This window comes from Shewanella sp. 10N.286.48.B5 (assembly GCF_002874355.2).
In the GTDB taxonomy this organism is placed as follows: domain Bacteria; phylum Pseudomonadota; class Gammaproteobacteria; order Enterobacterales; family Shewanellaceae; genus Shewanella.
Genome location: NZ_MCVG02000004.1, coordinates 173015 through 230685 on the forward strand (window position 1 = coordinate 173015; position 57671 = coordinate 230685).

The 57671-nt window shown below is 42.9% G+C and carries 49 protein-coding genes (2 of these 49 running past the window's edge); 33 read left to right on the forward strand and 16 right to left on the reverse strand.

The window, feature by feature from the left end:
• The 5 genes from BCU57_RS19705 to BCU57_RS19725 form a co-directional block, all read left to right on the forward strand.
• On the forward strand, positions 1-342 hold the 3' portion of the coding sequence (locus tag BCU57_RS19705) for a cell division inhibitor SulA (protein ID WP_102440135.1). 165 nt of this gene lie to the left of the window's left edge; the window shows 342 of its 507 coding nt (coding positions 166-507); its start codon lies beyond the left edge, outside the window; the stop codon is at positions 340-342.
• A 431-nt stretch (positions 343-773) separates the two neighbouring features.
• Positions 774-2390 (forward strand): cytochrome c oxidase subunit II, encoded by a 1617-nt coding sequence (gene coxB, locus BCU57_RS19710; RefSeq protein WP_102440134.1) that lies wholly within the window; start codon positions 774-776, stop codon positions 2388-2390.
• Positions 2391-2399: 9 nt separating this feature from the next.
• Entirely contained in the window at positions 2400-4004 is a 1605-nt protein-coding gene (ctaD, locus tag BCU57_RS19715) for a cytochrome c oxidase subunit I (protein ID WP_102440133.1), read from the forward strand.
• 1 nt (position 4005) lies between these two features.
• Entirely contained in the window at positions 4006-4569 is a 564-nt protein-coding gene (locus BCU57_RS19720) for a cytochrome c oxidase assembly protein (protein ID WP_102440132.1), read from the forward strand.
• A complete protein-coding gene (locus tag BCU57_RS19725) occupies positions 4566-5441 on the forward strand; it encodes a cytochrome c oxidase subunit 3 (protein WP_076538215.1) in 876 nt (291 codons plus the stop codon). The genes BCU57_RS19720 and BCU57_RS19725 overlap by 4 nt, the downstream gene beginning before the upstream one ends.
• Before the next feature lie 10 nt (positions 5442-5451).
• On the opposite strand, the gene BCU57_RS19730 is transcribed toward BCU57_RS19725, so the two are convergent.
• The gene (locus BCU57_RS19730) at positions 5452-5679 is read right to left on the reverse strand and encodes a DUF2909 family protein (protein WP_076538217.1); all 228 of its coding nucleotides are present in this window, start codon (positions 5677-5679) and stop codon (positions 5452-5454) included.
• Positions 5680-5689: 10 nt separating this feature from the next.
• Between BCU57_RS19730 and BCU57_RS19735 the strand changes: the two genes are divergently transcribed.
• From BCU57_RS19735 to BCU57_RS19755, 5 genes are all read left to right on the forward strand, one after another.
• On the forward strand, positions 5690-6436 hold the full coding sequence (locus BCU57_RS19735) for an SURF1 family protein (protein WP_347232002.1): 747 nt from the start codon (positions 5690-5692) through the stop codon (positions 6434-6436).
• Positions 6437-6535: 99 nt separating this feature from the next.
• Positions 6536-7090, forward strand: coding sequence for a hypothetical protein (locus tag BCU57_RS19740; protein WP_102440130.1), 555 nt, complete (start codon positions 6536-6538; stop codon positions 7088-7090).
• Positions 7090-8070 (forward strand): COX15/CtaA family protein, encoded by a 981-nt coding sequence (locus BCU57_RS19745; protein WP_102440129.1) that lies wholly within the window; start codon positions 7090-7092, stop codon positions 8068-8070. Before BCU57_RS19740 ends, BCU57_RS19745 begins: the two co-directional genes overlap by 1 nt.
• A 14-nt stretch (positions 8071-8084) precedes the next feature.
• Positions 8085-8990 carry a heme o synthase gene (cyoE, locus tag BCU57_RS19750; protein WP_102440128.1) on the forward strand — a complete coding sequence of 302 codons (906 nt, stop codon included), beginning with the start codon at positions 8085-8087 and terminating at the stop codon, positions 8988-8990.
• 112 nt (positions 8991-9102) lie between these two features.
• Positions 9103-9735, forward strand: coding sequence for an SCO family protein (locus tag BCU57_RS19755; RefSeq protein WP_102440180.1), 633 nt, complete (start codon positions 9103-9105; stop codon positions 9733-9735).
• A 164-nt stretch (positions 9736-9899) separates the two neighbouring features.
• Here BCU57_RS19755 and BCU57_RS19760 read toward each other — a convergent pair whose 3' ends face one another.
• The 5 genes from BCU57_RS19760 to BCU57_RS19780 all read right to left on the reverse strand — a co-directional run bounded on the left by BCU57_RS19760 (position 9900) and on the right by BCU57_RS19780 (position 15383).
• Entirely contained in the window at positions 9900-10907 is a 1008-nt protein-coding gene (locus tag BCU57_RS19760; protein ID WP_102440127.1) for a CPBP family intramembrane glutamic endopeptidase, read from the reverse strand.
• 43 nt (positions 10908-10950) lie between these two features.
• Complete coding sequence (locus BCU57_RS19765) at positions 10951-11847, reverse strand: sensor domain-containing protein (RefSeq protein WP_102440126.1); 897 nt, start codon at positions 11845-11847, stop codon at positions 10951-10953.
• Positions 11834-12232 carry a PadR family transcriptional regulator gene (locus tag BCU57_RS19770; protein ID WP_198589974.1) on the reverse strand — a complete coding sequence of 133 codons (399 nt, stop codon included), beginning with the start codon at positions 12230-12232 and terminating at the stop codon, positions 11834-11836. The genes BCU57_RS19765 and BCU57_RS19770 overlap by 14 nt, the downstream gene beginning before the upstream one ends.
• 503 nt (positions 12233-12735) lie before the next feature.
• On the reverse strand, positions 12736-13290 hold the full coding sequence (locus tag BCU57_RS19775; RefSeq protein WP_102530875.1) for a GNAT family N-acetyltransferase: 555 nt from the start codon (positions 13288-13290) through the stop codon (positions 12736-12738).
• A 1046-nt stretch (positions 13291-14336) separates the two neighbouring features.
• Positions 14337-15383 (reverse strand): polysaccharide deacetylase family protein, encoded by a 1047-nt coding sequence (locus BCU57_RS19780; RefSeq protein WP_102439437.1) that lies wholly within the window; start codon positions 15381-15383, stop codon positions 14337-14339.
• 9 nt (positions 15384-15392) lie between these two features.
• Here BCU57_RS19780 and BCU57_RS19785 point away from each other — a divergent pair, with 9 nt between their 5' ends.
• The 3 genes from BCU57_RS19785 (at position 15393) to BCU57_RS19795 (ending at position 20779) form a co-directional block, all read left to right on the forward strand.
• Complete coding sequence (locus BCU57_RS19785) at positions 15393-16730, forward strand: MATE family efflux transporter (protein ID WP_102439436.1); 1338 nt, start codon at positions 15393-15395, stop codon at positions 16728-16730.
• An 86-nt stretch (positions 16731-16816) separates the two neighbouring features.
• Positions 16817-18742, forward strand: coding sequence for an alpha/beta hydrolase family protein (locus tag BCU57_RS19790; protein ID WP_102439435.1), 1926 nt, complete (start codon positions 16817-16819; stop codon positions 18740-18742).
• 84 nt (positions 18743-18826) lie between these two features.
• On the forward strand, positions 18827-20779 hold the full coding sequence (locus BCU57_RS19795; RefSeq protein ID WP_102439434.1) for an alpha/beta hydrolase family protein: 1953 nt from the start codon (positions 18827-18829) through the stop codon (positions 20777-20779).
• 114 nt (positions 20780-20893) lie between these two features.
• On the opposite strand, the gene BCU57_RS19800 is transcribed toward BCU57_RS19795, so the two are convergent.
• Complete coding sequence (locus BCU57_RS19800) at positions 20894-23032, reverse strand: TonB-dependent receptor (RefSeq protein ID WP_102439433.1); 2139 nt, start codon at positions 23030-23032, stop codon at positions 20894-20896.
• Positions 23033-23597: 565 nt separating this feature from the next.
• On the opposite strand from BCU57_RS19800, the gene BCU57_RS19805 reads away from it, so the two are divergent.
• Positions 23598-24677: a PepSY-associated TM helix domain-containing protein gene (locus BCU57_RS19805; RefSeq protein WP_102439432.1), complete on the forward strand. Its 1080-nt coding sequence runs from the start codon at positions 23598-23600 to the stop codon at positions 24675-24677.
• A gap of 99 nt (positions 24678-24776) precedes the next feature.
• Here the strand turns inward: BCU57_RS19805 and BCU57_RS19810 are convergent, their stop codons facing one another.
• Positions 24777-25364, reverse strand: coding sequence for a type II secretion system protein (locus BCU57_RS19810; RefSeq protein ID WP_102439431.1), 588 nt, complete (start codon positions 25362-25364; stop codon positions 24777-24779).
• A 156-nt stretch (positions 25365-25520) separates the two neighbouring features.
• Positions 25521-26099, reverse strand: a complete 579-nt coding sequence (gene nfuA, locus BCU57_RS19815; protein ID WP_076538256.1) for a Fe-S biogenesis protein NfuA — start codon at positions 26097-26099, stop codon at positions 25521-25523.
• Positions 26100-26291: 192 nt separating this feature from the next.
• On the opposite strand from nfuA, the gene BCU57_RS19820 reads away from it, so the two are divergent.
• Positions 26292-28916, forward strand: a complete 2625-nt coding sequence (locus BCU57_RS19820; protein ID WP_157936443.1) for a M14 family metallopeptidase — start codon at positions 26292-26294, stop codon at positions 28914-28916.
• Between the two features lie 23 nt (positions 28917-28939).
• Here BCU57_RS19820 and BCU57_RS19825 read toward each other — a convergent pair whose 3' ends face one another.
• A complete protein-coding gene (locus BCU57_RS19825) occupies positions 28940-29656 on the reverse strand; it encodes a ComF family protein (RefSeq protein ID WP_198589328.1) in 717 nt (238 codons plus the stop codon).
• Positions 29657-29860: 204 nt separating this feature from the next.
• On the opposite strand from BCU57_RS19825, the gene bioH reads away from it, so the two are divergent.
• From bioH to BCU57_RS19840, 3 genes are all read left to right on the forward strand, one after another.
• Entirely contained in the window at positions 29861-30622 is a 762-nt protein-coding gene (gene bioH / locus BCU57_RS19830; protein WP_102439448.1) for a pimeloyl-ACP methyl ester esterase BioH, read from the forward strand.
• Positions 30623-30688: 66 nt separating this feature from the next.
• Positions 30689-31225: a hypothetical protein gene (locus BCU57_RS19835; RefSeq protein ID WP_102439429.1), complete on the forward strand. Its 537-nt coding sequence runs from the start codon at positions 30689-30691 to the stop codon at positions 31223-31225.
• Between the two features lie 278 nt (positions 31226-31503).
• The gene (locus tag BCU57_RS19840; protein ID WP_102439428.1) at positions 31504-31794 is read left to right on the forward strand and encodes a putative quinol monooxygenase; all 291 of its coding nucleotides are present in this window, start codon (positions 31504-31506) and stop codon (positions 31792-31794) included.
• Between the two features lie 109 nt (positions 31795-31903).
• On the opposite strand, the gene BCU57_RS19845 is transcribed toward BCU57_RS19840, so the two are convergent.
• Together BCU57_RS19845 and BCU57_RS19850 are read right to left on the reverse strand one after the other, a co-directional pair.
• The gene (locus BCU57_RS19845) at positions 31904-34249 is read right to left on the reverse strand and encodes a Tex family protein (RefSeq protein ID WP_102439427.1); all 2346 of its coding nucleotides are present in this window, start codon (positions 34247-34249) and stop codon (positions 31904-31906) included.
• A 243-nt stretch (positions 34250-34492) separates the two neighbouring features.
• Positions 34493-35458 carry a helix-turn-helix transcriptional regulator gene (locus BCU57_RS19850; protein WP_102439426.1) on the reverse strand — a complete coding sequence of 322 codons (966 nt, stop codon included), beginning with the start codon at positions 35456-35458 and terminating at the stop codon, positions 34493-34495.
• A 170-nt stretch (positions 35459-35628) separates the two neighbouring features.
• Here BCU57_RS19850 and BCU57_RS19855 point away from each other — a divergent pair, with 170 nt between their 5' ends.
• Genes BCU57_RS19855 through BCU57_RS19880 form a run of 6 tightly spaced genes read left to right on the forward strand, consistent with a single transcriptional unit; the run spans position 35629 to position 42995 of the window.
• Complete coding sequence (locus tag BCU57_RS19855; protein ID WP_102439425.1) at positions 35629-36576, forward strand: DmsE family decaheme c-type cytochrome; 948 nt, start codon at positions 35629-35631, stop codon at positions 36574-36576.
• 15 nt (positions 36577-36591) lie between these two features.
• Positions 36592-38583 (forward strand): MtrB/PioB family decaheme-associated outer membrane protein, encoded by a 1992-nt coding sequence (locus tag BCU57_RS19860; RefSeq protein ID WP_102439424.1) that lies wholly within the window; start codon positions 36592-36594, stop codon positions 38581-38583.
• 44 nt (positions 38584-38627) lie between these two features.
• Positions 38628-41141: a DMSO/selenate family reductase complex A subunit gene (locus tag BCU57_RS19865; protein ID WP_102439423.1), complete on the forward strand. Its 2514-nt coding sequence runs from the start codon at positions 38628-38630 to the stop codon at positions 41139-41141.
• 11 nt (positions 41142-41152) lie between these two features.
• On the forward strand, positions 41153-41821 hold the full coding sequence (locus BCU57_RS19870) for a DMSO/selenate family reductase complex B subunit (RefSeq protein WP_102439447.1): 669 nt from the start codon (positions 41153-41155) through the stop codon (positions 41819-41821).
• A 46-nt stretch (positions 41822-41867) separates the two neighbouring features.
• On the forward strand, positions 41868-42530 hold the full coding sequence (locus BCU57_RS19875) for a molecular chaperone (protein ID WP_102439422.1): 663 nt from the start codon (positions 41868-41870) through the stop codon (positions 42528-42530).
• A 12-nt stretch (positions 42531-42542) separates the two neighbouring features.
• Complete coding sequence (locus tag BCU57_RS19880) at positions 42543-42995, forward strand: hypothetical protein (protein WP_102439421.1); 453 nt, start codon at positions 42543-42545, stop codon at positions 42993-42995.
• A gap of 126 nt (positions 42996-43121) precedes the next feature.
• Here BCU57_RS19880 and BCU57_RS19885 read toward each other — a convergent pair whose 3' ends face one another.
• Positions 43122-44063 (reverse strand): helix-turn-helix transcriptional regulator, encoded by a 942-nt coding sequence (locus tag BCU57_RS19885; protein WP_102439420.1) that lies wholly within the window; start codon positions 44061-44063, stop codon positions 43122-43124.
• A 185-nt stretch (positions 44064-44248) separates the two neighbouring features.
• On the opposite strand from BCU57_RS19885, the gene BCU57_RS19890 reads away from it, so the two are divergent.
• The 9 genes from BCU57_RS19890 (at position 44249) to envZ (ending at position 55333) form a co-directional block, all read left to right on the forward strand.
• Positions 44249-45199 carry a DmsE family decaheme c-type cytochrome gene (locus BCU57_RS19890; RefSeq protein ID WP_102439419.1) on the forward strand — a complete coding sequence of 317 codons (951 nt, stop codon included), beginning with the start codon at positions 44249-44251 and terminating at the stop codon, positions 45197-45199.
• A 14-nt stretch (positions 45200-45213) separates the two neighbouring features.
• A complete protein-coding gene (locus tag BCU57_RS19895) occupies positions 45214-47208 on the forward strand; it encodes an MtrB/PioB family decaheme-associated outer membrane protein (RefSeq protein WP_102439418.1) in 1995 nt (664 codons plus the stop codon).
• A gap of 33 nt (positions 47209-47241) precedes the next feature.
• Positions 47242-49785 carry a DMSO/selenate family reductase complex A subunit gene (locus tag BCU57_RS19900; protein WP_102439417.1) on the forward strand — a complete coding sequence of 848 codons (2544 nt, stop codon included), beginning with the start codon at positions 47242-47244 and terminating at the stop codon, positions 49783-49785.
• 14 nt (positions 49786-49799) lie between these two features.
• Complete coding sequence (locus BCU57_RS19905; RefSeq protein ID WP_102439416.1) at positions 49800-50420, forward strand: DMSO/selenate family reductase complex B subunit; 621 nt, start codon at positions 49800-49802, stop codon at positions 50418-50420.
• A 200-nt stretch (positions 50421-50620) separates the two neighbouring features.
• Positions 50621-51241: a 4Fe-4S dicluster domain-containing protein gene (locus BCU57_RS19910; protein WP_102439415.1), complete on the forward strand. Its 621-nt coding sequence runs from the start codon at positions 50621-50623 to the stop codon at positions 51239-51241.
• A 270-nt stretch (positions 51242-51511) separates the two neighbouring features.
• Positions 51512-51988 carry a transcription elongation factor GreB gene (gene greB / locus BCU57_RS19915; protein ID WP_102439414.1) on the forward strand — a complete coding sequence of 159 codons (477 nt, stop codon included), beginning with the start codon at positions 51512-51514 and terminating at the stop codon, positions 51986-51988.
• A gap of 301 nt (positions 51989-52289) precedes the next feature.
• On the forward strand, positions 52290-53066 hold the full coding sequence (locus tag BCU57_RS19920; protein WP_102439413.1) for a hypothetical protein: 777 nt from the start codon (positions 52290-52292) through the stop codon (positions 53064-53066).
• 195 nt (positions 53067-53261) lie between these two features.
• The gene (ompR, locus tag BCU57_RS19925; RefSeq protein ID WP_102439412.1) at positions 53262-53987 is read left to right on the forward strand and encodes a two-component system response regulator OmpR; all 726 of its coding nucleotides are present in this window, start codon (positions 53262-53264) and stop codon (positions 53985-53987) included.
• A 23-nt stretch (positions 53988-54010) separates the two neighbouring features.
• Positions 54011-55333 carry a two-component system sensor histidine kinase EnvZ gene (envZ, locus tag BCU57_RS19930; protein ID WP_102439411.1) on the forward strand — a complete coding sequence of 441 codons (1323 nt, stop codon included), beginning with the start codon at positions 54011-54013 and terminating at the stop codon, positions 55331-55333.
• Positions 55334-55397: 64 nt separating this feature from the next.
• Here the strand turns inward: envZ and hmpA are convergent, their stop codons facing one another.
• From hmpA to BCU57_RS19945, 3 genes are all read right to left on the reverse strand, one after another.
• The gene (hmpA, locus tag BCU57_RS19935) at positions 55398-56588 is read right to left on the reverse strand and encodes an NO-inducible flavohemoprotein (RefSeq protein ID WP_102439410.1); all 1191 of its coding nucleotides are present in this window, start codon (positions 56586-56588) and stop codon (positions 55398-55400) included.
• A 236-nt stretch (positions 56589-56824) separates the two neighbouring features.
• The gene (locus BCU57_RS19940) at positions 56825-57298 is read right to left on the reverse strand and encodes a peroxiredoxin (protein WP_102439409.1); all 474 of its coding nucleotides are present in this window, start codon (positions 57296-57298) and stop codon (positions 56825-56827) included.
• Positions 57299-57402: 104 nt separating this feature from the next.
• Positions 57403-57671: the final stretch of a DUF2937 family protein gene (locus BCU57_RS19945; RefSeq protein ID WP_102439408.1), read on the reverse strand. Its footprint extends 271 nt past the window's final position; only the last 269 of its 540 coding nucleotides appear in the window; its start codon lies beyond the right edge, outside the window; the stop codon is at positions 57403-57405.

The following is a 57671-nucleotide window of genomic DNA, read 5'->3' on the forward strand; positions in this document are numbered from 1 at the left end:
GGCCGTTGGATTGTACTGATTAATCCGCCGCATATCGGTTATAAGCAAATTCTTGCTAATGCCAATGTTCGTATGGACAGAGTATTGTTAGTTCACACCAAAGATGAAGTCGAAACCCTGTGGGCGATGGAAAAAGCGCTCACTAACGGTACTTCAAGTGCAGTAATTACTTGGACACCACCATTAGATGCCCGCGACAATCGCCGCATTCAATTGGTTGCCAAAAATGCCTTAGCCCAAGGGCTTATCATTGAAGATGTAAATACTCACTTACCTGAAGGCGACCCATTAACGCAAACTTTAGCAGTACCGACTCGGGTAAACCTTACCTCGTTTCACTAGTAAAATATGACTAAAAAAGCCCTTCACTACGCTGAGGGGCTTTTTTTTTGCACTTTTTTCAGCAAATTAGATGATAAAGTGATCTTGATCAATATTTAATCTCCAAGTAATGTAGTTAACAAGGTAGTAACAATTTATCGTACTGCCGAGAATAAATGTCAAAAAGATACAAACGCTATTAAAAGATTGAGCTGGTACCGTGCGGTATAGAAAGCCTTGAATGTAAAGCGTCAAATATAATTGATAAGTTCAGTATTAGGTACAAGTGTGGCACCGTAACGTAATAACATAATTGAGTTTTCAAGCTCAAAGCCACCGTGTACTTTGAAATGATCAAACTTTTTCGGGTATGAAAAGTTTGCATAGAGCAGAGTATTACTGTGTGGCTTTTCTTTGTAATTGCAATTCGCAATTAGCAGAGGAGTAGTCTTGTGAAGCGATTGTTGTACGGATTAATGGTGGCGTTGCTTGCAACCCCACTCACAGCGGCAGAGATGCCCTTAAACATGACTCAAGGTGTAACAGAGATCAGTGGCCAGGTTTACGACCTGCATATGATTATTTTGTATATCTGTTGCGCCATTGGTGTCGTGGTCTTTGGGATCATGATTTATTCCATGATCTATCACAGAAAATCTAAGGGTGCAGTTGCAGCCGACTTTCATGACAGTACCAAGGTTGAAATAGCTTGGACAGTATTGCCATTTCTAATCCTAATTGGCATGGCAATCCCAGCAACAAAAACGCTGATTGCTATGGAAGATCCCAGCGATGCTGAACTGACAGTCAAAGTGACGGGCTCTCAATGGAAATGGCATTACAGCTATTTCAATGAAGATGTCGAGTTTTTCAGTTTATTATCTACCCCAGCAGACCAAATTACTGGCACCGCAGATAAAACCGACACCTATCTTTTAGAGGTCGATAAGCCGCTGGTTTTACCAATAAATCGTAAAGTACGTTTTTTAATGACCTCGGATGACGTTATCCACTCTTGGTGGGTACCAGCATTTGCCGTTAAAAAAGATGCAAATCCTGGTTTCATCAATGAAGCTTGGACTAAAATCGATAAAATAGGTACTTATCGAGGCCAATGTGCCGAACTATGCGGTAAAGATCATGGCTTTATGCCTATTGTTGTTGAAGCCGTTTCTGAAGCAGACTTTGACCAATGGCTAATCGACCAAAAGCAATTTGCTGTCGATGCTAAAGCCGCTGCACAAGCCTCACTGAGCCAAACCCTTAGCTATGACAAGTTAATGGCCCAAGGCGAACAAATCTACATGGGTCGCTGCGCGGCTTGCCACCAACCTAATGGTGCTGGTTTACCTGGCGTCTTCCCTTCCCTAATTGGCAGTCCAATGATTAAAGGCCCAGTGTCTGGCCATATCGATATTGTCGTTAATGGTAAGCCTGGCACTGCGATGCAAGCGTTTGCCAAGCAGCTAACGGCAACTGAAATTGCTGCAGTAGTCACTTATGAGCGTAATGCTTGGGGTAATGACTCTGGCGATACCGTGCAAGCGGCTGATGTGAGTGGCAATGGGACAAGTTCTAGCGCTACACCAACCACTGCAGACGCTCCTAGTGCAGGCACTTCTACCGCAGACACGTCAACGCCTGTGACTTTACCAGCAAGCTTACCTACAGCTGAACAACTTGAAGACACTGCAACACAAGCTGTGACTAAAGCGGCAACACAAGCAGCAGAAGTTAAAGCTGTGGTATTGGATGACTTGACGATGGATGAGTTAATGACCATGGGCGAGCAAGTCTATATGACTAGCTGCGCTGCATGTCACCAAGCTGCTGGTACTGGCTTACCTGGCGCGTTCCCTTCATTAGTAGGCAGCCCACTCATCGTCGGTCCAGTGACGGATCATCTTAATATTGTCATCAATGGTAAACCTGGCACGGCAATGCAAGCATTTAACTCGCTACTTACGCCACAACAGCTTGCTGCAGTGGTGACTTATGAGCGAAATGCCTGGGGTAATAACTCTGGCGATGCAGTTCAGGCTGCTGATGTTGTTGGTCACGGAAAGTAAGGGATTAAAATGAGCACAATTACACAAGATTCACCAGCCGCTCACGACGATCACCATGATGACCATCATCATGGGGCGCCAAAAGGCATTATGCGCTGGGTTTTAACCACTAACCATAAAGATATTGGTTCAATGTATCTGTGGTTTAGTTTCATTATGTTTTTAACCGGCGGCGCAATGGCCATGGTCATTCGTGCTGAGTTATTCCAACCCGGTTTACAGTTAGTTGAACCTAACTTTTTTAACCAAATGACCACAGTCCATGGCTTGATTATGGTATTTGGCGCAGTCATGCCAGCCTTTACCGGCTTAGCTAACTGGCTCATTCCAATGATGATTGGTGCGCCAGATATGGCACTACCGCGGATGAATAACTGGAGCTTTTGGATTTTACCTTTCGCGTTTGCGATTCTACTTAGCTCGCTATTTATGGAAGGTGGAGGCCCCAACTTTGGCTGGACTTTCTATGCACCACTGTCAACAACCTATAGCCCTGATAGCACAGCATTATTTGTGTTCTCAGTTCACATTATGGGCATAAGCTCGATCATGGGTGCTATTAACGTGGTGGTGACCATTGTTAATATGCGTGCTCCGGGTATGACTTGGATGAAGCTGCCATTGTTCGTCTGGACTTGGCTGATTACCGCCTTCTTGCTAATAGCAGTGATGCCGGTATTGGCAGGTGTAGTAACCATGGTACTGACTGATAAATACTTTGCCACCAGCTTCTTTGATGCTGCTGGCGGCGGCGACCCTGTGATGTTCCAGCATATTTTCTGGTTCTTTGGCCACCCCGAAGTCTACATCATGATTTTACCTTCATTCGGGATTATCTCGGCCATTATTCCCACCTTTAGCCGTAAAAAGCTTTTCGGTTATGCCTCCATGGTATACGCCACCTCAAGTATTGCGATTTTGTCCTTCCTAGTTTGGGCGCATCACATGTTCACCACCGGGATGCCAGTATTTGCAGAGCTATTCTTCATGTACTGCACCATGTTAATCGCAGTGCCTACTGGGGTGAAAGTGTTTAACTGGGTTGCAACTATGTGGCGCGGCTCAATCACCTTCGAAACCCCGATGCTGTTCGCCATTGCATTCATCATCTTATTCACCATCGGTGGCTTCTCTGGCTTGATGCTAGCGATCACCCCAGCGGATTTCCAATACCATGATACTTACTTTGTGGTAGCGCATTTTCATTATGTACTGGTGACTGGCGCAGTATTTTCCATTATGGCTGCAGCATATTACTGGCTACCGAAATGGACAGGATACATGTATAGCGAAACATTAGGTCGTTGGCATTTCTGGTGTAGTGTTATTTCAGTCAATGTATTGTTTTTCCCAATGCACTTTTTAGGCTTAGCAGGCATGCCACGTCGTATTCCAGACTATGCAATTCAGTTTGCTGACGTAAACCAAATTGTCTCTATTGGTGGTTTTGCCTTTGGTTTATCACAACTGATTTTCCTCGCTGTGGTACTGAAATGTATCAAGGGCGGCGAAAAAGCTGCGGATAAGCCATGGGAAGGTGCTGAAGGGTTAGAGTGGACTATTGCCAGTCCTGCGCCTTATCACTCATTTACCACCCCACCAGAGGTTAAATGATATGAGCCAGCCAACAAAATCAAACCGTAATTTACTTATTGGCCTAGTACTGGGTTCAATAGGTATGTTCGGCTTTGGTTTTGCGCTAGTGCCTTTGTATGACGTGCTTTGCGATGCCTTGGGGATTAATGGAAAAACCCAAAGTACTGCCAGCAGTTATGAGGCTGTGGTGATTGATAAAGACCGTACTGTAACCATTGAGTTTATTGCCCAAGTACAAAGCAATATGCCGTGGGAGTTTGTGCCAAAAGTGAACCGCATGCAGGTTCACCCCGGCGAACTCACACGTACTGCGTTTTTAGCGAAAAACTTATCTTCAAATAACCTCGTAGGCCAAGCAATACCCTCGGTATCGCCAGGCCAAGGCGCGGCTTATTTTAATAAGACCGAGTGCTTTTGCTTCAATCAGCAACCCCTAGCAGCAATGGCCGATGCTGAATTACCGTTAATTTTTTACGTGGATGCGGATTTACCTGAATCCATTAACACATTGACTCTCTCTTATACCCTCTATGATATTACAGACAAGCAGACTGCAGCCATAGAGCAAGGAGCAGCAAGATGACAACAAAACATGAAAACTACTACGTGCCAGCGCAAAGTATCTGGCCAATTACCGGCGCTATCGGATTATTTCTGATTGCATTTGGCGCAGGTACCTACATCCAACAACTTTCAACTGAACAATCTTCTGGCGGCTACACCCTAATCGCGGGTATTGCTGTAATTATATTTATGCTGTTTGGCTGGTTTAAAAATATCATTGATGAGTCAATGTCAGGTTTATATTCAGCGCAAATGGATCGCTCTTTTAGACAAGGCATGAGCTGGTTTATTTTCTCAGAAATCATGTTTTTCGGGGCATTTTTTGGGGCATTGTTTTACGCTCGAATGGTAGCAATACCTTGGCTCGGCGGTGCATCAAATAATGCCATGACCCATGAGGTATTGTGGCCAACATTTGAAGCCATTTGGCCGCTAGTGAAAACCCCAGATGGTACCACCACTGAAGCCATGGGTTGGGGCGGATTGCCGCTGTATAACACCCTCATTCTACTGACCTCTTCAGTCACCTTGCACTTTGCCCATGTGTCGTTAGAAAAATCAAAACGTGGCGCACTGAAGGTTTGGTTAGGACTGACTATTTTGCTGGGTATCGGCTTCTTGTTTTTACAAGTTGAAGAGTATGTCCATGCCTACCAAGAAATGGGGCTCACACTCACCTCAGGGATTTATGGTAACACCTTCTTTTTGCTAACTGGCTTTCACGGTATGCACGTCACCTTAGGCACAGTATTTCTAATAATCCTGTTCTTTAGAGTATTGAAAGGTCACTTCACCCCAGATAATCATTTCGCCTTTCAATCCGGAAGTTGGTATTGGCATTTTGTTGATGTGGTGTGGTTATGCTTATTTATTTTCGTGTACGTCTTATAAGGCTGCAAAGCTAATAAGGTCTAGGATTTGGGCTTATCCAGCCAAATCCTAAGGCCAGTAACAATAACAACATCACTAACGCAGAAAAGATCACTCGACGACCTAAATATTGGCTCATAGATTGTTTATTTTCCGCTTTAACCATAATAAATAGGGCTCTGGCTAAATTAAATAATATGAATACAAGCAGCAGTACTAAAACAAGCTTGAAAATAACTAAGGTATCTAAGGTTCCCACGGGCTCTCCTTTGCGCGTTTGGCGACTTTCTACTGGGTTATTGCTAGTTGTTACTGTGAGTGTGTTTTCTATTTTGGTCAAGCTCGGTTTATGGCAACTTGATAGAGGAATTCAAAAACAAGCTTGGCAAGCCACCTTAAGTGAAAGGCAAGCGTCCAGTGAATTGGATTACCACACTTTTTTAACGCTAGATAGCAGCGGTCCACTAACGGGTTATCGCATTAACGTCACCGCTAAGCCCGTCAATGAACAAATATTACTGCTTGATAATCAAGTTTATAACGGCCAAGTGGGTTATCTGGCTTATCAAGTATTTGCAATATCAGCCACAGAGCCATGGCTACTGGTTGAACTAGGCTTTACTGCAGCGAATAAAGACCGCCGTATATTACCCGATTTAGCGCCATTGCCTGCGGCGCAATATCAGCTCACAGGTCGAGTGTATCAGCGCCAAACCAATCCCTTAAGTGACCAACTTTATGTGGAACAATTTACAGTAGAAAACCGTGACGTGATCCGTTTTCAAAATTTAAATCTCGTGGCCTTAGCAGAGAAAATAGGTCATCAACTGGCACCGGCAGTACTGCAGCCAGATATAACACCGAACATGACACTAGCAAAACCATGGACACCTATTCCACTGTCAGCCCAAAAACACCAAGGCTATGCATTGCAATGGTTCACCATGGCAGCAGTATTTTTATCGCTAATGCTATGGCTTGGTTGGAAAACATTTAAGCCTAAAATTAAGACCTAAAGTTAAAACCTAAATACAAGAGTAACTAAATTAAAAATAGTGACTTAAGTAAAAAAAACTCATCCTATAACAAAAACAGTCGTAACAAGAGGAGCAAGTATGAACTCCCCAGCAAAACCTAAAGGTAACAAGACATTATATCTACTGCTGCTGGTATTTATTTTACCGGTGGCTATGGCTAAATTAGTCTTGAGCCTAGATTTATATAACGGCGCCGCCACTAACAAAGGTGAGCTAATCGGCGCACAACTTAATTATCAAACCTTAGCCATGACCAACCCGCAGCCGCATATGTGGCAGCTGGTGTATTTATTACCAAACCAATGCCTAGAACAATGTCAGCAACGTTTGTATGTTATGCATCAAAGCCATATCGCCTTAGGTAAACATCAAGATCGCGTCAGCCCAATTATTTTACTCACCCCAGATAGCGACACCGCAATTTTAACTAAACTGCAAGTGCCGTTTGCTACAGCCAGTGCCAGCCCTGCAATGGCCGCATTACTGACAGAGCAGCAAATGATTATTGTCGATCCCCTTGGTAGCCTAGTCATGAAATACCCAGGTATTATGGGCGAGCAAGAAAATATTGCCCAAGGTAAGTCGATGATTGGCGATTTACGTAAGATGCTTAAACTATCGAGGGTCGGGTAATGGTGATAAAAAACCTGCTCAAATTTACCTTAGTATTTACCTTTACGGTGATATTAATGGGTGCCTACACTCGGCTGTCAGATGCAGGGCTTGGCTGCCCTGATTGGCCAGGTTGCTATGGTCATCTTGTGGTGCCTAGCGCGCCTGATGCAATAGCAAAAGTTGAGACTGCATTCCCAAATCAAACGCTAGAGCCTGACAAGGCGTGGCTGGAAATGATCCACCGCTATATCGCTGGCACTCTTGGATTACTGATTTTAACCATCCTTATCATCTGCTTAAAAAGAGCCGATGCGCCCAAAAAGCTACCCATACTGATTTCCGCCCTACTGCTCTTTCAAGCTGCCTTGGGCATGTGGACTGTCACCATGAAATTAATGCCCATCGTAGTCATGGGGCATTTAATTGGTGGCTTTAGTTTATTCGCTTTACTGCTACTGCTGTATTTACGTACCCGGCCACTGCGGATCCCTGGTGGTGACACTTATGCCAGAAAACTCGCCCCCTTTGCCATGGTCTGCTTAATTGTACTGGCGGTTCAAATTATTTTGGGCGGCTGGACGTCATCGAATTACGCAGCATTAGCCTGTACCGCCCTGCCAATATGTGAAGGTAACTGGGTCGATAATCTGCAATTTGCTGATGCTTTTTCACCGTTTCAAGGGACACATCCAAGCTTTGAATATGGCGTACTGGAATACCCTGCCCGCATGACAATCCATGTTACTCATCGTATTTGGGGCGTGATTACCGCTGCCTGTTTAGTGTGGTTAGGATTTAAATTACTTAAAGCACGCTCACACACAATACGTAAAAGTGCTTGGCTGTTATTTGCCCTAGTGATCATTCAAGTGGGCCTTGGCATCAGCAATATTGTCATGCATTTGCCTTTAGGGATTGCTGTATCGCACAACGGCGGCGCAGCGCTATTGTTACTTACCGTTATTTTCATCAACTACGCGCTGTGGCGTAAAGCTTAAGCAAGGATTCTATTATGGCTAAATCTCTGTCTATACCAGCAAGCACCAGCAGCGCGCAATTACCTTGGCGCGCCTATTTTGAAATGACCAAACCCAAAGTGGTCGCCCTGATGTTACTGACAGTACTGGTGGGAATGTGCCTCGCATTGCCCGGCGCAGTGCCATTGCAGCCGCTTATCTTTGGCATGATAGGCATAGCCATGATGGCGGGGGCAGCGGCGGCTTATAACCACTTAATTGATCGCCGCATTGATGGTTTAATGGCGCGTACCTATAACCGCCCATTACCAAAAGGCAAGGTCTCGGTAATCAAAGCCATGACCTTTGCCACTTCTATCGGCTTAGGCGGTTTTGTTATTTTGTATACCTTAGTTAACCCACTTACCGCATGGTTAACCTTTGCCAGTTTAATCGGTTATGCTGTGGTGTATACCGCTTATCTTAAGCGCGCTACCCCGCAAAATATCGTCATTGGCGGCTTAGCTGGGGCAATGCCACCTTTATTGGGTTGGACTGCTGTCACCAACGAATTACATGGCAACGCACTATTACTTGTTATCATCATCTTCACTTGGACGCCGCCGCATTTTTGGGCACTGGCGATTCACCGTAGAAAAGAATACGCCAAAGTCGATGTCCCAATGCTGCCAGTCACCCATGGGGTTGAGTTTACTAAAACTTGTATCTTGTTATATACCTTGTTACTGGCTATTGCCTGTTTATTGCCAGTACTGGTTGGCATGTGTGGCCCCGTTTATCTTGTGGGTTCAACCATTCTAAGTTGTGGCTTTATTTATAAAGCCTGGCAACTTAAGTATCACGACAAACCAGGGCTGGCGATGGATGTGTTTAAGTTCTCGATTTATCACTTAATGATTTTATTTTTAGTGCTATTAGTTGATCACTACTTATGGGTATAACTCGCTTTATCAGTGCTTATCGCCATGGTGAAATTGAAGATAAAAACAGTGAACGTAAAGATAAAAATAATGGAGTGAATGAGTGAAAAAAATTATCGCGTTAGCTTTCATTATGCTGGGCTTGGGCGTCGCTGTTGCTACGCTTTTCCCTAGTCAAAAAAGTTCATCCGCAACAATCGCCACTGCCACTAAATCAAGGCCGGATCTGGCACTTGAAACAAGTTATTTGTTTGATAACCCAAGACCACTGGCACCTTTTAGTATGCAAGACCAATTGGGGAATACCTTTACCAATGAGCAGCTTTTAGGTAAGTGGAGTTTAGTATTTGTCGGCTTTACTTCATGCCCAGATGTTTGCCCAACAACCCTTAATAAACTCAATGCCGCCTACCCAGAGTTGCAAGCAGTAAGCGACAATATTCAAGTGGTGTTTGTGTCAGTGGACCCCGCAAGGGACAGCCAAACTAAACGTTTAGATTACATCAATTTTTTTAACCGCGATTTCAAAGCCGTTACTGCCGATCACGCTCAGCTATTTCCTTTTACTCGTGATTTAGGTTTTGCCTACGCCATGGTTGGCGACGGCGAAGATTACCAAGTGGATCACAGCGCCAGCTATGTTTTAGTATCACCACAAGGGGAAAAGTTTGCAGTGTTTAAACCTAAAGCCCAACCCGGGAAAATACCACAGATTTTGAATAAAGAGCTGGTTGCGGATCTAAAGCAGATTATTGAAAGTGCTTAAGGTTTTTATATAGGTATTGGAAATATAACAAAGCCTCAATATGAAAATATTGAGGCTTTTTGTTGGGTTCATATATGAGCTAGCAATTAAAGATTTAATCCTTTGATTGTCGTTTGTCGCAATCCACGACTAAATAAACTCTATTAAGCCATTAGGATAATAAGCTAAAGTTGTATCCTACTTTTTCGCCACATTCTGTCGAAAACAATCATGCAGATGAGAGATAAAATTAAAAATACCCCCATTTGCTCAGAAAAAGGAACAAATCTTGGTGAACTATTCATAGCGGTATGAAGCAAAACCACCATCAATAGGTTTCCCCCTGTACGGTTATATAGCCATGTAAAAACAATACCCAACATTATACAAGCGCCTGCTTTAGCAAAAACCATTTCAGGCGGATCACTATATTGCCCGATAACGAATAATGGGAAATGCCATAAACCCCAAGCAATACCGATAAATACCGAGCTGTGAAGTGGGCTAAATCGTTGCTGTAAACGCGGTAACATCCACGCTCGCCAACCAGCCTCTTCGCCAATAGCGACCACCAAAAATGTGAGCAATATTGAACGTGCGGTGTATAAAACCCAAGTCTGCAACTCTAAATTATGCTCAACTAACTCTGCCTGTATCTTTTCTCCAGTCATGCTAGCCATTAACACACCTAACATCATCCATACTGAAGGGAGCAACAAAGCGATTAACCACCACTTAATCGATACACGCCACTCGCTCACTGAACTTAATGCTTTTGAACGACTAACAGCCAAAGAAGCAATTACAAAGCTCCCAATTACTGCAGACACTATTACACCTAGGATTCCTGTAACAGAAATGCCAGCAGGTCTAGCCTGAGAAAGTTTTTCAGCTGTAATGCCATCACCAGTTAGCAGTATTGAAAAATACAATCCAAACAACAATGCGAAAAAAGCACTAAAGCATAACAACCACTTTTTATTTCCAATGTCAGCTCCATGACCACATAGCTGGTTCATAAAAATGGCTGCTAATGCAGGCCCGAAACCTGCACCAACATATATTCGCCCTAACGACCAATCAGAACCTGCAAAGAAAGGAACGGTAAACCAAATTGACCAGGTAAATCCAAAGCAAAGAATCAGAAAAGCACTAATAGGGTACCTTTCTCCAAACGTCTTCAATATTTTCATTGTTAAATACTCCGATTTAAGAACTAGAATTTAACTTTTCTCGTTAAATTGAAACCAGCATAGACTTAGCAAATCTTGCATGCAGTTTTCCGATAGTTTTTGCTGCATGTAACGACAGCATTAAACCGATAAGACTAAGAGGGGTGGAAATAGGGAGCCAGTACCAATTAATATCAATACTCAAAGAAGGGTTTATCGTATTGATCAATGGATCAATAACTGGCGATAAGAATAGCAATATTGAAAATACTGCTGGTAAAACGAAAATAGTGAAATACAGTAAAGATAATGGTAACTGAAGCAATAGGTACAATATCGAAGTCCAATTTTCACGATTTTTAATTAAAGCAATAACCCCTTTTAGAGACTTGAACTGAGATAGGTTATGCAGAAATTTAGGCCTACGTGGCATACGCTCACCTAATAACGGCTCAATTAATCGCCCTTCAAATAATGAGAAATATCGCATTGAGTTGATGAAAAAAATAAATACCGGTATGCCAATCAATACAAGGGATGCAACGGCGCTACTTAGCCCAACCAATAACACCCAAGCTATATAGACCATAGATAATGGGAAGCTAATAAAATAGTAAATAAGCGCTTTAAAGGCCGCAGTATCTTTTAATATCGAGAAAATTGAACCGGATTGAACATTTGATTGATACTCTTTCCTACCATTAAATGCCAAATCAACAGTTAACTCCATATCACAGTAATGCTGAGCAATAACTTGCGGAGTACCATAATCTTGGATGATATCCAGCATAGGATTGGCTTTATTACTTGATTCTAATAGTGCTGCACGAAAGTGACTTTCCGCGTCAAATTTAGCATCTTGTACTAATGATAAATCTTGATTGTGTAATGCGGCACTTAACTCACGTAAATAATGTTGAATATCCTTTTCGATAGCTTTATTTGACTTAATCGTTTCCATTTGATTTGCCTGTAATTATTTGATTTACAAAAAGCTGAGTGCGTTGCCAAATCTGCAACCACTCTTCTAATACTTTTTTGCCCAATATTGAGATAGTGAAGTACTTCCTAGGAGGTCCGCTTTCAGAAGGGAGTACCTGACTTTCCAATAAGCCTTTAGCCTCCATATTCCGCAGCACAGGATAGATAACTCCTTGCTTGTCAGTATTAGAGTGACCTAAAAGTTTGGAAATCTGATATCCATAAAGTGGTTTATCTGAGTTGTTCAATATACTCAGCAGCACAAGTGCAGAAGTGCCTGAGTTGAGTTCTTTACTAAACTTTTTAACCAACAGATCAACGGCTTCTTCATGCTCTTTGATATCTTTTTTGTCAATTCCATTCACGTAACAACCACTAGTGTTTAGTTAATACTAGTGACAAGATATCACTAGTGTTAACTAAATACTAGTGATATCTTTTAAGCTTAAGCATTTGGAACTTACCTATACTAGCCACCTGGAATGGGTGGCCATGTTAATTTTTGCCCTTGTTGCCGACAACCGATGATATTTATGGGGGTGCATAGGAATAAGCATGCACGACTGACAAGCTTTCTTAGGCAAAAACCAACCACACCTAACGCCACTGTTTAAGCGGAAGGATTAAAAATTAACACTTAAGATGCGGAACAAGAAAAGTATCAGGAGGTGCTAAGGCATTGATATTTTAGGTAAAGAAATTAGCTGACGATGCTAAGGGATCTATGCGGCTAGTAAAAAATGTAACTGCTCTGCACACATCGAAAAAGCGTAAGATCTTACGCCGATATTTACACTATAAAGGTATCACTCGGGCTTGTTCAACACTTGGGATAAGGACGCGGCTACGCGCGGCCTATCCTTATCTGTTATATTTTCATTTCATCTGAGCGCAGCAGAGAAAAGACTTTAAGGTCATGATATGAACCTTTCCATTTGCCATGCTGCCTTAATGTACCATCACACTTGAACCCTAACCGCTCCAATACAATTTCAGAAGCCCTATTACCAAGCATTACGTATGCTTCTATTCTGTTGACAAATTTAGGGCACTGCTTAGAAAATGAATACTCAACAACGCTCTTTACAGCTTCCGTAGCATAGCCTTTGCCCCATGAGTCTTTAATAAATTCATACCCAATAACAGCTATGTCATTACTTTCTTCAAAACGGTTAATGCCACAACTACCTATAAAATTGTTAGTTGATTTTTCACGGATTGCCCACCTGACACTCTTGCTTTCTTGAAACCGTTTTGTGTCATTTTCAATTAGCTCAACAGCCTCACTTTCTATGCTGAAATGCAAGTCGTAAAACTCAGTAACATCGCTATCAGAAAACATAGCAAAAATTGATTTGGAATCATCAACAGTTTGCTCATTTAAGATAAGTCTTTTTGTCTCAATTATTGGAAAATTACTCATAACTCTCTGAAAATATAACAGCTTATTCAATAGCAGCACAATAATGTTCCAGGCTGCTCAATTAAAACATCAAAGATATCATCGCTAAGTCCTTGTTGTAAATCGAATATTTTTGTGAGTACGTAAGTAATGCTCAAAATACTGCCGGAGAAAGAATGCGTCTTTGTTTACGAGGTCTATACAACACTTTAAAAAAATCGCAGTAGATTGATATGTATGGGTTTTTTCGAATGTCACAAAATTATCGATGCGTAAAAAGCTCATTTTACGCATCCTTTGGCGCCAGAATTATCTCAATTTGGAGAAAATCAGTTATACCTGTATAGGCAACCAGTCATTTGAACGACAAGTAATGCGGTCATAATCGATTAGAAAAAGTAAGGTTATGCTGATTATCCCATTGCTAGCACCAACTCATTTTGGGGCATAAACGAGTTACCAGCACCAACTTTATACTTCATTTTTATTGGCTAAATTACGGAAGACCATAACTTCAACTTAATCCATTGCCTGCCGCAGGTGATGTATAGGATATACAAATGTCGCGATCACATGGATGTGAAAGAGCGACCTTATGTGCAGATACAACTGCGAGACGCTGCAAGTACGTCCATGTAAGCTCTGCCAAAACATCCCTGTTTTGGAAGCTCGCTGCTGCATCTACACTGGGATTATTGTCTCTTCGATTTGACGGTATTCGTGACAATTTAAAGAGCAAGAGGATCTAAAACTTTCTGACTCAATTTGAATTGAGGACGCAGAGAAAATAGCGTGAGCCTGACAGGACGTCAGGCTAGCTTTCGCGGTGCATGGATGCACCATCGGAAGCGTTAGCATTTTCGAATAAGTCTGAAGTTAGCAAAAAACGAAGTAAAAAGCTGGATCAATCCCCATCGAAAATCATGCGCTTTTCAGCATTTTTCGTCGGGGGCGGCAGGGTGATCCAAGAGGGTATTGCTGTTGATACCCTTTTGGTCGGGTGTGGGTGGAAAACCCACGATGTTAATCCAAACGGAGATTGGAAAAATAGCACCCAAAGAAAGAAGTTATTCTGTCGGCCAACTGCCATCATTATTCGGTCTTAACCAGGCTTGCGAAAACCAATAATAACCTGACTTAGTTTTACTCGGTGCAGTGCAGTTATAACGGCTTCGACCTGCAGGTAAGTTTGCTGAAGCTTGAATATTAAACTCAGTTTCAGAAACCCAAGTCGGCTTTTTAGCGCCTTGGCCTTGGACAAAACACATCACCTGATGCGGGTAAATATCAGTGGTGTCCAGCTCAACGGTTAGCTCAGGTCGCCACTGACCTTGGCTTAACTGTGGGTCAGTGATATTTTGCTTCACCACCGGCATATTGAGGCTAGTAAACTTGACTTTTAAACTGTCTAAATCAGCATAAGGGCCCGCCACAGGAAAACGTGGCAGCGCAGTCAGTATTGAGTATTTTCCCGCGGCGCCAGATTGTTGCCCTAAACCAATAAAGGCGTGCTTTTTCAGAATATCTTCAACATCGCTATTGTACTCACCATATGGGTAAGCCAGCATTTTTACACTCTGACCGGTATGCTTGTTAATTTCCGCTTCCGTTGCTAGCAAGTTTGCTTCGATTCTATCAAGCCATTGCTGCTTAGATTCGCCATCAAGCTTACGATTTAGATGCTCATGGGCCCAGCTATGGTTGGCGATTGTAGCGCCCTTTTCAGTGAGCGTTTTAATATCATCCCAACTCATCATGCCGCGATAACCTTTTTCAATCGGCTCTACTGACACAAATACTGTATAAGGAAAATCATATTTGGCTAATATGGGCGCCGCAGCCATACCGATACTGTCATAGCCATCATCAAAGGTAATAACGATGCTTTTATCCGCTAATGGCGTGTTATTCTTTAGCGCATTTACCGCTTGGGTTAATGGAATGATGGTAAACTCGTTTTCAGCAAGGTATTGCATTTGCTCTTCAAATTGAGCTGGCGTCACACTGGTACTTGCAGGTGTAGTTTCTGACACATGATGATATTGCAAGATCACCACGGCATTGGCATTAAGTGATATTAACCACAATAACCCCAATAGAGTTCGTTTTAACATATTATTCCTATGTCCATAAAAGCATTACTTTTTAACAGCCAAAAAAACCGGCAGCTTTTTGCTTTAGCCTTGCCGATGATTTTATCGAATATCACCATACCGTTATTAGGTTTAGTCGATACCGCAGTCATCGGCCATTTAAGTGAGGCCTATTATTTAGGCGGGGTGGCGCTTGGCAGCACAATTATTACTTTAATTGTCTGGTTGCTGGGCTTTTTGCGCATGTCCACCACGGGGCTGGTCGCCCAAGCTTACGGCGCTAATGATACCGTAACTCAGCAAAAATTGCTGGTGCAAGGCGCTTGCCTTGCATTGCTGTTTGGTGGCGCAGCAGTGTTATTGCAGCAACCGCTGCTCGATTTTGCCATGTCTTTAAGCCAAGCCAGTGCGCAGGTGCAGCAATTTTGCCGCGAGTACGTAGAAATTCGTATTTGGTCGGTGCCATTTGCACTCTTAAATTTGGTGTTACTTGGCTGGTTACTGGGCAGGCAAGCGCCCAAGGCGGCAATGTGGCAGTTAATCATCGCCAATATCGTCAATATCGTTTTAGATGTAGTGTTTGTGATTGGCCTAAATTGGAATGTAAAAGGCGCCGCGCTTGCCTCTGTTATCGCTGATATGTGTGCCTTTACCGTTGCAGCTGTCATTGTAAAACGCGCTTTATATCAACAGGCTGATTTTAGTTTGCGTCAGTTATTGGTTCATATCAGCTTAAAAGGCTATTCACGCTTATTAAAATTAAATCGCGATATCTTTATTCGCAGCTTATGTTTGCAAGCCAGCTTTACCTTTATGACTTTTTACGGTGCGGGCTTAGGTGATGACATCATTGCCGCTAATGCGGTGCTGCTTAATTTACTGATGCTGATCTCTTACGCCTTAGATGGCATAGCTTATTATGCCGAAGCCGAAGTGGGCCGCGCGGTGGGGCAAAAAAACCTCAATTTATTACACGACTCAGTGACCCTTGCTGCGAGTTGGTCAGCGCTATTTGCCTTAGGCTTTAGCCTGTTATTTTATTTTGCGGGTAGCAATATCATTGGCTTACTCACCAATATTGAATTGGTACAACAACAAGCCGAACATTACTTAATTTGGCTAGTATTCATGCCATTGCTGGCATTTGGGTCCTACTTATTTGATGGGGTATATATTGGCGCAGCCCAAGGTAAAATGATGCGTAATAGCATGATTCTATCGACCTTTGGGGTGTTTTTTCCCTGTTGGTATTTACTTCAAGAATACGGCAATAATGCCCTGTGGGCCGCCATGAGCGCCTTTATGTTATGCCGTAGCCTGTCGTTAGCACTGCATTACCGCTACAGTGACTGCTTTAAACAGCTATAAGCGCTCTTTATTATTGAATTAACAGTAGATTTATCAGCCCCGCAACTGATAACATCTAGTTAACAACAATAATAGGGATGATTTTAATGAAACGGATTTTTAGCTTACTAGTGACGCTTTGGCTATGCTCAGCTTCAGTTAGCGCCGAACAATTACCGCTGGAAGCATTTGCCAGCATTCCAGATGTTAGCCATGTGACCATGTCACCTAATGGCAAAAAAATAGCTTCTTTAGTCCGCTTAAATACCAATGAAATGAAAGGCTCTATTATTAATATCCTTGATATTGATACCCGTGAGTCTTTTTATCCACTGCAAACAGATAATGAAAAATTTGTGATTTTATCACTGCAATGGGCCAGTGATGATGCCTTATTAATCAAAGCTAAATTCCCTGCTGTACGCTACGGCACGCCAACTACAGAAACGAGGTTGATGAAGTATTCTATCAGTAAAAATAAAACCTCTAGCATTATCAGCAGTCGCTCTCTTAAAAAATTCAAATGGATGCCGCAAATCCAATCTAACATCATCGACTATTTGCCAAATGATAAAGAAAAACTGTTACTGGGCATTAGTGGTTTAGGTAACAAGCCCAATTTTGAGTCGGTTATTAACATCAACTTGAACAATGGAGCTTTCAGGTTTGTGCAACCAGCAGAACCAAATATCCAAGACTGGATAACCGATAGACAGCATAAAGTCAGAATTGGCATTTATCACAAAGGTAGTCAGTTCAGAATTTACGAACAAGCTGACACAGGTGAAGATAGACGTGTTTTATGGGAGTTTGAGGCCTTTGCTAAGGAACAAGTTTGGCCGATGGGCTTTGCGCAAGACCCCAATATTCTTTATGTAAAAGCATATCATGATGACTTATTGGCTATTTTTAAGGTTAACTTAACCGACCCAAAACTAACTAAAGAATTGGTGTTTAGCAGAGAGTCCTATGACGTTGAAGGCTCATTAATTTACTCAAGTCTCAAACAAAGAGTCATCGGCATTAATGACAGTGACGAATCTGAATATACATTTTGGGATGACGAATACGTTCGCTTAGCTAATGGACTAAATAAAGCGTTACCAGACTATCGTAATTACATCACTCAATTTAGTGACGATGAACGCCGCTATATTGTCTACTCAACCAATGCCAAAGAAGCGGGTATTTATTTCTTTGGTGATCGTGATGCCGGTGAGTTACTCCCTATCGCATACCGCTATAAAGAGTTAAACCCTGAATTATTAGCTGATACTAAAACCCTGACTTATAAAGCCAGAGACGGCTTAGAAATCGAAGCTTTTCTAACGACGCCCCAAAACAAAGAAGCTAAAAACCTACCTACTATTATTTTCCCCCATGGCGGCCCTATTAGTTATGACTCAAATAGCTTTGATTATTGGACCCAGTTTCTAGCCAACAGAGGCTATGCAGTACTGAGAATGAACTTTCGAGGTTCATCTGGTTACGGCTTTGACTTTATGCAAGCAGGGTTAAAAAGCTGGGGCTTGGATATGCAAAACGATGTTGAAGATGGTACCCGCTGGCTGATGGAGCAAGGTATTTCAGACCCTAAAAAAATATGCATTGTCGGCGCCAGTTATGGCGGTTATGCCGCACTCATGGGTGTGGCTACCACCAAAGATTTATACCAATGTGCAGTCAGTGTGGCGGGTGTCACCGATGTGGAGTATTTAGTCAAGTCTTCAAGACGTTACACTAATTTTGAAATCGTTAAAAAACAAATTGGTGATGACTATGATGCCCTATATGAGCGCTCACCATTAAGCAAAGCTAAAGACATTCATGTCCCAGTGTTACTTATTCACGGCGATAAAGATCGCGTGGTGCGCGTGCAGCACAGTGAAGATATGTTTGATAAGTTAGACGACCTAAAAAAGCCTGTGGAATATATCGAACTTGAAAACGGCGATCATTATTTAAGTAATAATGATCATCGGATTCAGACCTTTATCGCCATTGAAAAGTTTTTACATCAAAATTTACATTAAGCTTTAAATTCAGAACAGTACCCAGTAAATCAACACTGTGGTACTGATTCTTTATCAAAAAACGTTTAAGAGAAACAATCAATAATGAAATGGATTTCCATACTAATCACCACTTTGGTGCTAAGTCAGCAAGCTTTGGCTGCCGATAATACTCCCCCAAAAACTGCCCCTAAACTCCCCGTTGAAGCCTTTGCCAGTATTCCCGATGTCAGCACTGTAAAGCTGTCACCAAATGGTAAACACATAGCATCGTTAATTTTGGACGATAGCGCCGAAGAGCCACATAAGATTGTGGCGCTGTTTAATACCGAAACGGGTCAGTTTCATATACCGCTTAAAAATGACCATGAACGCTATACCATTTTTAATTTAACCTGGGCCAGCGATGAAATCTTGCTCATTGCAGCCACTTTGCCTTCGAAACGTTTTGGAAAAAATGCTAATGAAAGTTTGCTGATAAAGTACAATATAAAAACCGGTGATGTGGGCAGCGTATTAACTAAAAAAGCCCTTAAACGTTTTAAGTTTAATCCTCAATTTCAGCATCACATTATCGATTTACTCCCTAAAGATCCTCAGCACATTTTGCTATCTGTTGCCGGATTTAGTGAGCGAGTGAATGAAGATAGCGTGCTAAAAGTTAACTTGTATTCCGGTAGGGTTTCCACTGAACAATACTATCGAGAGCATGTCATCAAGTGGATGACAGATCAGCAAAATAAGGTTCGTATTGCCACTTATCGAGACCCTGATACCACCGAATATAGAACCTACGAGCAAAGTGAAGCCAATGGTGAATTACGTTTACTTTGGAAACACGAAGCATATTCAGAAGACAGCGTTATTCCTCTAGGATTTGACGTAAACCCCAATATTCTCTTCGTCAAAGCTTACCAAGATGGTTACTTTGCCATTTTTAAAGTTGATCTTAGGGATCCTACACTTCATAAAGAACTCGTATTTAGCGAAGACAATAGTGACGTTAATGCACAATTGCTGCACTCTAATATCACTCGAGAGGCCATTGGTATTGCCGCAGGTATCGATAATGAATATCACTTTTGGGATCAAGATTATCAAAAACTGATCAAGCGCTTAAAAAGCGCATTACCCGATACCCAAAACTACCTGACTCAGTTTAGTAAAAATGAACGCCGTTATATTGTTTTTGCTACAAGTCCTACTCAACCAGGGTTGTATCTTTATGGCGATCGCGATGCAAACAGGCTAGAAGTGATTGCGACCAAGTATTCGCAACTCACGCCAGATGTATTAGTCCAACCTCAAGCAATGAGTTATACCGCCAGAGATGGTTTAGAGATACCTAGCTACCTTACATTGCCCAAAGGACGTGAAGCGAAGAACTTACCTACCATTATTTTTCCCCATGGTGGACCTAATTCTTATGTTGGCGAAGAATTCGATTATTGGGCTCAGTTCTTTGCTAACCGAGGTTATGCTGTACTGCAAATGAACTTTAGGGGCTCGGCGGGCTACGGGCTTAAGTTCACCACTGCTGGACATAAAAATTGGGGGAAAGAGATGCAAACAGATGTTGAAGATGGCACTCGCTATTTAATCGACCAAGGTGTTGCTGACCCAAATAACATATGCATAGTTGGCGCTAATTACGGTGGATATGCCGCCATGATGGCAGCAGCAAAGACCCCTGAATTATACCAATGTGTGATCAGTTTTGCAGGAGTCTCTGATGTAGAAGACCTCGTCAAGCTATCCCGTTTTTATACTAGTCATGAGATGACTAAAAAGGTGTTAGGAGATGATTATGACGACCTGTATGAACGCTCTCCGATTTATCATGCTGATAAAATTAATGTGCCCATTTTATTAATCCATGGTGATAATGACAAAGTGGTACAGGTGAGCCAAAGCCGAGATATGTATCGAAAATTATCCTCGTTAGATAAACAAGTCGAATATGTTGAAATCGATAATGCCAATCACTATTTATCAAACAATCAGCACCGCTTAATGACCTTCAGAGCCATTGATAATTTTTTATCTAAAAACCTATAATTGAAGCAATGAAAAAGGCCCGCACATATTGGTATATGTGCGGGCCATTCTTTTAACACTCTATAGGTAACTGCTGAGCTAAAGCTGTTAACTAAAGCATTTAACTAAAGCAGATTAAAACTTAGCTTCAAATGCAAGGCTGAAATGTCTGCCATCACCTATGGTAACGTCGGTGTTGGTGCCGCCATCTAGGTATTCAGTATCAAATAAGTTTTTGATATTAAAGCGTACATTCATATCTGTATTGTGAACCGCAAATGAGTAAGCTGCGCCAAAATCAAATCTAACATAGTCATCTTTAACTATGGTGTTTTGAGTATTGGCAAAACGCTCACCGACATAGATAGCACCAAAGTTAAGTGCGACATCATCGGTAACTTCGTAACGAGTCCAGATATTTGCTGACCATTCAGGTGCATCTACCGGGGTTTTACCGTCTAGCTGTTCAGTATCTTGGCTGCTAGTGACATATTTTGCATCTAGATACATCATTGAGCTGGTGACGAATACATTGTCACTGACTTGTCCTTGAGCGCCCATTTCAAAACCACGGTGATGCTGCTTACCGCTTTGGGTGGTGATGTACTCATGCTCGCCAATAGGTTGCTCTAATTGTTCGCGCACGGTAACGTTGGTCACTGTGGTGTCAAAAACTGCACCAGTTAATAGTAAGCCGCCATCATACAGTTCCCATTTGGTACCGATTTCATATTGCTCACCGTACTCTGGGTCTAAGTTCATACCATTATTTACATCGTCTTCATTGTTAACGATTGACTGAGGATTGAAACTTTTGGCGTAGTTTACATAGATGCTGCCGTTATCTGAAGGCGAGTAAATAACCCCAAACTTAGGTGACACGGCATAGCTATTTTCACCATCGCCGTCTTTTTTCTGCTCGTCATAACGCAGGCCTGCCAGTACTTGCCACTGATCATTAATGGTCATTAAGTCTTGTACATAAAAACCATAATGCTTATAGCTTGACTCTGACTTAGTGGTGTCTCTGTTGTAATCCAGATCAGGTCTAGGTACATAACCACCCGGCTGAACCATCTGCGCGTCATCGCGGTCAATAAGTTGACCATAGTAATAATCGAGAATGTTAGCACCAACTAACAATTGATGTTCCATGCCAAAGCCATTTACGACACCAGTGAAATCCATATAAGCGGTTTTAAGCTGCCAATCATCGTGGCGATCAAACGCCTTAATTTGGTAACCATCGGTAGTTGGATCCATACCTGCCACCATCGATGGAGACGAATCTAAGCGCTGACGGGTAAATGATTGATGGTTATAACCTGTGGTCATTTTCCAATCATCTGATACATACCAGGTTAAATCAGCACCCAGGTTTTGCACCTCGTTGTCAGTAAAGGCCCACGACATATCCCAGATATCTTCGCGATCACCAACTAAGTCACCGTTACCATCTAACCAGCCACCGCTATCGATACCGGTTTTATCATCGGTGTAATCATAGGTCAGTGATAACATCACATCATCATGCAGGTCGAATTCAAGGTTTAAGTACCCTAAGAAACGGTCACGTTCTTGAGTATCATCGCCCTCACCGTCCTGGTATTCACGCCAGTATTTTGTATCTTGCTTAACTAATACAGTGCGGTAACGGATTGACTCAGCATCATTTAACGCGCCGCCTGCATCAAGTTGAAAACGAGTTGAGCCGTTCTCATCGGTATCGAACCCAAAGTCAAACATGGTTTCAGAGGTGGCCTTTTTGGTCACCATATTAATCAAGCCACCTGGGCCTGATTGGCCATAAAGCATGCTTGATGGGCCTTTTAAGACTTCGACTTGCTGCAAGGTTTCAATCGGCTGCACATAGTGCGAAAACTGCTGCTGACCATTAATTAAAAAGCCACTGCCAGAATCTAATTCAAAGCCACGAATATTAAATACTTGGCGGTTCCACTTTTCACTGCCGCCGGTCACACTTGAGTCGTTAACTAATACTTCAGATAAATTAGTTGCTAACTGCTCATCAGTGACAAAATCTGGAATAACGTTCACTGATTGCGGCGTATCCATCAAGGCAATATCACCCCGCATGGCGCCTGATGACGAGCCTACTTTGTAATTATTAAAATTCATGCCTGTTACTTGAATTCGCTCAATGTTCAACTCGAAATCTAAGCCGTTATCAGTGTCATTAGTTGCTTCTTCAGCCGCTAATGAAGCTGAGGCTAAACTGGCAACAACAGCAAATGCAATAGGTGAGATTTTCATACAAAGTAGCCCTTTAAATGGCAGTAGTCGTTAATGAGATGGATTATCATTTGCATTACGACGAAAGTGAAGCCATTTATTTAACAGAAGTAAATAACTGTGAACAAGGACACTGTTGTAAGTAAATTGTAGAAAGTTTACCTGAATAAATGTTGCATAAATGGATTAACTAATGTTCATCCAAGCTAGATGAGTTTAATCGCCAAAACTAATACAGATATTAATTATTTAAACAAAGTTACACAAAATCAGAAATTAACAAATATTAAACATGTGTATTTGTTAGCTTAAATTTCATTATTTTTCGAAAACCTCACTTAATAGCAGCTAAAAAAATTCATTACCAAGAATTTTTATTCAAATAAACTTTTAGCTTTATACGCCCTCTACAGCTTTAAATGTGACCTCGACAACACAATGACACTTATATGCCACTCTTTACATTTCTTTAATTGCAGTTGCAAATGAGATTAATTATCATTACCCATATAGCGTGTCAGTCATAATTGTTAGCTGCTAACTTTTGTCATTGTCATCCATAAATATTTAACCTGAGAACGTAAATATGAAAGTTGTACCCGCTTTAAAGTGGTTCCATAATTGGGTCGGTTTTGTCATTAGTATTTGTATGCTGATAGTGCTGACAACGGGAGTGTATCTCGGCGGCATGGACATGCTAAAAAGAATGGATGATAAAGGCCAAACCTATGTGCCGTTAACCATTGAGCAAAAAGCACAAGCCACTGAGTATATTTTTGAGCATTACCCAAAAATGAGCAGTGTACGTTTTCCTACCGAACATACCCCTTACCTTGAAGCTGCTACCCGTGGGCAATCTATCGCTTTTGATAGCGAGTTCAATGAAATCTCCCATTACAAGGTGACAGAAATTCCGCTTTGGACCACGATGTTTTGGTTGCACAGAAACTTCTTACTGGGTGATATTGGTAAATACGTTAATGCATGGGCATCGTTCATTGGTGGCGTCATTACCCTAGTGGGTATTTACCTTTGGTGGCGAGTACGTAAAGGTTTTAGACTCAAGCACTCTATTCCAAAAGACACCAAATCAAGCAGCCTAGTTAAAAGCCACATTCAATTAGGTTTATTCATATCAGTGCCACTGTTTTTACTCTGTATTACCGGCTTTTTGATTACTTATAAAGGCTTATGGATGGATGCGCTCAAGCACAAGCCAACCGCAGAAATTAATTATCCAGTAAGTAAAGCTAACGATTGGCAAAGCCAGCTACAAACCGCGCAAGATTTATGGCCTGAATCGTTATTAGTATCGGTTAATAAACCAAGGCAGAAAAAACCCGATCCTGATGCACCAAAGGCGGCTAAACCTCAAGCGATGAATTACAGTATCAACTTTGATAGTCATGCTGATGTCTGGCTTAGAAATGCTGACAGTATCACCATGGATCATCAGCACGGCAAAATCGTATCAAGCCTGAAGCACAGCGATAGAAACTTGTCAGGTCAAGTGGCCAGCTTTGTTAGACCACTGCATGACGCATTGAATATGCCACTTAAATACGTTGTATTTATTACATTAGTCGCAGTGGTTGGTACCTTGATTCTATTATTCAGCACAGTCACTTTTTATCGACGTATATTCAAGTCAAAAAAGAAAAAGTAGCCACCTAAATTCATTTGATATTATTAAATTACAGCTATAAAAATAGCGGCTTAAAGCCGCTATTTTTATTATGTCGCATTTGATAAATAACTATCCGATTTATTCATCGATATAGGCTTGAACAGTCCCTTCTACCGAGTCATAGACAATTTTTATCTCTGCACTATTTCGACCTGCAGTATCACCAAGCGTTCGCAGTACATAAGTACATTGGGTCTCACCTGTACCGCCCGCAGCTGCATGTCGATATGATTCAAAATCCACATCATCCGAAGTATTTCTAATGGCAACCGATGGTGGGCTTTCTATCAAAGCGTTCCAAAGATCGACACACCCTTGCTGACCTTGACCAATATTGACAGGGTTGGCCATAGGGTTGTTTTTACCTGTGCCTAACGGATAGCCAAAAGCATTCATGTCGAGATCGTTATTGGCAAAGTCAGGTAGATCATTCATTGGATCACTGCCACCAATAATTTGCCAACGTGTATGGGAAAAAGTAACCGACTGCTCAAAGGATGCCGCTACCGCCTTTACTCGGCTTATTTCAGCATCACGTTTTACATCTATAAATTTACTCGCCGCTATTACTGCTAAAATAGCCAATACAATAATAACCACTACCAGCTCAATTAAGGTAAAGCCTCGCATTTTTAACGGTTTAAATTGAGTTGTTTTTTGTGCCATGAAGTTATCCTGCTCCGTTTTCATACTTAAGTTATAGCACAAGGCTCCCACTCAGCGTAAGTGACGGCCAATAAAAAACGCGACCATATTGGCCGCGTTTAGTGTAAAATTTGAATTAGCTATTGCTGTATTTTACAACAATAAAACCTTGCAAATTTACTGGTAAGAGTGAGAACCATGTTGATGGTCAGTCACATCTTTCACACCAGAGAGCTCACCAGGGAACATCTCCAGTAACTGTTTCTCAATGCCATCTTTTAAAGTGATATCAACTTGAGAACAACCATTACAACCACCACCAAACTGCAGTACTGCAACTGCATCTTCCGTGATTTCAACTAGCATGATGTTACCACCATGGCTTGCTAACTGCGGGTTAATCTCTGATTGAATCACATATTCAATACGCTCTTTTAATGGCGCATCTGAAGACACTTTACGCATTTTAGCGTTTGGCGCTTTTAAGGTTAGCTGCGAACCTAATTGGTCAGTAACAAAATCAATGCTCGCTTCTTCTAAAAATGGTGCGCTTTTTTCGTCAACCATGGCACTGAAGCCGTTGAAAGGTAATTCAGTGTCATCCGCTTCTACAGCGTCAGGTGGACAATAAGACACGCCGCACTCAGCTTGGGCAGTACCCGGGCTGATTACAAACACACGGATATGCGTGCCTTCAGGTTGATCGGCCAGTAATTTAACAAAATGCGCCTGAGCCGTATCAGAAATGTTGATCATAAAAACTGCTCCGTTAGATAGTACTTTAAAGTGTACTAAAAATAGTACTTGAGTAATTTAGTAAGAATTAGCGCTATGATACTCCTAGTTGCGACGGCTTTGTAGTCCTGCAGTGAGCAAGTTGCATAAAAAACACCGAGAAATTGCGCTTTTTAATGGCGATTTAAGTTTAATCACTTTATGGTGATTGTATTGTTTTCTTTTTATGATGTTGTTTCTTATATGATTAGCTTCAATGCATTGTTTACTCGTCTCGCTAAAGGCACCTTTTTCGGCTTCATTATCTGTATGCCATTATTTACCGTGGCGCAGGCTGATTCCCGCATTGAGCAGCGCCTCGGGGCTGAGAAAATTAATAAAAAAATCACCCAACCTACTGAATATTTAGGTTATCCATTGGGCGAGTGGCATTTAAGACATGATCAAATTAATCACTATTTACAACTATTAGCCAGCCAAAGTTCGCGAGTTTCTTTAGATTCTGCTGGTTACTCCTATGAAAAACGCCAGCAACTTAGCGCGGTCATTACCTCAGATGACAACCAACAGCGGCTAGCTGAAATCCTCGAACAACGCAGCCAAGTAAAATACGGTGTCAAACAACAAGGTCCATTACAGCAAAGCCCATTGATTATCTGGTTGGCCTATTCAATTCATGGCGATGAAGCCAGTGGCGCCCATGCGGCGGTGGCGTTAAGCCATTACCTTGCCGCATCTGATGAAGATTGGGTAAAAGAATTACTCGATAATACGGTTATTTTACTGACTCCGACCCAGAACCCTGATGGTTTTGATCGCTTTGCTAACTGGGCAAATAGCAATCGAGGCCAAGTGATTATTACCGATCCTAATCATCGTGAGCATAATCAAGATTGGCCCGGCGGACGTTTTAATCACCATTTCGCTGACTTAAACCGTGACTGGCTCTTTCTGCGCCACCCCGCCTCTCAAGGCAGAGTGGCGTTTTTCCATAAATGGCAGCCCCATTATGTAGGGGATTTCCACGAGATGTGGCAAGACCAAACCTACTTCTTTCAACCTGGTGTCGCTGATAGAGTCAATCCGCTGACCAATCCTGCCAATCAAATGTTATCCAATGAGCTAGCGGCCTATCATCGTAAAGCGCTGGATGAGGTTAAGCAGCCATATTTTAGCGGGCAGATGTTTGATGACTTTTTCTATGGTAAAGGCTCAACCTACCCAGATATCAATGGCGCTGTGGGTATTTTGTTTGAGCAAGCTAGCTCCCGTGGTCAAGCCCAAGAGTCCCCCAATGGTGTGGTCACCTTGCAAAATAGTATTGATAATCAATTTTCTACTTCACTATCAAGCCTGCAAGGCGCCCATGCGCTACGTAAAAAATTGATGACATACCAAAGTGATTTTTTTGCTCGCAACAGTAAGCGCACCCGTGACGGTAAACAAACTGGCCGCCTTATCAAAGCCCATGGCGGTAATGCCCATATCACTGAGCTTGCAACGATATTGCAGCAACACCAAATCAGCTTCAAATATCTAAACCGTGAGCTGGAAGACGATGACATACTCTTTAAGCCGTCAAACAGCCTGTTCATTCCTCAAAGTCAGCCACAGCATGACTTATTGCAAGCATTGTTTGATAAGCGCACTGAGTTTAAAGATGAAACCTTTTATGATATTTCCACTTGGAATTTTGAATCAGCTCTGGGCTTAAGTATCAGTGAAAATGCTAAACCCAACCCCAAATATCTCACCAATAACACGCTATATGTCGCGGCGACTGAGCAGCTAGATAACGCCAGCAATGTGGCCTTTATTATTGACTGGCAACAAGCGGCCGCGGCGCCCATGTTGCAGCAATTACTTAGCCAAGGGGTACAGGTTAAATACGCTAAAAAGCCCTTTAGCCTGCCTGATCGCAGCTCTAACGCCAAAAAGTCAGCAGCAATAGACTTCACAGCGGGTAGCCTGCAAATTCCCTTACGCCAGCCCAACTACAAAGGCAATATCGCCTTACTTGTTAGCCAGCTTGCCACGCAATACCAAGTAGATGTCACTGCAGCAAGCAGCTCACATACCTTAGCGGGAATGGATCTTGGCAGTGATGAATTTAGCGTGATCAACCCCATTAAGCCGTTACTGCTCACAGGCATAGATACTAACGCCTCAGAAACCGGGCAAATGTGGTATTACCTTGATCAAACGCTTGCAGCACCTGTCACTATGGTGGACAGCAATCGACTAGCAGGCATTGATTTATCAGGCTATAGCCACATTTTTATGGCTGATGGGCCTTATCATTTAATCAGTGATGCCAGCGCAAGAAAGCTGGGCAAATTTGTAATGGATGGCGGCACTATCGTGGCGCAAAAGCGGGCGCTGGTATGGCTCAATAAGCGCAATATTCTTAAGTCTCAGCCTAAAACCAGACTAGAGCTGAATAAATTATTTAGCACTTCAGGGATGAGTTATGCGGATAAGTCTAAATTAAATGCCAGACAATCCATCGGCGGCGCCATTGTGGCGTTAACACTGGATGAAACCCATCCAATCAACTTTGGTTTACCTAACCCGCTGCAAGTGATGAAAAACCGTGAGATAAGCTTTAACCTCACTTCCACGTCATTTATTGTGGCGGCGGACTATACCAATGAGCCACTGATGAGCGGTTACCTTGCTAAGGAATATCAGCGCGCTTTTGCCAACACCCCAGCAATGATTGTTGAGCCCAAAGGCAAAGGGCATGTTGTGGCATTAACAGATAATTTTTTGTTTAGAAATATATGGTTAGGCTCTGAAAAAGTCTACGCCAATGCGCTGTATTTTATCCAAAAATAACTGACTAATTTACAGTCTGCCTTTCATAATAATCCCGGTGCTTCAGCCCTTGCTAAGCACCAAGTTTGCACATGGGTATAGTGCGCCGCAAATAAGCGGCTAATTTCATTCACCGTGGTGCCTGTGGTCACCACATCATCGATAAGCGCCACCCGCTGGTAGGGGTTATCTCGCTGCAACGTAAATGCATCGGCGCAATTTAAGCGTCGCTGCTTACCATTAAGTCCCGCTTGGGCCTTGGTATCAACGCAGCGCACCAATAAACTATCGTCCATCGGAATACCAATTTGCGCACTGAGCTCTTTAGCAATCAGCCAAGCTTGATTAAAACCGCGCTGCTTTAAGCGATTGCGATGTAGCGGCACCGGAATGAGCACTTGGGGAAGTTGAATTAAACCTCTGGCCGCCAAATCCATCACCCTTACGGCTAATACTTGCACCAAGGCCGCTAATGGCGCGCATTGCTGCTGATATTTAATCCCAGCTATTAACTCCCCTAAGCCTTGATGATAACTGCAAGGGGCAATGACTAACATGGGTTCAATATGCTGGCAGTGGCCGCAATACACTTGCAATAACGGCATCGATTTACCACAACCTAAACAGACTTCCTGCTGATAAAGCCCCGCCACAAGGCAGGTCTGACACACCCCCGTATGCGGTTTAGCTGCAGAGTACTGAATGATATCTTGTTGACATAACAAGCAGCGGTTAGGCAGGTTAGCTGCCACTGCAGCCATCAATGAAACTAACCGCGCTGTATGATTGTGCAAATTGAGCTTGAGGAGTTTTGAGAGTTGCCAAGCCATAGAATATCCTTATCCTGTATGACAGTTGTTTTAACCAGCGATCATTTATTAATCGCCACTTTTTGAGGTTAGCCTTTGAATCCACCAGCGCTGCACATTACTACTATTACGCCTAAAGCTATTTCTCATACAGATATGACTCATGAAAATAGCACCGACGTTATTGATATCGTATTGCTACATGGCTGGGGGGTGAACTCTGCGGTTTTTCAGCCGCTACAAACCGCATTATCAGAGTATAGAGTGCATTATGTCGACTTGCCGGGCTTTGGTGATAGCCAAGCAAATAGCGATAATATTGAAGCATGGGCAGCGGCGTTAGCTAAAGCTCTACCAGAAAATGCCATCTGGCTTGGTTGGTCATTGGGGGGCTTAGTTGCCACTCAAATTGCCCTAAATCATCCTCAGTCGGTAAAAGCGCTGATCACTGTAGCCTCTTCGCCTTGCTTTATGGCCCAAGAGCAAAATCAGTGGCCGGGGATCGCCCCTGAAGTGCTCACGCAATTTCACCAGCAATTAAATGTCAATCTAGCCAAAACGGTCGAGCGATTTTTAGCGATTCAAGCCATGGGCAGTGACTCGGCCAAACAAGATATTGTAGCGATAAAAAAATTAGTGTTGGCTAAACCTTTACCGACCCAAGCAGTACTCGATCAAGGCTTAGATATGCTCAAAGAGGTTGATTTGCGGCCCCAGCTTAACGATATCAGCCAGCCATGGTTACGTATTTGGGGCAAATGCGATGCCTTAGTACCCAGAACCATCATCCGCCAGTTACCCCAAGCCAGTAATATTACTGACATTGTCCACAATAAAGCCTCCCATGCGCCGTTTATTTCACACCCACAGGCCTTTTTAGATGGCTTATTGCCATGGATAAAAAAACATCAAATATAGGCTATAAAACCTGCTAGCATTTGGTTATAATTTAAACATTAACTGTTTGTTTTTTAAGTGAGTGTTATGCTAATTGTCACTAATTATCCCCAAGTACCGCTTGCAACAAGTAATGTTGCAACGGATCTTGCTCGGGCGGATAATCAGCAGGCAAAGCCAATATTACCGCCACAAGCGTTAACTAAGCCCCACCATGAACGGGCGCTAAATCAAAAAAACGAATCATTATTCCGTTTAAATACCATAGAGGAAAAGCATCGCCAGCAGCGACAATCCTCAGATCAACAGAATCAGCAGCATCTATCCCAACAATCAGCTTTACAACAGCAAGCACCTCAAAGCGCACCGTTAACCGGCTTATTGCCACAACTGCTGCGAGTAGCAGCCAGAAATAATCCCACTGTTAGCCGTCGTGACATTCAGCCCCAAACGCCCACTAAGTCGACTGCAATTAACAGCGATAACAATAAAAAAACCGAAGTTAAACAACAGATAAAGCAGCATTCTGATGAGTTTTATAAACAATTTGGCCAGCACATAGCCACATGTTACCAGCAATGCACCACCCCTTCGCCACTCGCTCATCTGCTGATATTAGTCTAACCCTGCTCTCACTTTAATTAACGGGCTTGATGTCTTCACTTATTATGGCCGAACGATTACTAACTAATCATTATTACCCGCTAATCATTGTATTAGGTAATAGTCGTTATTTAGGCCATAAGCATCAATCACACATTCACTTCAAAAGATTATCTATTAATTTTTGATAATAACTCAAATGACAGCCTATTTATTCACCAGTAAGTAATGGCTAATATAGCTTCATCAGCAACAGGGCTGAACCAAATTCAACTTGATACATTATAGGAACTATCATCATGGCTAGCTTAACTATCGTAGCAAACATCATTACCAAAACTGACAAAGTAGAGCTGGTTAAAGCGGAACTACTAAAACTTATGGATATAACTCGCGCTGAAGCCGGTTGCATCAATTACGACTTACATCAAGACAACGAAAACCCTGCACATTTCATGTTTTATGAAAACTGGGAAAGCCGTGAATTATGGCAAGCACACATGGGTAACGCACATTTAGCCGAGTATATGGTGGCAACCGAAGGTGCTGTTGAGCAGTTCATTTTAAACGAAATGACTCATATCGCTTAATTGGTCGCACTATAAATTTTACAAAATAAAAAGGCCTTAACAGTCACGAGTATTCTCACGATGTTAAGGCCTTTTTTGGTTTAACCCTAAGCCAAACACATTAGCGGTGTTACTTTTTCAGCTTAGCAAAGGCGTCAGCAAAGGCATTACCCATAGCGGCATTAGCTGGGGCCTTTTGCGGTTTATGGGCTGACTTTTGCCCTGATTTATTCCCGCTAGCTTTATGTGTAGGCTTGCTGTTGGCTGATTTAGATTGATTAGCGGTTTTCGCTGTGGGTAGTGCTTCATCAAGGCGCATACTTAATGCGATACGGCGACGCTCTACATCCACTTCCATCACTTTAACTTTAACCACATCACCCGCTTTAACTATGGAGTGAGGATCGCTAACAAACTTGTCAGTGAGTGACGAAATATGCACTAAACCATCTTGATGTACGCCTACATCGACAAAAGCGCCAAAGTTAGTCACATTGGTGACCACGCCTTCTAGGATCATCTCTAGCTTCAGGTCTTTAAGCTCTTCAACACCTTCTTTAAAGCTGGCGGTTTTGAACTCACCACGAGGGTCACGCCCAGGCTTGTCTAGCTCTTTCAAGATATCGCTGATGGTGGGTAAACCAAATTCATCAGTAACAAACTCGGCAGCATTTAGCTGGGATAACAATTCGCTATTACCCATTAAGCTGGCCACAGTTTGCTGCTTGGCACTGGCAATGGCTTCAACCAATTTGTAGGCTTCAGGGTGAACAGATGAACCATCTAATGGATTTTTAGCATCGCTAATACGTAAGAAACCGGCTGCTTGCTCAAAGGCCTTTGGACCTAAACGCGCCACTTTAAGCAATTGTTTACGGCTTTCAAATTTACCGTTTTCATCGCGGTAGTTAACCACGTTTTTAGCTAAGGTTTTATTTAAACCGGCCACCTGCGCCAATAATGGTGCTGATGCCATATTTAAATCAACGCCCACGCCATTTACACAATCTTCTACGACCGCTTCAAGCGAGCTTGATAGTTGGCTTTGGCTCACATCATGCTGATATTGGCCTACGCCAATGGATTTTGGCTCAATTTTAACGAGTTCAGCTAATGGATCTTGTAGTCGACGGGCAATCGATACTGCGCCGCGGATCGATACATCTAAGTTAGGGAACTCCTCAGAAGCCAGCTCTGATGCTGAGTACACTGATGCGCCCGCTTCACTGACCATCACCTTGGTCAAGCTTGGATGCGTCTCTTTCATAAAGCTCATCACTTCAGCGGCTAATTTATCCGTTTCACGTGAGGCGGTACCATTGCCAATGGCGATGATCTCCACTTTATGCATTTTTATCAGGTTCGCTAAAGTGCGGATTGACTTGTCCCACACGTTTTGCGGCGCATGAGGGAAGATAGTGGTATGGGCCACAAACTTACCGGTGTTATCGACAATCGCCACTTTAACGCCGGTGCGCAGCCCAGGATCTAAGCCCATGGTTGCTTTAGCGCCAGCAGGCGCTGCCATTAATAAATCACCTAAATTACGGGCAAACACATTAATGGCTTCAGCTTCAGCGCGCTCACGCATTTGGCTAATAAACTCGGTTTCCATTTGCAGCGCAATCTTGATGCGCCAAGTGGCGGTAACCACAGTTTTAAGCCACTGATCGACACTCGAGTCTGAAAACTTTAGTTTGAAATGATCGGCAATAATCACCACGCAATAACTGCTTTGCGCCACTTCAGCTTTAGGGTCTGCATTCATCGATAAACTGAGCGAACCTTCATTGCGGCCGCGAAGCATGGCCAGGGCCCGATGGGAAGGCACTTTAGTAATGGCTTCAGTATGCTCAAAGTAATCGCGAAATTTTGCGCCTTCTTTTTCTTTACCTTTAACTAGGCGGCTTTCAAGCACTGCCTGTTGGCTTAAATGCTTACGCACTTTTTGCAGTAAATCTGCATCTTCAGCAAAACGTTCCATTAAGATAAAACGCGCGCCGTCTAAAACCGCTTTCGCATCGCCAAAGCCGGCGTCGGCATTGATAAATTCAGCCGCTTTTGCTTCAAGATTAATACTACGATTAGCCAGTAAAAAGTCAGCTAAAGGCAACAAACCAGCTTCAATAGCAATTTGACCTTTAGTGCGGCGTTTCGGTTTAAAAGGAAGGTATAAATCTTCTAAGCGGGTTTTGCTGTCAGCGACATTTATGGCTTGCTGCAATGCTGGGGTTAATTTGCCTTGGGTATCAATGCTAGAAAGAATAACTTGTCTGCGCTCGGCTAATTCACGTAAATAGCTTAAGCGACTATTTAGGGTTCGCAGTTGCGCATCATCTAAACCACCAGTGGCTTCTTTACGGTAGCGGGCAACAAAAGGAACGGTAGAACCATCATCGAGTAAGTTAATCGTCGCTGAGACTTGTTGCTCACGAACATTCAGTTCTTGAGCGATTATTTGAGCAATACTTGGCATAAAAGGTCTATTTGGCTTTGAATAACAAATGAGGTCAAAGATAGCATAATCAACCGCAAACGTTTATGAACAATCGATGATTTTGTGCTATTTATCTAAGCTAACTTTAGCCGTTAGCAAAGCCACACACAGTTAAATAACCGCTAAATCAGCCGCTAAAACTGCGAAATTTAATTAATAATATTACTTATGATTAATTTAATTAATAACCATTCTCATTAAACTTATTATATTAAATGTTGGTTACAGATTGTTGCAAATATTATTGCGCACATATTGAGTTGGCGTGCAGCCTGTTGATTTAGAAAAATATCGGCTAAAACTTGGTAGATCTTTAAAGCCACTTTCATATGCTGACTTTTTTATATTACCTTTATTATTTTTCAAAATAGTTATAATAGAATTCATTCTGGTATTTTGAATCATGTCTTTTACACAGCAGTTTTCAGTTCTAAGTTCACGCTGTAAACCCCTTTCTGAAACCCCAATTGAATTGGCAAGATTAGGTAAACTTAATGCTGACGGTGGAATGCTATTCGCGGCAGCTTTTACCCGGTCACTACTAGAAAGTGTTAGCTTATTTTCAGCCATTACCGGGTTAACATCTCGTTCATCTTTTGCCACTATCACTGACATTGACTGACAGTTAAAGGTCACATTATCAAACAAGTCTACATCAACACCATAGAATGACCGCTCGAATGGTAACTCTATGATTAAATTTAACTTATCTTTGAATGAATGACGTAAAATATGTGTAATACAGCTATAAATAAACAAGTCGTCATACTTAGATGCAATGGCCTGAGGAGAGCGTTTAGCCACTAAAGCTAAACTGTGCTGCGTTTCAATATTGCACCAATTGAGATCTGATACTTGATTATAAAATTGGGTAAATGCCAGCAGCTTTTGTGCATCACTTACCTCTGCTGACAAGTCGATATCTGTAAACTTGATGATCCGCTGAATAAAATATTGCATTAAATCAATAAAGAAATACTTATTGTCACAATTATTTTCTATATAACGTAATAAGTTAGTAATGGTATTAAAACCAATCAAATCTGTATCTGCAAGATATTTAAAGTGGTTATATTCATCAGGTAATGGAAAATTAATTAACTCGCAATATTCACACACAATCTTGGTGTGAACAGCTGGCCGGCACTTATATTTTATCATCTGAAAACATCTAAATAATATCCACATTTATTGGGCGGTTATTTTATTTGTTTTTGCTACTCAAGATGCTGACACGGATCACATATGTCGTTTTTTGATAATTCAATTGTATCGATTAGATTTCTACACATCCCTAGAATACCCCCTCTTAATTAGTACACTTTTTAACGTTTGATTTAATAAGGTCAGGTAACTTGATGAACTGGTATCGTAAATTCATAACCTATATCAGCATAACGCTCTGTTTATGCTCATTTAGTGCTATCTCTGCGCCATGGGATGACATGCCAGCAGACCAATTAGAGCAACAATTAGTTGAAAAGTTCGCTGCTGGTAAGTATTCCCCTAAAGGGGCAGACAACTGCTTAATGTGTCACCGCAAAAATGACAAAGTCATGGATATCTTCAAAGGCGCCCATGGCAACTTAACTAATAGTGACTCGCCAATGGCGGGGCTGCAGTGCGAAGCTTGTCATGGCCCTCAAGGTAACCATAACCGTGGCGGCAAAGAGCCAATGATCCAATTTGGCCAAGACAGCAAGTTATCAACCCAAGCACAAAATACCGTTTGTCAGGGCTGTCATAACGATCCAAAACAAATGGCATGGCATAACAGCACCCATAATCTTGAAGAAGTTGCCTGTGCTGATTGCCATAACATCCACGCAGCTAAAGATCCTGCCCTAGACAAACTAACCGTTAACGATACCTGCACTAGTTGTCACAGCCAAGAAAAAGCTGACATGAATAAGCGCTCATCTCATCCACTAAAATGGGATCAAATGACCTGTGTTGACTGTCATTCTCCCCATGGTTCTATGACTGAAAGCGCGTTAAATAAACCTTCTATTAATGACACTTGTTATAGCTGTCATGCAGAAATGCGCGGCCCAGTGTTATGGGAACATGCTCCAGTGACTGAAAACTGCGTCACTTGTCATAACCCACACGGCAGCGTTAACGAATCTATGCTCAACAACCGTGCTCCGCAGCTTTGTCAGCAATGCCATGCCGATGATGGCCATGCCAGCCGCGTAGTACCACAACCAGGAATGGATGCCTTTGGCGGCGGCAAAAGTTGTTTAAATTGCCACAGCCAAATTCATGGTTCTAACCACCCTGCTGGCAGCTTGCTGCAACGCTAAATGAGGACAACAACAATGAATTTTAAACTTAATTTTATTACCGCCTCATTAGTGATTGCCTCAGCCCCCGCTATGGCGGCTGACTTTGCGGTAGGTAAAGCCAATACCGCTAATGTTGATCAGCAAAAATATCAATGTCAGCGCTGTGAAGCTAACACTGGCTATAACGGCAGTATCAGTGTTGCCGCGGGTTACATTAGCAGTGATGATGTTCATGCTGCTAATGCCTTTGGTACTGATCAAGACGGTTTTGTTACTGCCGTTAGCGGTGATGTGAACTACCAAGGCGATAGCGGCTATCAAGCGAGCATTCAAGCTAACCAACTGGGGTTTGAAAACAGCTCAGCGAATGTCAGCGTCGGTAAAGCTGGATTATTCTCAGTTGATGCCGATTACCAATTATTGACCACCTATCAATCAGGTGATGCTCAAAGTCAGCTTTACTATGACGATGGCATGATGGTGCCAAGTGACGAGCCATACACCTTTGAGCTATCACAGCAACGTGAAAAAATGGGCTTTGGTGCCAAAGTTAAGCAAGATTTTTATCAAGGCTACCTGCGTTATGAAACCGAAGATAAAAGCGGTTACAAGAGCAGTAGCATTGTTACCCCAAGCCCAGTAAATATTGGTTTAGTTGTCGACTCAACCACTGATTCATTTACCGCAGGCGCCGCGCTTACTGGCGACAACTGGTTAACTGAGCTGAGCTACTTTGGTAGCCAGTACAAAAATAATGTTAACGATCTGAGCTTACCGTATTCATACGACTTGTATGCTGCAACCCCAGACAATGAAGCCCATCAAGTATCACTGTCGGGCCAATATCAATTAAATCGCACTGTGATGTCAGGGCGCTTTATTGTTGGCCGCATGATCCAAGATGATGACTTGATTCAAGTGGCGGGAAACCCAATCCAAAACTGGGATGGCGAAATCGACACCACTGATGCGAGCTTCAATATCACCTCAATGTTGAGCAACCGTTTACGTCTGGGTGCCAGTTATGACTACAGCAACCGTGAAAACAACAGCTCGGTATTTGAATTCCAGCAATACGACTTTAATAGCTTAAGTGGCAGCTTCAAAGAAAACGTCGCCACTGATGTCGAACGCTCAAGCTATAAAGTGAATGCCAGTTATCGCATCAGCAGTGGTTATCGCCTTCAAGCAGGTTACGATCGCAAAGATGTTGAACGTACTTACAGCGACCGCGAACAAACTAACGAAGACAACCTATGGGCCAAGTTCAGTATTCGCGCCATTGATAACGTCAATATTAATGTTAAAGCCAGCCACAGCAATCGCGGCGGTTCTGAGTATTTAACCAATGAGCTAACGTCATCTGAAGATAACAGCCTAATGCGTAAGTACTATCTTGCAGATAGAACCCGTAACGACATCGAGTTGCGCGTTAATCACAGCCCACTTGATTGGTTAAGCATCGACTTCACTGGACGCTACGCCATAGATGACTATGAGGATACTGTTATCGGCTTAACGGAATCAGAAGATTACGGTTACGACATCAATGTAAACCTACAACTTAGCAAGCAATTATCAGCTTATGGTTTTGCCGGACAACAGTGGATTAATTCAGCTCAAGCTGGCAGCCAAAATTATAGCGACCCTGATTGGTACGCCGATATTGAAGACAAATTTATCAATATGGGCGCCGGCGTGAGCTACGGCGGATTAATGCAGGATCAACTGACTTTAGGGGCTGATTACCTATTCAGTAACTCAAGCAGTGATACCTACGTTACCAGTGATGGCACCACGCCATACGGTGATTATTATTCTTATAACCATAGCGCCAGCTTATATGCCAACTACGCCTTAAGTGACGACATGGCCTTAAAGCTGACGTACCGCTACGAACGCTATTACGACACCGATGATGCTCAAATATCGCCAAATGAAGTCCCTGGAATGGTGACGCTAGGCGAGCTTAATCACAATTATAACGCCCATCAGATCATGCTGAATTTCAGCTATCTGCTGTAGTCGTTACCAACGCGCTGAAAAAATTTTAGTAAGAGGATTTAATAATGGAACGCAGAAGTTTCTTGAAAATGAGTGCGGCTTTAGGTTGCGCTGCAACAGTAACCGGCTGTAACACCAGCTCAAAAGATGCCGAGCCACTACCACCAGAAGTACCTGTTGATGAGACCTTAACTTGGTCAGCATGCTTAGTAAACTGTGGTTCAAACTGCCCAGTAAAAGTATTTAGTCAAGACGGCATCATTACTCGCGTTGAAGCGGATCATGAAGTAGAAGATGAATACGGCCTACATCAAATCCGCGCCTGTGCCCGTGGTCGTTCATTACGTCAACGTACCTATGCAACTGACCGCTTAAAAACCCCAATGAAGCGTATTGGCGAGCGTGGTGAAGGCAAATTTATTCCTATTACTTGGGAAGAAGCAGCATCAACTATTGCTACCCAGCTAAACAAAACCATTGCTGAGCATGGTAACAAGTCTATCTTTAGAAGTTACGGTTCAGGTGCTTATTACGGTTTTGCATCAAACGCCTGCTTTAACCGTCTATTCAACTTAGTTGGCGGCTGCTTAAGCTACTACGGTAACTACTCTTGGGCGCAGCAAATTGAAGCGGCTAAGCATACCTTTGGTACTAGCAGTACTGCTGGTTCTTCAACAGTAACCTTAGATCAAAGTGACTTCTTATTAGGTTTTGCTTATAACCCAAGTGAAATCCGTCAATCAGGTTCAGGTGAAGGTTATGATTATCTTAATGCACTGCAACGTAACAACGGCCTAAAAGTAACCTTAATTGACCCGCGTTATACCGACTCAATGTTAGGTAAAGAAAGCACTTGGTTGCCGATCCGTCCAGGAACAGATGCTGCGCTTGCTGAAGCAATGGCATACATCATGATCAGCTCAGGTTGGGTTGAGCGCAATAGTATCGACTTCATTAATAACCATACTGTTGGTTATGATGCAGCGTCGATTCTTGCTCAAAAGCTAGCGTTTGAAACCAGCGGCGATGCCACTAAAATTGAATATGCCCAGCATATGAACTCTGAAGATAACTACTATGATTACATCATGGCGCAGGGTATCTACAGCGATCGCGCCCCGCGCACTCCAGAATGGGCCCAATCTATTACTGGTATTCCAGCAGCTAAAATAAAACAGCTTGCTGACGATTTAATGGCAGCCCAAAAACCCTACATAGTTGCAGGCGCTGGCGTTAACCGTCAGGCAAATGGTGAGCAATCAGTCCGCGCCATTTATATGCTTAGCGTATTAGCTGGTAAGTTAGGTGTTGAGGGCTCATCAAACGGTGAGCTACCAAACATGACAAGCGCATACCGTGCAGGGATCCCAACTGGCGCTAACCCAGTTAAAGAACAGATTTCATTCTTCTGCTGGTCTGAAGCGATTCACAATGGTGAAACCATGACGGCTCGTACTCATGGTGTTACCGGTACTGACGGTTTAGATACCCCACTTGGAAACAACATCAAAGTGATCATCTCTGCATCTGACAGTTCACTACTGAACCAACACGCAGACATTAATGGTACGGCTGAAATCTTAAAAGATGAAAGCGGCGTTGAATTAATTGTCTCTTGTGACTGTTGGATGACGCCTGGTGCTAAATTTGCCGACATCATCATTCCTGATACCTCTTGGTTAGAATCAAATGACTTAGTTAATGACTCATATGCATCTGGTTCGCTTGACTATATTACTGCAATGAAAGCAGCTGTAGACCCAATTTGGGACTGTAAGTCAATGTACCAAGTATCAGCAATGATTGCTGATGCTATGGGTGTTGGCGCCGAATTTACCGAAGGCAAAACTGAAGATGATTGGTTAGAAGAGCTTTATCAGCAAACGAAAGCAAATGCCGGTAACGCAGATATCAAACCAGCCTTCCCAGCAACGTACAAAGAAGCACAGGACATCGGTTTATTCCGTAACAACACTCATAATCGTCACGTGGCACTAGAAAGCTTCGTCAATGGCGGCGAAGCACTATCAACGCCATCAGGCAAAATTGAAATCTATTCAGCTGAACTTGCTTGGCGCGCAGCGAACTGGGAACAAGACAAGTACAAAGGCGACATCATCACACCACTACCACAGTACACAGTGACTTGGGACGGTTACGAAGATGAAGACACTAAAGAAGATTACCCACTGCAATTAGCGGGTTATCACACTAAAGGTCGTACTCACTCAAGCTATCACAACGTACCTTGGTTACGTGAAGCGGTAGAAGATGCGGTATGGATTAATGCCATTGATGCCCAAGAATACGGTGTGGCTTCTGGTGACAAAATCGAAATGTATAACGAACGCGGCTCAATTGAAGTGGTAGTACGTATCACTCCACGTGTTGCTCCTGGCATTGTGGCTTTAGGTCAAGGCGCTTGGTTCTCTCCCGATCCAAATGGTCGTACAGGTTCAACTGGTAAAGTGATTGATATTGGCGGCGCGATTAACTCGCTGACTAAATATGCACCAAGCCCAGTTGCAAAAGGCAACCCACAGCACACAAACCGTGTTCAAATTCGTAAAGCTATTTAATGGAGGCTACCATGACCGAATCAACTCAATACAGTTTCTACCTTGATACGACTAAATGTACAGGTTGTAAAGCCTGCCATATTTCTTGTAAAGACCGTCAAAGTGGCATTATTCGCGAAGGCGATAAGCCAACAGAAGGCGGTGTACCTGCATTAAATGGCGTTAATTGGCGTCGTGTTTATGAATACGGCGGTGGCAGCTGGAATGTAGACCCAAGCACAGGCTCTTTTGAGCAAAATGTGTTTAGCTACTATGTGTCAATTGGCTGTAACCATTGTAGTGAGCCTGTTTGTGTTAAGGCGTGTCCTACGGGTGCGATGCATAAACGTCGTGAAGACGGCTTAGTCCATGTGGCAACTGACTTATGCATTGGCTGCAGTAGCTGCGCCAAAGCTTGTCCATATGATGCACCGCAATTAGACCAAGAACGTAAAGTGATGACCAAGTGTGATGGCTGTTACGACCGACTAGCAGAAGGCCGTAAGCCTATGTGTGTTGACTCTTGTCCAATGCGCGCAATGGACTTTGATACCGTTGAAAACATTAAAGCTAAATATGGTAATGGTGATGCCCATATCGCACCCCTACCACCAGAAGGTATTACTTCACCTAATTTAATAATAAAAGCGAATAGAAATGGCGGCCAACAAGGTGACATTCTCAATTTTGCAGAAGTATAACTAAATAATGGCGCCCTTCGGGGCGCCTTTTAACAGGAATGAAATAATGACAGACGCGACTACTCATGATGCTTACTTAGAGCTACAAGCTATTGCACGTTTACTGCATAACGTTTTATTGGACTATCCAACCGAGGATTCAATCCAGTATTTTGTCAGCAATCAATTAAACCTGACTTGGCCTGCACTACAAGACTCTGAGGCCAATAAGCAAGGTAAGTCATTATTAGGCCAATTCTTCTCACAATGGCACCCTGAACAAATCAACGACATTAAGCTTGATTACGGCCAGCTCTATTTTGGTCCCGGTGAGCCTAATGCTATGCCTTGGGGCTCAACTTACCTAGGCGAGCAACAAATCCTCAATGACGACTCGACCATTAGCCTAATGAACTTTTACAAGCAATTAGGCATTAGCTTCGAGTTGAAATTTAACCAACCCGTAGACCATATCGCTTTGTTCTATGCGGTTATCGATCAATTACTGCAGCAATTAATTGATGAGCCAGACAATAAGCCAGCTAAAGAAGCGCTTATGGTGTTATTGCAACAACACATGTTGCCATGGTCAGGTCGCTGTCACGAACTCGCTATAAAACATGCTGAAACCGATTTCTATAAAGGTATCGCCCTACTAGCAAGCGATTTTGAAAACGTATTAGCTAAGACATTAAATATCATCCCAATGCCAATGCGTTTATTTCGCTAGTAGGAAAAGCTTATGAGTGTCATTCGATCCGTCGCCCAGCAGTGGAACAAAGCAGACTTTGCCCAGCAATTACAATTGTACTTTGCCCAAGATAAGGCCATTGGTGAGTTATTTGTCGGCGCAACGCCTTGCTCGACAGTGTGCAGCCTCATCGCCGCGATGATCGAATTACCGCCCAAGCCTAAAAATGAACATTACAGCATGGATATGGAGCAGGTTTTTGATACCTTGTTTCAGTGCTTTTTATTGATGTTTATTAAGGAGCTGGAACATAAACTGCTGACACAACCTGAGCAGTTAATTATGTCGTTGGCAGTGCATTATGCACAAACCATTAGAGATGATGCGCAATACGCCAACTCAAACCTACAAGACAACAGCCAACGAGTGTTAACCGCCATGGCGCGTTTAGAATCTGAGCGCAAGCAACAGCGTAAACAGCAATATAATATGGGTAAATGTTAACTGCGATAGTAGTTGAAACGATAGTAGTTGAAGTGATACTAGTTGAAGTGATTAGGACTGTAGCAAATGCGGCTCCACTGGTGAATAACTAACGGATTCACCAGTCACTCATCGGCAGCTAAGGTATTATTTAGTAAGCAAGAATTCACTTGGGGAAATGCCCATAGTTTGATTAAAGATTTTAGTTAATCTGCCCTGATCGGTAAAACCACAATCACACGCGGTCAGCTTAATATTGCCATTATTCATTTCTAATAATCTGCGCGCTTTTTTATATTTAACATTATTAATTAATGTCTTAAGTGATATTCCCATTTCTTCAACCACTTTTGTTAATGAACGTGGTGAAATACCTAATATAAATGCCAAAGAAGAAATATTAAGCTTATTAATTGGGATCATATTACTTGCCGCTATAAGCAAATCATAATCAGTAATTCTTTTACTTAGAAACATCGGATTATAAACTTTACTATCACACAACTTAGAAACAGAAAACACAAACTTACCCACATTTGTATCATTCGTGCCGAATTTTGTATCAACAGGAAAATCTAAATACTTTAAATACTCTTCACTCTTTAAACTGAACTCTGCTGTTATCGTTCCTGTGGCAGAAATATTTGGCTGACTCATCATTTTAATTAAAAAACTATAAAGCAATAAGTCATTAAATTTCCCATGTAAAGCAGACTTAGAGACTAAACTAACTGTCTCATTCGTTTCCACTAAACTCCAATTGTGATTAATTCTCATCCCATGAATATTTTCATAAAAATCAACCAGCTGAGAAGCCATATCGGCATCATTTCTCGGGGGTGCCATTCGATAAAATGCTTGCAGCCAAGTGTCTGTGCATACTTTCATTAGTTCGCTAAAAAACTCTGCGTTATTTGTTTGTTGCTCAATACATTCCAACATTTTAATGGGAGCACTGCTACTGATTAAATCATCATCAGACAAACTTCTTATTACATCAAACTCTTCTGGCAATATAACATTATTATCTTGGCAATAATTTAAGATTGCTTTAGCTGTTAAAGCTGGTCTTACTAAAAATTTAATCATAGACACCTCCTGTGAATACTATAAAACAACCATTATTTTTTGCTTTTACATTTAAATTGTTTGTGACCGAGTTCAAACAATGTTTTTTTTAGAAAACGATAAAAGGCGAAATATACACAGGTAAAAAGTAAAATATATTTAGTTACTGGTATGTGTAGATTGGTTAAAATTATTAAGGTGCCACGATGAAACATAGTAAATGTTATTCCAGATTATTGACCTTGTTGTTATTTGGTGGCAGCGTTTTAACAGCTAATGCCACCCCATGGGATGACCTCAGTTCAACACAATTAGAACAACAGTTAGTTGAGAAGTTCGCTGAAGGCAACTACTCCCCTAAAGGCGCCGACAACTGCCTAACCTGTCACCGTAAAAATGAAACCGTCATGGACATATTTGACGGCGTACACGGTCAAGGTAATAACAGTCAATCACCGATGGCAGGGTTACAGTGCGAAGCCTGTCATGGCCCACAAGGCCAGCATAATCGCGGCGGTAAAGAGCCGATGATTGCTTTTGGTAAAGACAGCAAATTGTCTGCCCCAACCCAAAATACCGTTTGCCAAGGTTGCCATAACGACCCTGAGCAAATGGCGTGGCATACCAGCACCCATAATCTTGAAGAAATTGCCTGTAGCGATTGTCACACCATTCACGCAGCCACAGATCCTGCATTAGATAAACTGTCGGTTAATGACACTTGTACTTCATGTCACACCCAAGAAAAATCCGACATGAACAAGCGCTCATCACACCCAATGAAATGGGACCAAATGACCTGTATTGATTGTCATGCTCCCCACGGTTCAATGAGTGAAAACGCCTTAGTTAAACCAACCGTTAATGACACCTGTTATAGCTGTCACGCTGAAAAACGTGGCCCCTTCCTATGGGAACACGCGCCAGTCACCGAAAGCTGTGTCTCATGTCATAACCCCCACGGCAGCGTCAACGACAATATGCTTGATAACCGCGCACCGCAGTTATGTCAGCAATGTCATGCCGCAGATGGTCACGCCTCTCGCGTTGTAACAGAGCCGGGAATGGATGCCTTTGGTGGTGGAAAAAGTTGCCTTAACTGTCATAGCCAAATTCATGGTTCTAATCACCCAGCTGGCAGTCTGCTGCAACGCTAATGGAGAGCAAGATTATGTCATTTAAATTGAATCTTATTACCCTGTCACTGCTGGCGGTATCGACCTCTGGCATGGCAGCGAACTTCGGGGTTGGCAACGCCAATACCGCCGCGGTTAATACCCATAAATATGAATGTAAACGCTGCACTAACCTAGTCGGTTATAGCGGTGAAGTCAGTGTTGCTGCCGGGTATAACGACATCGGCGATATTCACGCTGGTAATGCCTTAGGCACTGCCAAAGATGGCGGCATTGCTGCCGTCAGTGGTGATGTGCGCTTTAACAGTGAGTCAGGTTATCAAGCCCGTATCCAAGCCCATCAGCTAGGCATGGATAATGGCTTTGCTCACGTGTCTGGCGGTAAAGCGGGCTTGTATGAATTTAGCCTCGATTATGATGCGATTAAAACCTATAAAGCCGGTGATGTAGAAAGTAGTCTATGGCACAACGATGGCATGTTAACCCCATCTGATGCCATCAACAGCTTCGACTTAGCTCAGCGCCGCGAAAAAGTGGCCCTCGGCATGGAGTACGGTCAAGACTTCTATGGCGCCTTTGTGAAATACAGCCAAGAAGATAAAACCGGCCATAAATCAGCCAGCCTGGTATCACCAAGCCCGATTAACTTCGGCTTACCCACCGATTCTCGCACTAAGCAGTTAGATGCTGGGGTGAACTTATCTGGTGAAAACTGGCTCACTGAGTTGAGCTACTTTGGCAGTTATTATGAAAATAATATCGACCACTTAAGCCTGCCTTACGCCAATGATGTGTACTCAGCAGCCCCAGATAACCAAGCCCATCAGGTGGCGTTATCAGGTCAGTACCAGCTCAATCGCACCGTCATGAATGGCCGCATCGTCACTGGACGAATGATTCAGGATGACAATCTCATTCAAATGACCGGCAACCCGTTGCAAAACTGGGATGGTCAAATTGACACCCTTGATGGTCGTTTTGCGCTGACCTCGATGCTCACTAACCGTTTACGTTTAGGCGGCAGCGTTGATTACAGTAAGCGTGATAATAAAAGCTCAACCGCTGAATTTGCCCAATACAACTTCAATAGCTTAACCGGGGCCTTTAGACAAAATACCCCGCAAGATATTGAACGTAACACCTATAAAGTCAATGCCAGTTACCGCATCGCCAGTGGCTACCGCTTACAAGCAGGTTACGACCGCAAAGAAGTGGAGCGTACCTTCAGTGACCGCGAGCAAACAAATGACGACAACCTATGGCTAAAATTCAATGTCCGCGCCTTAGACAAGGTTAATTTTAACCTTAAAGCCGAGCACGCTAATCGCAGTGGCTCTGACTATGAAGCCAATGAGCTGACCTCATCTGAAAATAACGCCCTACTGCGCAAGTACTACTTAGCTGACCGCACCCGCAACGCCGTTGAATTAAAGGTGAACTACAGCCCTATCAACTGGATGAGTCTGGATATCAGCAGCCGTTATGCCCAAGACGAGTATGACGATACCCAAATCGGCCTGACTGAATCAGAAGATTACGGTTATGACGCTAACCTTAACATCGCCTTTAATCAGCATGTTGATGGTTACGTGTTTGCTGGACAGCAATGGATTAACTCCAATCAAGCAGGCAGCCAAAGCTTTGGCGCAGCTGATTGGATGGCTGATATTGAAGATGAATTTATCAACTTAGGCGCAGGCGCAAGCTATAGCGGTTTAATGCAAGACAAGCTCACCTTAGGGGTGGATTACTTATTTAGTAACTCTGTCAGTAACACTGATGTCACCGCCGAAACCATGAATCCGTATGGGGATTATTACTCATACAACCACAGTGCCAGTATGTACGCCGATTACGCCTTGAGCGAGCAAATGGCACTGAAATTAACTTACCGCTATGAACGCTATTTCGATACCGATGCAGCCAACGTAGGGGTCAATGATATTCCGGGGATGATTACTCTGGGCGATATCAACCATAACTACAACGCGCACCAAGTGATGTTGTCGTTTACCTACCAATTGCGCTAAGACGCATCGTTAATGCTACGAGAGGATATATCAATGGAACGTAGAAGTTTTTTAAAAGCGAGTGCAGCACTTGGCTGTGCAGCAACGGTAACCGGTTGTAAAACCAGTTCAGATGATGCCAATGTCACCCCAACTCCGCCACCTGTGGCTGATGAGCAAATGAATTGGTCTGCCTGCTTGGTTAACTGTGGCTCAAACTGCCCAATTAAAGTATTTAGCCGTGATGGAGTCATTACCCGCATTGAAGCTGATCACGAAACCACTGACGAATACGGGGTTAACCACCAAATCCGTGCCTGCGCCCGTGGCCGCTCTTTAAAGCAACGCACCTATGCGCCGGATCGTTTAAAAACCCCAATGAAGCGTATTGGCAAACGTGGCGAAGGTAAGTTTGTACCTATCTCATGGGACGATGCTTACGCAGAAATTGCAGCGAAACTACAAGAAACAGCAAGTACACATGGCAACGAGTCAATCTACTTTAACTATGGAACTGGCGCCTACTACGGTTTTGCAAACAATGCTGCCACTTGGGGTCGATTACTTAACCTAAATGGTGGATTCTTAAACCATCATTGGGATTATTCATGGTCGCAAGTTTACATGGCGGCAATGGCCACTTATGGCGACAAATGGGACTCGATTGGTGGTTCAAGTTTGGCTGAAATCGAAAACAGTGATTTATTCATTGGTTTTGGTTTTAATCCAAACGAAATTCGTCAATCAGGTTCTGGTGAAGGCTATGACTTCATTAAAGCGCTTGAAAATAACAAACATAGTATCGAAGTGTATATGGTTGAGCCGCGCTATACCGACTCAATGCGTGGTAATGAACACAAGTGGTTAGCTGTTCGTCCGGGTACTGATGCAGCGCTTGCTGAAGCCGTTATTCACCACATGATTGATACTGGCTGGGTTAACGATAACTCTGCAGCTTTCTTAGAAAGCCATTGTGTTGGTTATAGCAAAGCGTCACTTGAGCGACTAAAAGCCGAACTAGAAGTTGAACAAGACCAAAACAAGCGTGAGCACGCACAATATATTAACCCTGAAGACAACTACCATGACTACATCATGGGTATGGGTAAATACCTTGGACAAGGCGCTCGCACCCCTGAGTGGGCTGAAAAGATTTGTGGTGTTACCGCTGACAACATTCGTGAACTTGCAACCAAGTTAATGAATGCTAAAGCTCCATACATCTCTGCCGGCGCAGGTGTCAGCCGTCATGCTAACGGTGACCAAAATACTCGCGCAGTTTATATGCTTTCTATTATGACGGGTAAACTCGGCCAAGCGGGTGTTAGCACCGGTGCCATGCCATCAAGCAACCAGTTCCCACTTGGTGGTGGTTTGCCAGCTGGTAACAACCCAGTTGATATTACCATTCCTTGTTTCTCTTGGTCTGATGCCATTGTCCGTGGTGAAGAATTTACTGGCACCACTGACGGCGTTCGTTACGCTAGCAACGCCTTAAATGAAATCGAAGACAACAACAGTGCCAAGTTAAACAGCAACATCAAAGTGATCATTAATACTTCAAGTAACATCTTGATCAACCAACACTCTGATAGTAACGGCACCGCTGAAATCCTCGCTGATGAGAGTAAATGTGAGCTGATTGTTGTTTGTGATTGCTGGATGACGCCTTCAGCTCGATACGCCGATATTATTCTGCCTGATACCACTTGGCTTGAGTCAGAAGATCTTGCCGATGACAGCTATGCATCAGGTCAAATGGCTTATGCAACCATGATGAGTTCATCGCTTAACCCGCTAGGTGATGCAAAATCAATGTATGACATCTGTGCTGGTATTGCAGACAAAATGGGTAAAGGCGGCGAATATACTGAAGGTAAAACAGGCCGTGATTGGTGTGAAGAGATTTACGCTGGTACCCGCGCTGCAAATACTGATGTTGATATGCCAGCTACCTATGGCGAAGCGCAAGAAGTGGGCTTATTCAGAAAGTATATGGCTAACACTGTTGTTGCCTTAAAAGACTATGTAGCTAATCCTGCTGCAGCACCAAGACCTACCATCAGTGGCAAAATTGAAATCTACTCAGTGTCTTTAGCTAAAAAAGCCGCTACTTGGACCTTACTTGATGGCGATGAAATTACTCCGCTACCAAAATATGTAGTGACATGGGATGGCTTCGAAGATGAAGAAGCAGCGAAAGATTACCCATTACAGCTATGTGGTTTCCATACTAAAGGCCGTACTCACTCAAGCTACCACAACGTACCTTGGTTACGTGAAGCGGTTGAAGATGCAGTATGGATGAACCCAAAAGATGCCAATGCCAGAGGTATTACCCAAGGGGCAAAAGCACAAGTATGGAATGATCGCGGCACAATTGAATTGCCTGTTCGTGTCACACCACGTGTGGCACCAGGTGTGGCAATGGTTGGTCAAGGCGCTTGGTATACCCCAGATCCTGCAGGCCGTATTGGTAACTCAGGTCACATCATCGATATTGGGGGCTGCATTAATACGTTAACTAAGTATCACCCAACTCCGGTGACTAAAGGTAACCCACAACATACCAACCGTGTACAAATTGCAACAGCTTAATGGAGTAAATAACAATGACCACTAATATCCAATATGGTTTTTATCTCGACACTGCTAAGTGTACTGGTTGCAAAGCGTGCCAAGTATCTTGTAAAGATAGAAAAGACTTACCAGTCGGTATCAACTGGCGCCGTGTATATGAATATGGCGGCGGACAATGGGTTGAAAACCAAAACGGTAGCCTAGAGCAAAACGTATTCACTTATTACACCTCAATTGGCTGTAATCACTGCTCTGAGCCTGTTTGTGTAAAAGCTTGTCCAACAGGGGCAATGCACAAACGTCGTGAAGATGGCTTAGTGCACGTGGCAACTGATTTATGTATTGGCTGTAATAGCTGCGCTAGAGCATGTCCATATGATGCGCCACAACTAGACCAAGAACGTAAAGTAATGACCAAGTGTGATGGTTGTTATGAGCGTCTAGCTGAAGGTAAAAATCCAATGTGTATTGACTCTTGCCCGTTACGTGCAATGGACTTTGACACCATGGACAACCTCCGCGCTAAATATGGTAATGGTGATGGCCACATTGCACCTTTACCACCAGAAAGCATTACATCGCCGAACTTGATTATTAAAGCGAATGTGAATGGCGGTCGTGATGGTGAAATCGTCAACTTCTCTGAAGTTTAAGACGTCATAAAGCCAATTAGCTAGCCAAGTATATTGATACTTGGCTAGCTTTTTTAGCATAAATAATCGTATTTAATGTGACCTAAGTAGGGTCATAGAATAAAACCCAAAAAATCACCACATTTCCATGTAGCATAGCTAATACAGCATCACGTTAATTACTCTTTATCCGCGCTATAACTGGTATTATCAACAAGCCTATGACTGCAGAAATTACCCAATATGGATTCTATTTTGATACACGTAAATGTGTTGGCTGTAGAAAATGTCATCGCGTGTGTAATAAAAAATTTGATGTGGAAAAATCCGTCAGCACTCGACGGGTCTATAAATATGGCGATGAACGCATTCCTACGGCATTATCAAAACAACCCAATATCTCGACCTATTATTTATCAGTATCCTGCAACCATTGTAGCGAACCAGTATGCGTATTGGCCTGCCCAACAGGGGCGATGCATAAACGTGCCAAAGATGGCTTAGTTCATGTTGCTCAAGAGACATGTGTTGGATGCGGTTCTTGCGCCCGTGCTTGCCCTTATGAAGCGCCCCAACTCGACCCAACACGTAAAGTGATGGTGAAGTGCGACGGTTGCTTCGAGCTAATCGAGCAACAGAGCCTACCTTTGTGCGTCGATGCCTGTCCAAAAGGCGCATTAGACTTCGGCTTGATCCATGAGTTAAGAAGCAAATACGGCACTGAAGTAAATATCTCTTCATTGCCTTCAGCACACATTACCTCCCCCAATATGCTTTTAGGTGGACAGCCAATAACCTCCTCGACTAATAAACCCAAGGGCAACATGGGTAAGCGATATTAGTTTTCTTTATTGGCCATATGACTAACGTTATAAATGACCTTAAGTAACTCATCTGAGTTGATAATGCTAACGTTAAAATGTGCGCTAAAAATCATCACCAATTAAGTCCATTCTATTCGCACGGCTTTATGTGATTGGCGATAGCATCAAATCACAGTATATTGAGTTTATGATGTCGGCCATGTTCTCAATACGCCGCTATCGACGCGCTGTTATTAACGCGCTGTTATTAAAGCGATAATCACTGAATTCGTTATTAAGGCTAACTACGTGAAAACCAACCTCATCACCCCTGAAGGGATGACCAAACTCAAAACTGAGCTGAACTATTTATGGCGTGAATATCGCCCTGAGATCACCAAAAAAGTGACTTGGGCGGCGAGCCTTGGTGACCGCTCCGAAAACGCTGACTACAAAGAGAATAAACGTTTATTACGACAAATTGATGGCCGAGTGCGGTTTTTACGTAAGCGTATCGAAAACTTAAAAGTGGTTGAATATGCCCCTGAGCAAGAAGGTAAAGTGTTCTTTGGCGCTTGGGTCGAGATTGAGAATGATGCTGGCGACACCTTGGCATTTCGTATTGTCGGCCCCGATGAAATTTACGGCGATGCCAAGGGCTATATCTCCATTGATTCACCCATGGCACGAGCATTATTGAAAAAAGAAGTCGATGATGATGCCGTTGTTCCCACCCCCAATGGCCCCCAAGATTGGTATATCAATAAAATATCCTACACCGTTTAGCTAATAGAAAACCTCAAAGCCTCAAACAAAAGTAGAATTTTGCACTGCAAAGCATGCAGTTTAAGGCTGTTTTAGCGACTAAAATTTGCCCTATAGATATATTTAACTAGACTTAAAGTTGTATTTATTTAGCTGGCCTTAACGATATATAGTGCTTTAGCGCTTAGTTTTTAATCTTGGTTCAAGCGCTGATAATAGTACTGTCTATAGCCAAATCGCTGAGCTTTCAAGCAAAAGTCCATTCTCCCCCTAATACCTGCATGGAAGCGAGCTTTGAATAAGATGAATAAAAGGATTTTTTATGTACAGTAAAATCTTTTGGGCTGTTGGACTGCTTGTTGTTAGCTTTAAGCTAATGGCGCTGAGCTATGTACCGCAAAATATTGTCGGTAACTGGCTCAATCAGCAAACAGATTACATTGAGCTATTACAAATCAATGAAGACGGCTCCTACCTGCAACTGGGGCTTGACCTACTCCAGCCTGAAAATAGCTTTGCCGAATGGGGCAGTTATACCTTATCTGAAAGCAGCAACTTTGCTGACTTACCGCTGATCATTAGTTTTAACCCCACCTTCAGTAATAATCCTGCAGAAGGCTTGATAACATTACTCACTGACCGTAGTAAAAGCCATGTCTATATCAATGCCAGTGCCAGTGCCGAGCGCTTACAGCTCAATATGGACTCCCAAAGCGACAGCTCAATTGATGTCATTATTGAATATCATCAGCTGCAGGCTCAAAGTATTGAAGGTTATTGGTACAATCAGGAGTTCGATGATTTATTTGCGGTATTGATGCTCAATAATGGCTTGTATGTGCAATTACAAATCAACTTGGATCATGATGATGAAAATACCGGCATGGAGTGGGGTCAATATCAACACCAAATGGACTCAGGCGAAGTCTACTTTCAAGCTGAATACGATGATAACCAACAAATCGGCTTTAACCGCTTAAATGATATCGCCGCTGCCGCGTTTAATATTAAGCTGCACGATAACCAGCTTATTTTTTTATTGGACAGTAATGATGATGGCGTGATTGACTCCTGTTCAACCTTATTGCGTAAAAACTGATTTAGTTACAATTTCCCTTAATCAATTTAATGCCATTAAAATCACTTTTTTTCATAGACTTAATCCTTGTTATTGATCATATTACCCCTCACAATTAGCAAACAATTCATCCAGCGCTTGTTTGCACTCTTATAAAGTCGCTATATTTAGCTTAATAACTGTATTTAGTGCCGAAATTTAGCCAAAGGATATGTCATGGGCCAAGAAACATCTAAAATTCTCGTTGTCGATGATGACATGCGACTCAGATCATTATTGGAACGTTATCTGCTGGAGCAAGGTTACCAAGTTCGCAGTGCAGCAAATGCCGAGCAAATGGACCGCTTATTAGAGCGAGAAAACTTCCACCTGTTAGTGTTAGATTTAATGCTTCCCGGTGAAGATGGATTATCGATTTGTCGCCGCTTACGCCAACAAGAAAATCCCATTCCTATTATTATGCTGACCGCCAAAGGCGACGAAGTTGACCGTATTATTGGTCTAGAGCTTGGCGCTGATGATTACTTACCTAAGCCGTTTAATCCGCGGGAATTGCTCGCACGTATTAAAGCCGTTATGCGCCGTCAAACGGCTGAAGCACCAGGTGCGCCAGCGCAACAAGAAGAAGTCATTAGCTTTGGTGAGTTTTCCCTTAACCTCGCCACTCGTGAGATGTTTCATGAAGATAAAAGCATTGCCTTAACCAGTGGCGAGTTTGCGGTATTAAAAGTGTTGGTTTCACACCCTAGGGAGCCACTATCGCGGGACAAACTAATGAACCTTGCCCGTGGCCGTGACTACTCTGCACTTGAGCGCTCAATTGACGTACAAGTATCCCGTCTGCGCCGCTTAATTGAAGTCGATGCTGCTAATCCCCGCTATATCCAAACGGTTTGGGGTTTAGGTTATGTGTTCGTGCCTGACGGCACCGCTCGAGGTTAAGCCTTATTAGCCAAGCTCAAGCCATAAAACTGAAATGGTGGCAGCGTTTCCTGCCACGTAATTCATTCAGTCAAACCGTACTATTAATTGGTAGCTTGCTACTGATTAATCAGCTGGTGTCTTACTTATCGGTGACGGTTTATTTCATTAAACCCAGTTACGAACAAATCAATCAACTGATCGCACGGCAAATCAACTTATTATTTATTGATGGCGTAGAGATCAGCCGTGAACACCTCACCATTGTCGATGCCCTAAACGCCAAAGTGCGTGACGATGAGATGAAAGTCTATAACCAACAAGGCGCCATTGAAGCTGGGGTAGACAGTGCGACCTACTATGGATTTTTATCTGCACAAATGTCTGAGTATTTAGGCGGAGAAGCAGAAGTGCGCTTTTCCCAAGGGACTCAGTTAGAAGTGTGGATCCGTCCACCTCAAGCCACCTCGGTGTGGATTAAAGTACCGCTGACTGGCCTAAACGAAAATGATTTATCGCCACTGACCTTATATTTATTGGTTATTGGCGCCTTAAGTGTCGCTGGAGGCTGGTTATTTGCTCGGCGTCTTAATAAACCACTTAAACGCCTACAGCGAGCGGCCTTTACAGTATCAAAAGGGGAATTTCCTGCGCCATTGCCCTTAAGCGGCTCTTCTGAAATCGTTGAAGTGACTCACGCCTTTAATCAAATGTCTCACAGCATGAAGCAGTTGGAGCAAGATCGCGCGCTATTGATGGCGGGGATTTCCCACGATTTACGCACACCACTGACTCGTATTCGCCTAGCATCTGAAATGATGGTGGAAGAAGATCAATATCTAAAAGATGGCATCATCACCGATATTGAAGACATGGACGACATCATTAATCAGTTTATTGCCTATGTGCGCCATGACCAAGAAAGCGCCCGGGAACCCAATGATATCAACCGCCTTATTCGCGAAATCGCCCAACAAGAAATGCATCGACAAGGTGATATCGAGCTGCAATTGCAAGAAGGCCCTATGGTGTCCTTTCAAAGTGTGGCCATTAAACGGGTATTAAGTAATCTTGTTGAAAACGGCTTTCGCTACGGTGGCGGCTGGATAAAAATTAGCTCAATCCATAAAGCCAAATACGTCAGCTTTATTGTTGAAGATAATGGCCCTGGTATTAATGAAACTAAAATTGATGAACTATTCCAGCCATTTACCCAAGGCGATAGCGCTAGAGGCTCTGTGGGTTCAGGGTTAGGGTTAGCGATAGTTAAACGTATTATCGATAGGCATCACGGTAAAATCCTCCTTAAAAACCGCCCAGAAGGCGGGCTGCATGCCCAAGTGTGGCTACCTATTAGCCGTCATTAATACCCAAAAATAAGCATAAAAAAAAGCGACTCATAGAGTCGCTTTTTTAGTTAAGCCTCAGCCATTATAAATCAGCATGAGGGCCAAATACTTCATAATGCAGTTGTGATTCTGGCACATTAAGCGCTAATAATTGCTGCTTAACGGCTTTCATAAAACCAATAGGACCACAGAAGTAATATTGCCCATTGGGTAACATATGCTCAGCGATTTTTTCGAGTTCTACAGTACCTTCAAAATCAAAATCTTCTGCTGGTAAATCCTGTGCTGCTGGCTCACGATACCAAACATAGCTTTGCAGCTGCTCATTAGCGATTGTCTTTGCCTTAATTACCTCTTTAAAGCCATGTACTGCGCCATTATCACAAGCATGTATCCAAGTGATGTTATTTGCGTATTTTTGAGCAATAAGCTGGTTTAACATGCTCATCATCGGCGTTTGACCCACACCTGCTGAAATCAGTATCACAGGGCTTTCTTCTGCTATCAGCGAAAAATCGCCCGCTGGCGCAACCACCTCAATGACATCACCTTGCTGATAATGATCATGGAGCAGATTAGATACTTTACCGCCCTGTTCACGCTTAACACTAATGCGGTACGTACTGCCATTAGGTGCATCTGATAATGAATACTGACGAATTTCAGTATACTCAAGCTGTTCATGCTCAAGCGACACACTTAAGTATTGCCCTGGAGTGAATTCGACGACTGGCTGACCGTCTTCTGGTGCTAACAGGAATGAAGTGATAACCGAGGATTCGGGCGTTTTCGCTTGAACCACAAAGCGGCGTGTGCCTTCCCAGCCGCCAGTTTTAGCCGCTGTTTGTTGATAAAGCTGTGCTTCGCGGTTGATAAAGATATCCGCTAAAAAGCCATATGCATTACCCCAAGCGGTCAGCACTTCTTCAGTCACGGCATCACCGCCGAGTTCTTTAAGTGTCGCTAAAAGGTGTCCACCAACAATGGCGTACTGCTCTGGCTTGATTAAGAAACCTGTGTGTTTATGAGCAATACGCTCAACAGCTGAGCCTAGCACGGCAAGATTATCGATATTTTTTGCGTATGCGGCCACCGCACTGAATAAGGCAAGCGGTTGTCCGCCAGAATGCTGATGGGTCAAGTTAAATACATCTTTTAACTCGGGATTATGTTCAAACATACGTTGATAAAAATGCGTCGTCAGCGCAGGACCAGCTGACTCTAATAAGGGAATGGTGCTTTTAACAACGTCAATCGTATGTTGATCTAACATAAACAACCTCTAATATGTATTTATAATGCATGTTTTGATAGATATTAAACATGCATTTGATTTAGATCAATGTTTTTCGACTCTTTTATCCTTGAGTGATTAGAAAAATAGCAATTCAGTATAAGCCAAATAAAAAAACCAGCGACATCAGCGCTGGCTTCATTAATTGACGACTCATAGCTACAACTCAGGCATACAAATCAGCCAAGCTGATAGAAGCATTCTTACATGCAGTTTTACAGAGCGCTCAATATCGCTTCTGCAGTACTGACTTCAAAAGACTTTGGCGCTTCCACATTTAAGCTGGTTACCACACCATTATCGACAATCATCGCATAACGCTGGGAGCGAATACCGCCAAAGCCTGCGGTATCCATATCTAAACCTAATGCTTTGGTAAAACTTGCATCGCCATCTGCTAGCATCATGAGTTCACTGGCATTTTGCGCATCCCCCCAGGCTTTCATTACAAAGGCATCATTGACAGATACACAAGCAATGGCATCAACCCCTTTAGCTTTAAGTTGATCAGCAAGCACCACAAAACCCGGTAAATGCGCTTCTGAGCAAGTGGGTGTAAAAGCACCCGGTACAGCGAATAACACCACCTTTTTACCAGAAAATAACGTACTAACATCATGACTTACCATGCCTGTTGCGGTTAATTCGCCTAAGGTGCCTGCCGGTAACGTGTGTCCTTGTTCAATCATGGTAAATCCTTATTTATTGAATAATGTGCTCAACAGCATAGCGCTAAAGCGGCGTTACAAACACTGAGTAACTGTATGGGCTTTAGCTGTTGTTCGCCTTGAGCTTATTGTGAGCTCACTTTAACCGATATCGGTTTTAGTGCTCGATATGCATGTCGACAGCCTTTGCCACAACCCAGCAAACAAAGTTCACATATCAGTGATAATAAAAAACCGAGCACTAAACCTATGGTTATCGCCCGTGTATCGAGCATGATGGTATGGCTAAAGTTGTGCCATACCTCTTGGCGTATATCTTTCATTGGCTCAAATGCCACCTGTTCAAAACCACTAAAAGCCGTTTGATTGAACTGCATAAGTGCCCCATTTAGCA

Excerpts from the sequence above, each read along its gene's own strand:
- ctaD (WP_102440133.1), top strand. The coding sequence starts at position 2,400 with ATGAGCACAATTACACAAGATTCACCAGCCGCTCACGACGATCACCAT.
- BCU57_RS19720 (WP_102440132.1), top strand. The coding sequence starts at position 4,006 with ATGAGCCAGCCAACAAAATCAAACCGTAATTTACTTATTGGCCTAGTA.
- BCU57_RS19725 (WP_076538215.1), top strand. The coding sequence starts at position 4,566 with ATGACAACAAAACATGAAAACTACTACGTGCCAGCGCAAAGTATCTGG.
- BCU57_RS19740 (WP_102440130.1), top strand. The coding sequence starts at position 6,536 with ATGAACTCCCCAGCAAAACCTAAAGGTAACAAGACATTATATCTACTG.
- BCU57_RS19745 (WP_102440129.1), top strand. The coding sequence starts at position 7,090 with ATGGTGATAAAAAACCTGCTCAAATTTACCTTAGTATTTACCTTTACG.
- cyoE (WP_102440128.1), top strand. The coding sequence starts at position 8,085 with ATGGCTAAATCTCTGTCTATACCAGCAAGCACCAGCAGCGCGCAATTA.
- BCU57_RS19755 (WP_102440180.1), top strand. The coding sequence starts at position 9,103 with ATGCTGGGCTTGGGCGTCGCTGTTGCTACGCTTTTCCCTAGTCAAAAA.
- BCU57_RS19760 (WP_102440127.1), bottom strand. The coding sequence starts at position 10,907 with ATGAAAATATTGAAGACGTTTGGAGAAAGGTACCCTATTAGTGCTTTT.
- BCU57_RS19765 (WP_102440126.1), bottom strand. The coding sequence starts at position 11,847 with ATGGAAACGATTAAGTCAAATAAAGCTATCGAAAAGGATATTCAACAT.
- BCU57_RS19775 (WP_102530875.1), bottom strand. The coding sequence starts at position 13,290 with ATGAGTAATTTTCCAATAATTGAGACAAAAAGACTTATCTTAAATGAG.
- BCU57_RS19780 (WP_102439437.1), bottom strand. The coding sequence starts at position 15,383 with ATGTTAAAACGAACTCTATTGGGGTTATTGTGGTTAATATCACTTAAT.
- BCU57_RS19785 (WP_102439436.1), top strand. The coding sequence starts at position 15,393 with ATGTCCATAAAAGCATTACTTTTTAACAGCCAAAAAAACCGGCAGCTT.
- BCU57_RS19790 (WP_102439435.1), top strand. The coding sequence starts at position 16,817 with ATGAAACGGATTTTTAGCTTACTAGTGACGCTTTGGCTATGCTCAGCT.
- BCU57_RS19795 (WP_102439434.1), top strand. The coding sequence starts at position 18,827 with ATGAAATGGATTTCCATACTAATCACCACTTTGGTGCTAAGTCAGCAA.
- BCU57_RS19800 (WP_102439433.1), bottom strand. The coding sequence starts at position 23,032 with ATGAAAATCTCACCTATTGCATTTGCTGTTGTTGCCAGTTTAGCCTCA.
- BCU57_RS19805 (WP_102439432.1), top strand. The coding sequence starts at position 23,598 with ATGAAAGTTGTACCCGCTTTAAAGTGGTTCCATAATTGGGTCGGTTTT.
- BCU57_RS19810 (WP_102439431.1), bottom strand. The coding sequence starts at position 25,364 with ATGGCACAAAAAACAACTCAATTTAAACCGTTAAAAATGCGAGGCTTT.
- nfuA (WP_076538256.1), bottom strand. The coding sequence starts at position 26,099 with ATGATCAACATTTCTGATACGGCTCAGGCGCATTTTGTTAAATTACTG.
- BCU57_RS19825 (WP_198589328.1), bottom strand. The coding sequence starts at position 29,656 with ATGGCTGCAGTGGCAGCTAACCTGCCTAACCGCTGCTTGTTATGTCAA.
- bioH (WP_102439448.1), top strand. The coding sequence starts at position 29,861 with ATGACTCATGAAAATAGCACCGACGTTATTGATATCGTATTGCTACAT.
- BCU57_RS19835 (WP_102439429.1), top strand. The coding sequence starts at position 30,689 with ATGCTAATTGTCACTAATTATCCCCAAGTACCGCTTGCAACAAGTAAT.
- BCU57_RS19840 (WP_102439428.1), top strand. The coding sequence starts at position 31,504 with ATGGCTAGCTTAACTATCGTAGCAAACATCATTACCAAAACTGACAAA.
- BCU57_RS19845 (WP_102439427.1), bottom strand. The coding sequence starts at position 34,249 with ATGCCAAGTATTGCTCAAATAATCGCTCAAGAACTGAATGTTCGTGAG.
- BCU57_RS19850 (WP_102439426.1), bottom strand. The coding sequence starts at position 35,458 with ATGTGGATATTATTTAGATGTTTTCAGATGATAAAATATAAGTGCCGG.
- BCU57_RS19855 (WP_102439425.1), top strand. The coding sequence starts at position 35,629 with ATGAACTGGTATCGTAAATTCATAACCTATATCAGCATAACGCTCTGT.
- BCU57_RS19860 (WP_102439424.1), top strand. The coding sequence starts at position 36,592 with ATGAATTTTAAACTTAATTTTATTACCGCCTCATTAGTGATTGCCTCA.
- BCU57_RS19865 (WP_102439423.1), top strand. The coding sequence starts at position 38,628 with ATGGAACGCAGAAGTTTCTTGAAAATGAGTGCGGCTTTAGGTTGCGCT.
- BCU57_RS19870 (WP_102439447.1), top strand. The coding sequence starts at position 41,153 with ATGACCGAATCAACTCAATACAGTTTCTACCTTGATACGACTAAATGT.
- BCU57_RS19875 (WP_102439422.1), top strand. The coding sequence starts at position 41,868 with ATGACAGACGCGACTACTCATGATGCTTACTTAGAGCTACAAGCTATT.
- BCU57_RS19880 (WP_102439421.1), top strand. The coding sequence starts at position 42,543 with ATGAGTGTCATTCGATCCGTCGCCCAGCAGTGGAACAAAGCAGACTTT.
- BCU57_RS19885 (WP_102439420.1), bottom strand. The coding sequence starts at position 44,063 with ATGATTAAATTTTTAGTAAGACCAGCTTTAACAGCTAAAGCAATCTTA.
- BCU57_RS19890 (WP_102439419.1), top strand. The coding sequence starts at position 44,249 with ATGAAACATAGTAAATGTTATTCCAGATTATTGACCTTGTTGTTATTT.
- BCU57_RS19895 (WP_102439418.1), top strand. The coding sequence starts at position 45,214 with ATGTCATTTAAATTGAATCTTATTACCCTGTCACTGCTGGCGGTATCG.
- BCU57_RS19900 (WP_102439417.1), top strand. The coding sequence starts at position 47,242 with ATGGAACGTAGAAGTTTTTTAAAAGCGAGTGCAGCACTTGGCTGTGCA.
- BCU57_RS19905 (WP_102439416.1), top strand. The coding sequence starts at position 49,800 with ATGACCACTAATATCCAATATGGTTTTTATCTCGACACTGCTAAGTGT.
- BCU57_RS19910 (WP_102439415.1), top strand. The coding sequence starts at position 50,621 with ATGACTGCAGAAATTACCCAATATGGATTCTATTTTGATACACGTAAA.
- BCU57_RS19920 (WP_102439413.1), top strand. The coding sequence starts at position 52,290 with ATGTACAGTAAAATCTTTTGGGCTGTTGGACTGCTTGTTGTTAGCTTT.
- ompR (WP_102439412.1), top strand. The coding sequence starts at position 53,262 with ATGGGCCAAGAAACATCTAAAATTCTCGTTGTCGATGATGACATGCGA.
- hmpA (WP_102439410.1), bottom strand. The coding sequence starts at position 56,588 with ATGTTAGATCAACATACGATTGACGTTGTTAAAAGCACCATTCCCTTA.
- BCU57_RS19940 (WP_102439409.1), bottom strand. The coding sequence starts at position 57,298 with ATGATTGAACAAGGACACACGTTACCGGCAGGCACCTTAGGCGAATTA.